Source organism: Dryocola clanedunensis subsp. sulfonylureivorans, from assembly GCF_016756775.1.
Lineage (GTDB): Bacteria > Pseudomonadota > Gammaproteobacteria > Enterobacterales > Enterobacteriaceae > Dryocola > Dryocola clanedunensis.
In genome coordinates, this window is sequence record NZ_JAERMU010000005.1 from 173,014 (window position 1) to 230,684 (window position 57,671).

Consider the following 57,671-nt stretch of genomic DNA (forward strand, 5'->3'; position numbering starts at 1 on the left):
TTGCGCGAAGTGCCGCTGCACATCAGCGCGCTTTCCACCACAACCCAAATCATCGCGCAGCCAACCCCGGCAACGAAGCGCCACATCATCCAGCTCCAGAAGCCGACCATCAGGCCCAGCCCGACGCAGCCAACGGCAAAAATCAGCGAGGCAAGATAATAGCTGCGGTTAAAGCCGTAGCGCTTTATTAACCAGCCGGTGACCAGCGTACCCAGCAGATTGCCGGTAAAATAGGACGAGCCAACCATACCCACCTGCCAGGTTGGCAGGTGTTCGTGGGCAAGCCATAGCGGCACCAGCGTATTTAAAACCGCTATGGCCAGGGTCAACAGCATCAGGCCACAGAGCAAAAGCATCACTGGCCGGGTATAGGTGGACATGTAAAAACCGCGAGGAAGAGAAGAAATTTGTGCGCATAATGCCACCGGCAAAACTATTGTCAATCCAGTGCTGACGGGGCCTGTGGCGAAATCAGGTCTGTCGATTTGTAAAACTAATCCTCCCGACGACCCTGCCGCTAAGCTAAATTGCTATCCCGCTGTTTTTGATGGGATCATGCAAAATAAAACGCAGCGGATCGGATGAAAAATTTCATGGTAAACGACATGATATTTTCTTATTCGAAAGGCTTAACAGGTACCGGAAATAAAAAACGCGCCCGAAGGCGCGCTCAATAAATATAATGCAGAGCAATTAGCTGGCAATAGCCATACCTACCGTCATATGCAGACCGTAGAATACTCCGCGCCCGATAAGCTCACCCGCCACGACCAGCACGAAAGCTAATGTCAGCAGGCCAACTTGCGGCTGTCGCCCTTTAAGCTGCGGTACTATCCAGCAAACCAGCGCCACCACCAGCAGGCCAAGACGCCATGACATCAGCGTGCCGTACTGAGGGATCAGCGCAGAGGCCTGCTGAATCGAGCTTTGAATCGTTGCCAGCTCCATACCCTGCAAAAGCACGACAACGGTGCTGACGATAAGCCCCAGGAGCGTGATTACCGGCAGCAAACGCATGCCCCAGCCCGTTACGCCCGCCGCACGGAGCAGCAGATAGCCCAGCAGCGGGCCGCCGATAAACATCGTCAGGAAGAAGCTCAGCGGCGTATAAACGCTGTACCACGTTGGCACGGTGTCGATAAGGTACACGCGGCACATCATCCAGACGAAGAAGACGCCCAGTACCATAGTGAGGATCATCCACAGCTTCCCTAACGCCGCGGGCATTTTGCCCATTACGGTGATAAGCCACCAGAACCCACCGACGGCGAAGAACACCGAGCCGCTGGCAATCTCGTTGCTAAGCGCAGAGGCGCCAATGCGGTTAAGAGAGTTAAAGGCGCGCAGCGGTGAGCCAAGGTGGAGAATCGAAGCGATGAACCCGACTCCCATCAGCACCCAGAGCACGATCATTGCCCATTGCACTCGCTTTTGCTGAGCGCGGTCGTCAACACCGTTCAGCAGTGCAAGCGCCATGACGATAAACCCACCCGCTACGCACTGGCCGAGCACGGTAAAAATCATCAGCGGCCATTCATGCCATCCGTTACCCATCTCACACCTCCTTCGGGTTGGCCAGATAACCGGTTTTATCCCCACACGGGCGGCTGTTGGCGTTAGGTTTAATGACGATATTTGGTTTGGTAAAGTGCGCAGACGGCAGCGGCGCAATGGCAGCCTGCTCGCCGTGTTTTTCGCGCAGCTCGTCGATAGGTGCCATATCCAGCGCGCGCAGCGGGCAGGATTCGACGCAAATCGGTTTTTTACCGTCAGCAACGCGGTCATAGCAGCCGTCGCATTTGGTCATGTGGCCTTTTTCCGCGTTGTACTGCGGGGCGCCGTACGGGCAGGCCATGTGGCAGTAGCGGCAGCCTATGCAGACGTCTTCGTTAACCACCACAAAACCATCTTCACGTTTGTGCATCGCACCGCTCGGGCAGACCTTAGTGCAGGCGGGGTCTTCGCAATGGTTACAGGAGATGGACAGGTAGTAGGCAAACACGTCCTGATGCCAGACGCCGTTGTCCTCCTGCCAGTTGCCGCCCGCATATTCATAAATGCGGCGGAAGCTGACGTCCGGGCCTAAGTTTTTGTAGTCTTTGCAGGCCAGCTCGCAGGTTTTGCAGCCGGTACAGCGACTTGAGTCAATGTAAAATCCATGTTGGGTTGTCATCAGCTACTCCTTACGCCTTCTCGACCTGAACCAGGTTGCTGTGGGATGGGTTACCTTTCGCCAGCGGAGACGGACGTTGGGTGGTTAACACGTTGATACTGCCCGCATGGTCAATTTTGTTTGCATCCGGGTTGTACCAGGCCCCTTCCCCCAGCGCGACGACGCCAGGAATGATACGAGGAGTGACTTTGGCATTAATGCGCACTTCGCCGCGACCGTTGAAGATACGAACGACGTCGCCATTAGCAATGCCACGCTTTTGCGCGTCGATAGGGTTGATCCACATTTCCTGACGGCAAGCGGCCTTCAGCACTTCAACGTTGCCGTAAGTGGAGTGAGCACGAGCCTTATAGTGGAAGCCTGTCAGCTGCAGCGGCCACTTTTCCGCCAGCGGATCGCCGAAGTTTTCAAATCCAGCGCTGTAGACCGGCAGCGGATCGATGACGTCCCCCTCCGACAGTTGCCAGGTCGCGGCGATATCAGCCAGCTGAGTGGAGTAGATTTCGATTTTGCCTGATGGCGTAGTCAACGGGTTAGCCGCTGGATCTTCGCGGAACGCTTTGTAAGCCACGTGGTGCCCTTCCGGGTCACGTTGCTTAAAGATGCCCTGCTGCTGGAACTCTTCGAAGCTCGGCAGGTCTGGAATCGCTTCCTGAGACTGCTTGTACAGGTGGCGCATCCAGCCTTCCTGAGTGCGGCCTTCGGTAAACTGCTGCTCAACGCCCATGCGTTTTGCAAGCTCGGTGGTCATCTCATAAATGGTTTTGCATTCGAAGCGGGGCTTAATGGCCTGCCCGGCAAAAATCACGTAGGACATGTTGCCGCAGGAGGCATCCAGACAGAAGTCCATCTGCTCAGACGCGGTGCAGTCCGGCAGCAGGATATCGGCGTACTTCGCCGAGGAGGTCATGTGGTTATCGATAACCACAATCATCTCGCACTTCTTGTCGTCCTGCAGGATATCGTGGGTGCGGTTGATTTCGGAATGCTGGTTAATCAGGCAGTTGCTGGCGTAGTTCCAGACCATCTTGATGGGTACATCGAGCTTGTCCTTGCCGCGCACGCCGTCACGGGTAGCGGTCATTTCCGGGCCACGCTCAATAGCATCCGTCCAAAGGAACATTGAAATACTGGTTTTCACCGGGTTTTCAAGGGTTGGCATGCGCACGAACGGCAGATCGTAAGAGCCTTCACGCGCCCCGCTGTTGCCGCCGTTGATCCCTACGTTGCCGGTCAGAATGGACAGCATGGCGATAGCACGAGAAACCAGCTCGCCGTTGGAGTGGCGCTGCGGCCCCCAACCCTGGCTGATGAATGCAGGTTTGGTGCTGCCGATTTCTCGGGCCAGCTGAACGATGCGGTCGACGGGGATGCCGGTAATCTGCGAAGCCCATTGCGGGGTTTTGGCGATGCCGTCAGCACCCTGGCCCAGAATGTAGGCTTTATAATGACCGTTAGCCGGCGCACCAGCAGGCAGCGTTTTTTCGTCGTAGCCAACGCAGTATTTATCCAGGAATGGCTGGTCGACCAAGTTTTCATCGATCATTACCCATGCTAACGCTGAGATCAGCGCCGCATCGGTACCCGGACGGATAGGGATCCACTCATCCTCACGGCCGGCACCGGTATCGGTGTAGCGCGGGTCGATGATGATCATGCGGGCATTGGATTTTTCGCGAGCCTGCTCGAGATAGTAAGTCACCCCACCACCGCTCATGCGAGTTTCACCGGGGTTATTACCGAACAGCACAACCAGTTTACTGTTTTCAATATCCGACGGGCTATTGCCGTCTGCCCAACCGCCGTAGGTGTAGTTCAGACCAGCGGCAATCTGCGCGGTAGAATAGTCACCGTAGTGATTCAGATACCCCCCCACGCAGTTCATCATGCGGGCAATAAGCGAGGAGCCTGGCGGCCAGGAGCGGGTCATCGTCCCCCCCAGCGTACCGGTGCCGTAGTTCAGGTAAATCGCTTCGTTGCCGTACTCTTTGATAATGCCCTTCATGCTCGCGGCGAGAGTATCAAAAGCCTCTTCCCAGCTAATACGCTCGAACTTTCCTTCCCCTCGGGCACCAACGCGCTTCATCGGGTATTTCAGGCGGTCTGCGTTATAGACGCGACGACGCATGGAGCGGCCACGCAAACAGGCGCGCACCTGGTGCAACCCTTCGTAGTCATCATCACCGGTGTTGTCGGTTTCCACGTATTTAATTTCACCATCAACCACGTGCATACGCAGCGGGCAACGGCTGCCGCAGTTAACGGTACAGGCGCTCCATACCACTTTTTCAGTACCGCTGACGGTTCCGGCAGGTGTTTGGGCGAAAGCCATACGAGAGAAAGGCAGAGAGAAGGCGCTGCTCGCTGCAGCCAGCCCACCGATAGCCGTGGTTGTCACCAGCTTACGGCGGCTTACCTCTGCGGCGAGGATCGCGTTAGGGGTTTTATCAGTCATGATGACCTACTTTTTATGCTCACAGTTAAAATAAGCTGACAGCACGACCACAGGGTGAGAACGGCCTGCGGCTCCGTTGCAGCCAAAGAGAGAAAGGAGTGTCGGAAAATTTAGAGTTATGCTGATTGGCCTGCCGCGTCACATCATGTAAATCACGACGGCCAAATGATAAGTATCTTGAATAAGTAATTATAAAATCATCACCCACTTTCTGGCGGCAATGATACTTCCTTAGGGGTAGAGGTTATTGTCTGGCGTCAAAGAAGGAGGATTATCTGCGGTATTGAGGAGAATCGGGGCGTAAAAAAAGCGCCCTGAGGCGCTTTTTTCATTCAACGTATAGTCTGAATGAATGTTTAGCCAATAAAGTCTAGCCCGTTCATGTACGGACGCAGCGCTTCTGGCACTTCGATACGGCCATCTGCCTGCTGGTAGTTTTCCAGCACTGCAACCAGCGTACGGCCCACCGCCAGGCCGGAGCCATTCAGGGTGTGTACCAGACGAGTCTTCTTATCGGCTTTGCTGCGGCAGCGAGCCTGGAGACGGCGCGCCTGGAAATCCCAGCAGTTGGAGATTGAAGAGATTTCGCGGTAGGTATCCTGCGCCGGCAACCAGACTTCCAGATCGTAGGTTTTACGAGCGCCAAAGCCGATATCGCCGCTGCACAGCAGGACTTTACGATAAGGCAGACCCAGCAGCTGCAGCACTTTCTCAGCGTGACCGGTCATCTCTTCCAGCGCGTCCATAGAATCTTCGGGACGAACGATCTGCACCATCTCAACTTTGTCGAACTGGTGCTGACGGATCAAACCACGGGTATCACGACCGTAAGACCCCGCCTCGGAGCGGAAACACGGCGTATGTGCGGTTAGCTTCATCGGCAGAGCATCTTCGTCGATGATCTCGTCACGCATCAGGTTGGTCAGCGGGACTTCTGCAGTTGGGATCAGCGCATAGTTACTGGCATCCGCTTCTTCTTCCAGCGGACGGGTATGGAACAGATCGCCACCGAATTTTGGCAGCTGGCCTGTGCCGTACAGCGTGTCCTGGTTCACCAGATACGGTACGTAGTTTTCCATATAGCCGTGCTGCTCGGTGTGCAGATCGAGCATGAACTGGCTCAGGGCACGGTGCATACGAGCAATTTGGCCTTGCATCACAACAAAGCGAGAACCGGTCAGCTTAACCGCCGCGGCAAAATCCAGGCCTTTAGCCATCTCGCCCAGCGTCACGTGATCGCGAATCTCAAAATCAAATTTACGCGGCTCGCCCCAGCGGCTGATTTCAACGTTCTCACTGTCGTCTTTGCCCAACGGTACGCAGTCGTCCGGGATGTTCGGCAGCGTCAGGGCGATATCACGGATCTCAGCCAGCAGCGCATCAAGTTCGGTTTTCGCTGCATCCAGCTCCTCACCCAGCTTGTTCACTTCCAGACGCAACGGCTCGATGTCTTCCCCACGCGCTTTGGCCTGGCCGATGGATTTCGATCGCGAGTTACGCTCAGCCTGCAAGTTTTCAGTGTTGACCTGCAGTACTTTACGACGCTCTTCTAAAGAGCGCAGCGTTTCTACATCCAGCTTGAAGCCTCGGCGTGCCAGTTTTTCAGCGACTGCGTCTGGCTCTGTACGCAGCAGATTGGGATCGAGCATGCTTATCCTGTGCTTATCGAATTAAATGAAGGGGATGCGGTCACAGCCTGCAACCGCATTGATAGTCTTGCTAACCTTACCGCAACGCCTGCATTAGCGGTAGCGTTTTATGGGGCTTTTCTGATCCTGTTCAGCAAGCCAGGCGAGCTTTTCACCTATCTTGCCCTCAAGACCTCTGTTTGTTGGGGAATAATAGCGTGTTTGTGCCATTTCCTCCGGAAAGAAGACTTCTCCGGCAGCGTAGGCGTTGGGTTCGTCATGGGCGTAGCGATATTCCTGACCGTAACCCATTTCTTTCATCAGTTTGGTTGGCGCATTGCGAAGATGGACCGGTACATCATAATCCGGACGTTCTCGGGCATCTGCCATTGCGGCCTTAAAGGCGGTGTAGACGGCGTTACTTTTTGGGGCACAGGCCAGGTAAACAATAGCCTGAGCAATGGCCCGCTCGCCTTCTGCCGGGCCAACGCGTGTAAAACAATCCCACGCTGATATGGCTACCTGCATACCACGCGGATCGGCATTGCCCACATCTTCCGAAGCAATGGCGAGTAAACGGCGCGCGACATACAGCGGATCGCCGCCTGCGGTAATGATCCTCGCATACCAGTAAAGCGCCGCATCTGGCGAAGAGCCTCGCACTGACTTGTGCAACGCGGAAATCAGGTCGTAAAAGCGGTCGCCTTTATTATCGAAACGGGCGCTGCGTTCACCGGCAATTTCGGTGAGCAGCGTGGTCTGCAAAACTCGTTTGCCTTTGGCGTCCGTCTCCACCATGTCCGCCATCATTTCCAGCGTGTTCAGCGCGCGGCGGGCATCACCGTTAACCAGCTCAGCGATGGCTTTACGGGTTTCGCCAGGTAAGACCAAATCAGTCTGCTTACCGTAGCCGCGATCGCTGTCTTTCATTGCCTGATCCAGCACCTGCTCGATATCTTCAACGGTGAGGGATTTCAGTAAATAAACACGGGCGCGGGACAGCAGTGCCGAGTTCAGCTCAAAAGAGGGGTTTTCTGTCGTTGCACCGATAAAGGTGATAGTGCCATCTTCAATGTGCGGCAGAAACGCATCCTGCTGGCTTTTATTGAAACGATGGACTTCGTCGACGAAGAGAATGGTGCGGCGGCCTGCGTTACGGTTCTGGCGGGCGCGTTCTATGGCCTCGCGAATCTCTTTCACACCCGAGGTGACCGCTGAAATTCTTTCTATATCGGCATTTGCATAGCGACCAATCACTTCGGCAAGCGTGGTTTTACCGGTGCCGGGTGGCCCCCATAAAATCATTGAATGAAGGTGCCCTGCTTCGATCGCCCGAGGCAAAGGCTTGCCGGACGCCAGAAGATGCTGCTGGCCGATATACTGCGCCAGATTCTCTGGCCGCATGCGAGCGGCCAGAGGCTGGAAGGTGTTATCAGAAAAATCGAGCGACAGATTGCCCACTCAGACCTCTACTTACGCTGGTCATCCACCGTCACGCCTTTTGGCGGGGTGAACGTAAACTTGCTCATATCTGACGCGCCGTTTTGCTGCGTTTTGAGCGCATAGCTGCTGCGCTGTTCGTCCTGCTCTACGGCGCTGAACTGATGAATCGTCCCGTCGCGTCCCACGTTAATGGTGAACTGCTTGAGGTTGCCGGCGCTGGTTTTCGGCGTCAGCACAAAGTCATCACCGTTTTGTTTGATGTTGTACTGCTGCCAGTCACTGGTCTGGTTACGGGCGATCAGCATGAACGGCGTGTTGCTGGTCGCGTCTTTCAGCCAGGTCGCACTGACCTGCTCAACAAACGGGTTATAAAACCATAAGGTTTTACCGTCGGACACCAGGATGCTTTCGTCCGGCTGGGTCATATGCCAGTTGAACAGATTCGGGCGCTTGACCCACAGGTCGCCCTGGCCTTCCTGCACCGCAGCACCGCTGCCGTCGGTGACTTTTTGAGTGAAGCTGGCGTGGAAGCTGCTCACTTTATCCAGACGGCCTTTCAGGTCGCCTGCGGCATCCGCCCACACGCTGGTGGCAGCAAAGGTAGTTAACAAAGCACAGGCAATGACGATCTTTTTCATTATTATTCCTCTGGATTCATTTGCCGCCGCGCGGTGGCGCGATGGCGCTTCTATTGTCCACTCTAGTGCAGAGCGAAAGCGGAACAACAGAAGAAAAAGCTGATTTTTCGGCAATTTACCCTTCTTTGCATAAAAGCCGCGGCGGCGGCTTTTATGCTGGTCATCACTCGAACGGCGGTGGTGCCAGCACTTCGCGGTTACCGTTATGTCCCTGCGGACTGACGATCCCCTGAGCCTCCATTTGCTCAACGATACGCGCCGCTCGGTTATAGCCGATACGGAACTGACGCTGCACGCCGGAAATTGACGCTTTACGTTTCTCAACGACAAAGGCCACGGCCTGGTCAAACAGCGGGTCCAGCTCTTCGTCGCCATCCAGTCCCCCCCCTGCGCCACCTTCGCTTTCGCTATCGGAGGTGATGCCAGAGATGTACTGCGGACGACCACGCGCTTTCCAGTCCTGAACCACCGAGTGAACTTCCTGGTCGCGAACAAACGCGCCATGGACGCGCACAGGCGTAGTGGAGTTCGGGCCAGAATAGAGCATATCACCCATGCCGAGCAGTGATTCCGCGCCGCCCTGGTCAAGGATGGTACGGGAGTCGATTTTGCTCGATACGGTAAAGGCGATACGCGTTGGGATGTTCGCTTTAATCAGACCGGTGATAACATCAACGGATGGACGCTGAGTAGCAAGTACAAGGTGGATCCCCGCCGCACGCGCCTTCTGGGCCAGACGAGCAATCAGCTCTTCCACTTTTTTACCGACGGTCATCATCAGGTCGGCAAATTCATCCACCAGCACCACGATGTACGGCAGCTTCTCAAGCATTGGATGAGAAACATCCATGCTGTCACCCGGCTTCCAGAACGGGTCTGGAATTGGACGCCCCATGCGTTCGGCTTCCAGCACGCGTTCGTTATAGCCTGCAAGGTTACGTACGCCGAGCGCGGACATTAATTTGTAGCGGCGTTCCATCTCGTTGACGCTCCAGCGCAGGGCGTTGGCGGCGTCTTTCATGTCGGTGACCACTTCGGTCAACAGGTGAGGAATGCCTTCATAGACCGACAGCTCGAGCATTTTCGGGTCGATCATGATGAACTTCACTTCTTCCGGCGTAGCCTTGTACAGAATACTGAGGATCATCGCATTCACGCCAACGGACTTACCGGAACCGGTAGTACCCGCCACCAGCAGGTGAGGCATTTTAGCCAGATCGGCCACCACGGACTCGCCACCGATGTCTTTACCCAGAACGACCGTCAGCGGCGATGTGCTTTCGCGGAATTTCGCGCAGTCGAGCACCTCACGTAAATACACGGTCTGGCGTTTTTTATTTGGCAGCTCCAGGCCAACGTACGGTTTGCCTGGGATCACTTCAACAACGCGCACCGCCACGGTAGACAATGAACGGGCAAGGTCGCGGGACAGGTTAGAGATACGCGCGGCCTTGACGCCAGGGGCTAAATCCAGTTCGAAACGGGTAATCACCGGGCCTGGTGAGTAATCGACTACGTCTGCTTTAATGCGATAATCCGCCAGACGTGCTTCAACTAAACGAGCCATCTGCTCCAGCGCGAAGGTATCTATTGGTTCCACCTCTTCAGGAGGAGAGGTCAGCAGATCCAGCGACGGCAGCGGCGTGGTTGGTTTTTGCAGCGGACGATCGTCACCGTTACGCATCAGGAATGGGTGAATCAGGCTTTCCTGAGGCGGTGGCGCAGCAGGCTGCGGCGGCTGGTATGCAGGTTGTGCCGGAGCGGCCTGATACTGCTGCTGAGGCGGTTGCTGAGCATAGTTCTGATGGGCCGCTGGCTGTACCGGAGCCGGCTCATCTACTACGCTCGGGGTGAACAACGGCTCGCTTGGGCCATCATCCACCAGCGCTTTCATCGGTGAGAAATCAAAATCATCCAGCGAAAACGGTGCGCTGGCAGGCGGAGGCGTCTGCTCGTAACGCTGCTGCTGCTGAGCGGCAAACTGGCGCGCCAGCTCAGCTTGTTCTGCTGCATCTTCGTCTTCCTGCGAAGGCCGTTCCGCTTCGTATTCCTGACCATAACGCTGCTGTTGCTGGGCAGAGAACTGGCGCGCCAGCTCATGTTGTTCCAGCTCGTCGGCGTTACCGTCCTCGTAGTCGTCGTAGCCACCGTTCTGGCGACGCTCTTCTTCACGCGCCGCCTGCTCTTCCGCCATACGTTGTGAAGGAAGCTTGATACCGTAAGAAGCCAGCTCTCGACGGGTTGGTACACGCACGCGATTAGGACGAGGCAGCTGTGGGCCAATCCCCTCTTTCACCTGCGTGCGAGGTGCATCGCTGGCAATACCGAATACCGGTGTGAACGCGGCTGCCGTCGCTGCAACCTTCGCAGCTTCCTGAACTCCTGGCGCAGCAGCAGACATATCCGGCGTCGGCATGCCCTGTGGGATAACAGGGTTAGCAGCCGGAGCCGCTGGAGTTATTGATGGCCGCTCGTAGGGATCGGGCTTGGGTTCATGAACCGGTTGATACCAGGCAGCCAGCTGTTCGCGCTCACGGGCACGCTGGGCTTCCACTTCTTCAAAGTGGTAAAGCGGTGGCCGCGAAGGTTTTATTTCTTCAACTGGTTCAGGCTGATACTGCGGCACAGCTTCCGCTTCCGCGGTTTCTGGCGCTGACCAATGGCTGGTGACTTCCTGTGGAAGCTGCTGTTCCGCCTGGCGCGGCGGCGTATAGCTTTCTGGGGCCGGAGCGATAACAGGTTCCGGCGTCACCGTTGTTGGCGCAGGCTCCCAGGCTATGGCCGGGCTGGCCTCAGTTTCTGGAGAAGGTGTCTGCACAGCAGGCATGGGGGCTGTTGGAATGGCCGGGCCAGCATACGCCTGATTGGCCATTGTCGCAGCGGCAGCCGCCGCAACAGGCTCAGCGATGGAATAACCGCTTAATAACGGATCGTACTCTTCATCTTCCGGCAGCGTCGCTTTGTTCCCCGAGAACAATACATCGTTCGCGTCGGCTTCTACGCCACGGGCGCTGAAGAGAACGTCGTCTTCGTCATCCATGCGTTTACCGGAGAACAACGCAGCATCCGTTTGGCGTGCGTTAGGATTAGCGAATTTCTCAGAGATGCGCTGCTTGCGGGCAAGGGCACCGCGCAGAATACGAGCACGACGAGACTCACGTTTCTCCATTGCTGGTTCGTGTTCCTCCTCAAGCTCATCTTCATCGTCATGTTCTTCGTCGTAGTCGTATTCGTCTTCCTGCCAGGTGTTATCCCGACGGGTACGGTTGCTGGCGAAGGTCAGTACAGTGAGCACGGCGCTGCCGATTTTTTCAGCAATACCCACCCACGACCAACCGGTGAACAGAGTCAAACCCGCCGCCCAGACACACAGCAATGCGATCGTTCCGCCGCTACTGTTGAGCAGCGGCATCATCGCGGTGCTCAACAGGCTCCCGATTACCCCGCCGGAGGCGAAGTACCAGATATCATCGGCATTAATAGAGGCCAGCCCACAGGAGGTCAGCACCATGGCCAGCACGCCGATCAGACGCAGGGAGACGGCGAAGTAATCAATGTAATCTTCGCTTCCTCTTTGCTGCCATGTGAACCAACAGCCGCCGATGATTATCACCGGTATGGTATAGGCCATGACGCCAAAGATGAATAACAGCGTATCGGCAAGCCACGCTCCAGGGGCACCACCTAAATTGTGGATAGGTTCATGCCACGCCGTTTGTGACCAACTCGGATCGGACGGGTTGAAGCTCAGTAAGGCTGCCATCAGGTAGACGGCAAAAATGGCAACAAGGATCAGCAACGCCTCGAGTAAACGGCGCCCGCTGCTGAGTTTCCTCAATGTAACTTCTTTATCTTCGGTATATTCCTGGCTCAAGTAAGACTCTCCAGGTCCTTATCTTTCATGGAAAACAACAGTGCCGGGACAATCCCGGCACTGAAGCTGTATGGATTACCAGGAGTGTAACCAAAATGCGTGGATTTTGCACCTGGCCCGTATTAACGGGTCTTAATAACCAGACGATTACTCTGTTTGACCTCTTCCATCACCACATAGGTACGGGTGTCATTCACACCTGGCAGTCGCAGCAGGGTTTCGCCTAATAGTTTACGATAGGCCGACATATCGGGTACGCGGGTTTTCAACAGGTAGTCGAAATCGCCGGATACCAGGTGACACTCTTGAATTTCTTCAAGTTTCTGTACAGCAGAGTTAAATTGTTCAAACACATCCGGCGCGCCGCGATTCAGAGTAATCTCAACAAAAACCAGAAGTGATGCATCCAGATAATGCGGGTTCAACAGCGCCGTATAGCCCTGAATAAAACCCTGTCGTTCCAGACGACGTACGCGCTCAAGGCACGGCGTCGGTGAAAGCCCAACACGCTTCGAAAGCTCGACGTTTGAAATTCGCCCATCCTTTTGCAGCTCGTTGAGAATATTGCGATCGATGCGGTCGAGATCTTTGCCAGGGCGCTTCTTGCTATCTACCATTATTATTGTCTCTCTCTATTCCTTCCATCACCTGCCATAACCCTGGTAACGTCACTGTTCCGGGAGTACGTGAGAAGACCGGTGCCCACAGGCTGCTATCGACATCACGCATGGCGTCTGTCCACGCCATGCGTAGATTTCAATAGCCCGGTTAATGCATCGGGTATGCGTGACAATGTAGTAGCATCACACCAAATGTTTTTCCTTCCTCGAATGTTTTCGCAAATGCTTAGGGGATTGTCAAAGCAAAACATCTATTTTTAGTGGAACGTGCCAGTTAAAACCGTTACTTGACGATTATTCATCACTTTACCTCCGTGACTAATCCTGTTCATTTTGTGAGTATTTATGCGGTTTTAGCGACATTTTAGCGCGCTGATTGCCGCCAGCTATTGCACATATCGTTAACACTATTCACCAACAGGGCCGTTGCACCTTTTTTTAGCTCGCCAAATTCCCTACAATCCTCCGATTGTCAGCAAACGTTCAATGAGGAACTCATGAGCACGACTAAACACAGTAAGTTGCTTATTCTGGGCTCCGGCCCTGCGGGCTACACCGCAGCGGTCTATGCGGCTCGCGCCAACCTGAACCCGGTGTTGATCACCGGCATGGAAAAAGGTGGTCAGCTCACCACCACAACCGAAGTTGAAAACTGGCCGGGCGACCCGCACGATTTAACGGGTCCGCTGTTGATGGAACGCATGCACGAGCACGCGGCCAAATTTGAGACCGAAATCATCATCGACCACATCAATAGCGTCGATTTGCAGAGCCGCCCTTTCCGTCTGACTGGCGACAGCGTCGAATACACCTGTGACGCATTAATTATCGCCACTGGCGCCTCAGCACGTTATCTGGGACTGCCATCGGAAGAAGCCTTTAAAGGACGCGGCGTCTCTGCGTGCGCGACCTGCGATGGCTTCTTCTACCGTAATCAGAAAGTTGCGGTGATTGGCGGCGGTAATACAGCAGTGGAAGAAGCTCTTTACCTGGCAAACATTGCCGCTGAAGTTCACCTTATCCACCGCCGTGATACCTTCCGTGCGGAAAAAATCCTCATCAACCGTTTGATGGAAAAAGTGAAGAACGGCAACATCGTGCTGCACACCGACAAAACGCTGGATGAAGTGACCGGCGACCAGATGGGCGTCAGCGGCCTGCGCCTGCGCGATACGCACAACACGGATCGCACTGAAGAGCTGGAAGTTGCCGGCCTGTTTGTTGCTATCGGCCACAGCCCGAACACGGCGATTTTTGCCGGTCAGCTGGAGCTGGAGAATGGCTACATCAAAGTTCAGTCCGGTAGCCACGGCAACGCGACGCAAACCAGCATTCCTGGTGTCTTCGCCGCAGGCGACGTCATGGACCACATCTACCGCCAGGCCATCACCTCTGCCGGTACTGGCTGTATGGCCGCACTGGACGCCGAGCGTTATCTGGACGGTCTGGCCGAGAAAAAATAAGTATCAGGGTAGAGTCACTTAGCTTTTTCCACCCTCTGCTCCGTCTGGAGGATAGCGCACCGCTTCCTCCAGACATTTCCTGACAGTTCTCCTTGCCCCTGAGCCTCGCCTTTCTTCTCTTCGCGTTGTAACATGCCAGCAAAATTTGCCTGATAATTCCATTATCTACCTGCACTGGCACGCCATGAATAAAACCCGTCAACAAGAACTCAATCGCTGGCTCAAGCAGCAAAGTATTATTTCACGCCGCTGGCTTGGCCTTTCACGTATTTTAGGACTGGTAAGCGGTCTGCTGATTGTTGCGCAGGCCTGGATACTGGCGCGCCTGCTCGACCATATGATCATGGAAAATATTCCACGTGAGGCTCTGTTACTGCCGTTTATTATGCTCGTGCTGATTTTTATTTTGCGTGCGTGGCTGGTCTGGTTACGCGAAAAGGTCGGTTTTCACGCAGGGCAGCATATTCGCCATGAGATCCGCCGAAAGGTGCTGGATCGCCTGCATAAAGCTGGCCCGGCCTGGATACAGGGTAAACCTGTCGGCAGCTGGGCAACGCTGGTTCTCGAACAGATCGAAGATATGCATGATTACTACGCTCGCTATCTGCCGCAAATGTCTCTGGCGGTCATGATTCCCGTGCTGATACTCATCGCTATTTTCCCTGTCAACTGGGCTGCTGCTCTGATTTTGCTCGGCACGGCACCGCTGATCCCGCTCTTTATGGCGATGGTCGGGATGGGCGCTGCTGATGCTAACCGTCGTAACTTCCAGGCGCTGGCCCGGTTGAGTGGGCACTTCCTCGATCGGCTGCGCGGCATGGAGACACTTCGCCTGTTCAACCGTGGTGCGGCAGAAACAGAAAGCATTCGCCGCGCCTCGCAGGATTTCCGCCAGCGCACAATGGAAGTGTTGCGCCTCGCCTTTCTTTCCTCCGGCGTACTGGAGTTCTTTGCTTCTTTATCCATTGCGTTAGTCGCAGTCTATTTTGGCTTCTCCTATCTGGGCGAGCTGAATTTTGGCCATTACGGCGCCGGCGTCACGCTGTTCGCCGGTTTCCTGACGCTTATCCTCGCCCCTGAGTTTTTCCTCCCGCTACGCGATTTAGGCACGTTTTATCACGCCAAAGCGCAAGCGGTAGGTGCTGCTGACAGCCTGATAACCTTTATGGAATCGCCCCTACAGCGCAAAGAAGAAGGCACCGTGCAGTTGGCCGGTGGCGTGCCTTACGTCATTGAAGCACGCAACCTGACCCTTCTTTCCGCCGAAGGCCAACCGCTTGCCGGACCGTTGAACTTCACGCTGTCTGCCGGGCAGCGCGTTGTGCTGGTCGGACAAAGTGGCGCAGGCAAAAGCTCATTGCTTAATGTTCTCTCTGGCTTCTTGCCCTACGAAGGAGAACTAAAGGTTAATGGCACCGAACTGGCCCAGCTGGATCCGGTCTGGTGGCGCGAGCAGTTAAGCTGGGTTGGTCAAAATCCACAGCTTCCAGCCGGTACGCTGCGCGAAAACGTTCTTCTCGCAGCCCCTGACGCTGGGGATATCGCCCTAAACCGCGTGCTGGAAAAGGCGTCCGTCAGTGAGTTTTTACCTCTGTTACCGCAAGGGATAGATACGCCACTGGGCGATCAGTCTGCCCGGCTGTCGGTAGGCCAGGCACAGCGTGTGGCCGTGGCCCGTGCTCTGCTGGTGCCTGGCGCATTATTGCTTCTGGATGAACCCGCTGCGAGCCTGGATGCCCACAGTGAGCAACGCGTCATGGAAGCGCTGGGTGAGGCATCCCGCCAGCAAACGACAGTGATGGTTACCCACCAGCTTGATTATATAACCGACTGGGACTGCATCTGGGTCATGCGCAACGGCACCATTGTCCAGCAAGGTGATTTTGCTTCGCTTGCCGCTCAGGACGGTCCGTTTGCCGAATTACTGGCTAACCGCAAGGAGGAGATCTGATGCGCGCCCTGCTTCCCTATCTGGCACTTTATCGCCGCCATTTCTGGCTGCTTTCGCTGGGCGTTGTACTTGCCATCGTGACGCTTCTGGCCAGTATCGGTCTGTTGACGCTTTCCGGCTGGTTCCTGTCCGCCTCTGCCGTCGTGGGCGTGGTCGGAATTTACAGTTTTAACTATATGCTGCCTGCGGCGGGGGTGCGCGGTGCCGCGATTACCCGTACTGCCGGACGCTACTTCGAGCGGCTGGTCAGCCACGACGCGACATTCCGCGTGCTGCAGCATCTTCGTGTCTCGACGTTCAGCAAATTGCTTCCCCTCTCCCCTGCCGGGCTTGCCCGTTTTCGTCAGGGCGAGTTACTCAATCGTCTGGTTGCCGACGTCGATACGCTCGATCATCTCTACCTGCGAGTGATTTCGCCGCTGGTGGGAGCCTTCGTCGTTATTATTGTGGTGACGTTTGGCCTGAGCTTTATTGATATACCGCTGGCGCTGACGCTGGGTGCTATTTTGCTGGCAACCCTGGTTGTGCTGCCGCCGCTGTTCTATTTTGCCGGTAAAAAAGCCGGAGAGGCCCTCACCGTTCAGCGCGGTCAGTACCGCCAGCAGCTGACGGCTTGGTTGCAGGGTCATGCCGAGCTAACCATTTTCGGTGCTGCTAAACGCTACCGTGCGCAGCTGGACAGTACAGAATACCAGTGGCAAGCAGCACAGCGCCGTCAGTCCGAGCTAACCGCGCTTTCACAGGCTGTAATGCTGTTGATTGGTGGCCTGGCGGTGGTTGTCATGCTGTGGATGGCGGCACAGGACGTTGGGGGGAATACGACACCGGGCGCGCTCATCGCACTGTTTGTCTTCTGTGCGCTGGCTGCATTTGAAGCCCTTGCCCCTGTGACTGGCGCTTTCCAGCATCTTGGGCAGGTTATCGCTTCGGCCTTACGCGTCACGCAAATCACCAGCCAGCAACCTCAGGTCGTTTTCCCAACCGCGGCTTCAGAAAAACTGACTCAGGTATCGCTGACTATGGATAAGGTGAGCTTTAGCTATCCAGACCAGCAGCAGACGGCATTAAAAGAGATTTCGTTGTCGATTCCTGCAGGCCAGCACATTGCCATTCTTGGACGTACGGGCTGCGGAAAATCCACTTTATTGCAGTTATTAACCCGAGCCTGGGATCCTCAGCAAGGGGCAGTCTGTCTAAACGGTACACCATTAAGTGAGCTTGACGAGACTACCCTGCGCGCCGCGACCAGCGTTGTGCCACAGCGTGTTCATCTGTTCAGCGCAACATTACGTGACAACCTGCTGCTGGCTGCACCTCAGGCAACGGACGTCGAGCTCAGCACGATGCTTGAGCGCGTAGGGCTAGAGAAACTTTTGATTGATGCCGGGCTGAATAACTGGCTGGGTGAAGGGGGCCGGCAGCTTTCCGGGGGGGAGCTTCGTCGCCTCGCCATCGCTCGTGCATTGCTGCACGATGCCCCACTGATGCTGCTTGATGAACCAACCGAAGGGCTGGATGCCGAAACAGAACGTCAGATCCTTGATCTACTTGCAGAAGTCACCGCCGGAAAAACGGTGCTGATGGTCACCCACCGTCTACGCGGACTCGCCCGTTTTGGCAGCATAATAGTGATGGACAACAGCCAGATTATTGAGCAAGGTACTCACGCAGAGCTGATGGCGACAAGGGGCCGCTATTACCAGTTTCATCAACGTTTGTAACGTGGGTGAGTAGGCTATTATCAATCAATATTCTCGTGCGGAGTTAGGACGTCATGCGCCTGATACAGCTTTCCCGTGACTCTATCGCCTTCCCTTCCCCGGAAGGCGCGTTGCGTGAACCGAATGGATTACTGGCGTTAGGAGGCGATCTTAGCCCGGCCAGGCTGCTGATGGCGTATCAGCGAGGCATCTTCCCCTGGTTTTCACCAGGCGACCCCATCCTCTGGTGGTCGCCGGATCCGCGGGCAGTGCTTTACCCGGAGCAATTTCACCTTAGCCGCAGCATGAAGCGCTTTCATAGCCGCTCTCCTTATCGGGTCACGCTTAATCATGCTTTTCAGGATGTGATTGCCGGTTGTGCTCAGGAGCGAGACGAAGGCACCTGGATTACGCCAGATATCATTGATGCCTATCAGCGACTGCACGAGCTGGGCTACGCGCACTCGATCGAAGTCTGGGAAGACCAATCGCTGGTTGGCGGAATGTACGGTGTTATTCAGGGCGCGCTGTTCTGCGGTGAGTCGATGTTCAGCCGTCGGGTCAACGCCTCAAAAACCGCTCTGCTGATGTTTTGTCGGCATTTTGCTCACCACGGCGGCAGGCTTATTGACTGCCAGGTGCTGAACAGCCATACCGCATCCCTCGGGGCTAAAGAGATCCCCCGCCGCGATTATCTCCGCCATCTGGCTGATTTTCGCACGGAGAATTTAATTTCGCACTGTTGGGTGCCACAAACGCTGTCGTATTCATAATGTTTACGGCACATTTTTGTTGAGGGTGTTATAATTAGCCGCGCAGAGTGAACTCTGCCCATTACCCCGCCGCCGTATGGGAACTGCAATTAAAGGGAACGCCCCTCGTTTATCTCTTCGCACCCCTTGTCGTTAGCGCATTCAATGCAGCTTTCGCGTGGTTTATGGGTAATGTGCAAAATGCACTTTGCTGGTGAATTCACCAACAATTCTTTACATGATAAGCGAACTTCGGCATTATCTTGCCGGTTCAAAACATTGGTAGTGATACCCCCGAGGATTAGATGGCCAAAGAAGACAATATTGAAATGCAGGGTACCGTTCTTGATACGTTACCTAACACCATGTTCCGCGTTGAGCTGGAAAACGGGCACGTGGTAACCGCTCATATCTCCGGTAAAATGCGTAAAAACTATATCCGCATCCTGACGGGCGACAAAGTCACTGTAGAGCTGACCCCGTACGACCTGAGCAAAGGCCGCATTGTCTTCCGTAGTCGTTAAGAGTTTTTTGCTGTCGTAGCCGGGCGCTGCGACTGAGCAGTCGCTAATAAAAAGGCCGCATTGATATGCGGCCTTTTTTTGTGCCAGAACAGTTAGTGTGCCGCTTCCGGCTTGCGCTTCTGGGCGCTGACAAAGTTATAGGTCAGCTGGTCTTTATCCAGCGCGACGGTCACCTGTCCCCCATCCACCAGCGATCCAAACAGCAGTTCGTTGGCGAGCGGCTTTTTCAGGTTGTCCTGGATGACACGCGTCATTGGGCGAGCGCCCATCGCACGGTCATAGCCTTTCTCTGCCAGCCATTCGCGCGCTTCCTGACTGACTTCCAGCGATACGCCTTTCTGATCCAACTGGACCTGCAACTCGACGATAAACTTGTCGACCACCTGATGAATCACCTCCGTAGAGAGATGGTTGAACCAGATGATGTTGTCCAGGCGGTTGCGGAATTCCGGGGTAAAGATCTTTTTGATCTCTTCCATGGCGTCGGTGCTGTTGTCCTGACGGATCAGGCCAATAGACTTACGCTCGGTTTCACGCACGCCGGCGTTAGTGGTCATCACCAGCACCACGTTGCGGAAATCCGCTTTGCGGCCGTTGTTATCGGTCAGCGTCCCGTTGTCCATGACCTGCAGCAGCAGGTTAAAGACGTCCGGGTGGGCTTTCTCAATTTCATCCAGCAGCAGCACCGCGTGAGGATGTTTAATGACCGCGTCCGTCAGCAATCCACCCTGATCAAAACCTACGTAGCCCGGAGGCGCGCCAATCAGACGGCTGACGGTATGGCGTTCCATGTACTCGGACATATCGAAACGCAGCAGCTCAATGCCCATCGACTTAGCCAGCTGAACGGTCACTTCAGTTTTACCTACGCCCGTAGGGCCAGCAAACAGGAAAGAACCTACCGGTTTATGATCCTGACCCAGACCTGCACGGCTCATCTTGATGGCTTCGGTTAATGCCTCAATGGCTTTGTCCTGACCAAAGACCAGCATTTTCAGGCGGTCACCCAGACTTTTCAGCGTATCGCGGTCGCTTGCCGAGACGCTTTTTTCCGGGATACGCGCAATGCGAGCAACCACGGTTTCAATATCCGCCACGTTAACGGTTTTCTTACGCTTGCTTACCGGCATCAGACGGCTACGGGCGCCGGCCTCATCGATAACGTCAATCGCTTTGTCCGGCAGGTGACGGTCGTTGATGTACTTCACCGCCAGCTCCACCGCCGCACGAATCGCCTTCGCGGTGTAACGGACGTCGTGGTGCGCTTCATATTTGGTTTTCAGGCCATTGATGATCTGCACGGTCTCTTCGACGCTTGGCTCAGTGATATCAATCTTCTGGAAGCGACGTGCCAGCGCACGGTCTTTTTCGAAGATATTGCTGAACTCCTGATAGGTCGTTGAGCCGATAACACGGATCTTACCGCCGGACAGCAGAGGTTTGATCAGATTCGCCGCGTCAACCTGGCCGCCAGAGGCTGCACCAGCACCGATGATTGTGTGGATCTCATCGATGAACAGAATGCTGTTCTGATCCTGCTCCAGCTGTTTGAGCAGCGCTTTAAAGCGTTTCTCAAAATCACCGCGATATTTCGTCCCGGCGAGCAGCGAGCCAATATCCAGCGAATAGATGGTGCAGTCTGCCATCACTTCCGGCACGTCGCCCTGCACGATACGCCACGCGAGGCCTTCCGCAATGGCAGTTTTACCCACACCGGACTCTCCCACCAGCAGCGGGTTGTTCTTACGACGACGGCACAGCACCTGAATGGCTCGCTCAAGCTCTTTGTCGCGGCCAATCAGCGGATCGATACCGCCCACGCGCGCAAGCTGGTTGAGATTGGTGGTGAAGTTTTCCATACGTTCCTCCCCGCCTGCTTGCTCTTCGTTGACCGGATTTTCGGCACCCGGCGCCTGATTTGGCTCGTCTTTACGCGTGCCGTGGGAGATAAAGTTCACCACATCAAGGCGGCTCACTTCGTGTTTGCGTAGCAGATAAGCCGCCTGAGATTCCTGCTCGCTGAAGATGGCGACCAGCACGTTGGCCCCCGTCACTTCACTGCGGCCAGAGGACTGGACGTGGAATACCGCACGCTGCAGAACACGCTGGAAGCTGAGCGTAGGCTGTGTATCACGCTCTTCTTCACTGGCCGGCAGCACCGGTGTGGTTTGTTCGATGAAGGCTTCGAGTTCCTGACGCAGCGCCACCAGATCCACAGTGCACGCTTCCAGCGCTTCCCGGGCCGATGGGTTACTGAGCAAAGCCAGTAACAGATGCTCGACGGTCATAAACTCATGTCGGTGCTCGCGCGCTCTGGCGAAAGCCATGTTTAAACTGAGTTCCAGTTCTTGATTGAGCATAGGCACCTCCCCCAAATTGTTGCCTTCGTCAGGCTTGTTCTAGCGTACACAGCAGCGGATGCTCGTTCTCCCTGGCATACTGGTTCACCAGTGCTACTTTGGTTTCCGCCACCTCGGCAGTAAATACCCCGCAAATGGCCTTACCGTGATAGTGAACCGTGAGCATCAGTTGTGTGGCTCGCTCTACATCATAAGAAAAGAACTTTTGCAGCACGTCAATAACAAATTCCATCGGCGTGTAGTCATCGTTCATTAACATCACTTTATACATAGAGGGTGGTTTTAACGCTTCGCGCTGTTTATCACCCACTAATTGGTCAAAGTCTAACCAGTCGTTCGTCTTACCCATTGCGCATCGTCATCATATTTAATCGTCCGGCCTTCACCAGAACGAGGCCCTTAAGTTGAGTGTAATACGCTTTTGGCTACTGCAACCAATTGTGTTGCAAAGTGATGGCCTGAACACTTAGCGAGCCAGCTCACATTATTAGCAATAGCGTTAACTGCTTCAAATTTCTGACTCATTGTCCCCCTTTCTCCCCGGTTGAACGCTTGACGCAGTGATTAAATTATCTACATTGTACAAGCGTGAGTTGGCGAGGTTTTGAACAGCCCGCCCTTACCCACCGGTTCATTCCATCTCACTTATAAGATTTTCGAAGGATGTCGAAGCATGGAAACGGGTACAGTTAAATGGTTCAATAACGCCAAAGGGTTCGGCTTCATCTGCCCCGAAGGCGGCGGCGAAGATATCTTCGCACATTACTCCACCATTCAGATGGATGGGTACAGAACGTTAAAAGCCGGGCAAGTTGTCAGGTTTGATGTACATCAGGGGCCTAAAGGTAATCATGCCAGTCTGATCCTTCCACTCGAAGTGGAAGCGGCGGTCGCCTAGCCCCGTTGATTTATTGTGTACATCCTCAGCTCAAAATGCCAGCCCTGACGGCTGGCATTTTTATTGTCAGCAAAATACCAGGCTATTCCCTCGCCAGCGCGTCAATCGGGTTCAGCCTTGCAGCGTTACGCGCGGGCAGCCAGCCGAACAGCACGCCAGTCGCGGTCGAGCAGGCAAACGCGGTGAGCAGCGCCATCGGCGAGAAGCCAATCTGCCAGCCGGGCAAAAACAGCCCCAGCGTAAAGGCAATCAGCAGCGACAGCGAGATGCCTAGCGCCCCTCCCACCAGGCAAACCAGCACGGCTTCGATTAAAAACTGCTGTAAAACGTCGCTTGCCCTGGCCCCTACCGCCATGCGGATCCCAATCTCTTTGGTACGCTCGGTCACCGACACCAGCATGATATTCATCACTCCGATACCGCCCACCAGCAGAGAAATCACCGCCACCAGCGTCAGGAACAGCTGTAAAGTACGTGTGGTCTTTTCCGCCGTTTTCAACAGGCCGTCCATGTTGTAGGTGAAAAAATCTTTCTTACCGTGGCGCAGCTCGAGCATGCGGTTAAGCTGCTGCTCCGCTTCATGGCTGTCATAGCCATCCTTCACGCGCACCGTGATGGTGTTGAGCCAGCTCTGCCCCATGACGCGTCCAGCCATCGTGTCGTAGGGAAGCCAGACGCGCAGCACTTTGCTGCTGCCAAACATCGACTGCTTCTCTTCCGCCACGCCTATCACCGTCGCAGGCATGTTCCCCACCAGAATCACTTCGCCCACCACGTTGGCTTTGTCAGGAAATAGCTGCCGCTTGCTGTTGCTGTCCAGCACCACGACCTGTGCACGCCCGGCAAGCTGTTCGTTGTTAAAGGTGGTGCCCTGACTCATCGTCATGCCGTACACATCAAAGTACTGACCGTTGACGCCGTTGACGCTTGCAGCCGCATCCACGTTCCCGTAGCGCAACCGCAGATTGCTGGAGATGGAGGGCGTTGCCGAGGTCACCCAGGGCTGCTGTTCAATCGCCGCCAGATCGGCAGCTTTTAACGCCTGCTGATACTGCGGATCGTCATCGCCAAAGTCTTTGCCTGGATAAACATCAATGGTGTTAGTGCCTATGGAGCGAATATCTGCCAACACCAGCTGTTTAGCCGCGTCGCCAACAATCACAATCGACACCACCGAAGCGATACCGATAATGATCCCCAGCATGGTCAACAAGGTGCGCATTTTGTTCGCCGCCAGCGCAAGCCAGGCCATAGCGAAGGCCTCGCGAAAACTGTTCAGGGTCTGCGTGAACCCGGATGTTACCGGACGCGCAGCCGCCTCTTTTTTCGTTTTAATTTCAGGGGATGCGGACGGCGGATTACTGATAATTTCTCCGTCGTGGATCTCAATGACGCGCTGTGCCTGGGCGGCCACCGTCGGGTCGTGCGTAACGATGATCACCGTGTGTCCCTGCTGGCACAGCTGTTTGAGCGTGGCCATGACCTCTTCGCCGGAATGGCTGTCTAACGCCCCGGTCGGCTCATCGGCAAGAATAACCTGGCCACCGTTCATCAGAGCGCGGGCGATACTCACGCGCTGCTGCTGACCGCCTGAAAGTTGCGAAGGGAGATAATCCACCCGCTCCGCCAGCCCCAGACGCATCAGCAAAGCGCGTGCCCGCTGCTGACGATAGACACGAGCGGTGCCGGCATAGACGGCTGGCACCTCTACGTTTTGCGTCGCGTTAAGGTGCGAAAGCAGGTGATAGCGCTGAAAGATAAAGCCAAAATGCTCACGCCGCAGAGTCGCCAGTTCGTCGCTGTTTAGCGCCGAGACGTCAACGCCCGCCACGCTATAGCTCCCGCTTGAAGGTTTATCCAGGCAGCCGAGAATGTTCATCAGGGTGGACTTACCCGAGCCGGAGGCACCGACAATCGCCACCATTTCACCCGCTTCAATCGTGATGCTGGCGCCCTTGAGCACTTCAACCTGCTCGTCCCCTGAGGGATAGCTTCGGCGAATGTCCTTTAGCTCAAGCAGCGCCGTCATGGCGCGCTCCCGGCGGTCGAGCGGCCGATCACAACTTCTTCGCCTTCAGTCAGCCCCGTCGCCACCTGAACCTGAGTATCGTTACGCATACCAATGGTGATTTCACGCTCACGGGTTTCGCCACTGCGCAGTACGGTCACTTTGTAGCGATTATCGCCGACCGGCTCGCCGAGCGCGGCCAGAGGGATGGTCAGCACATCTTTCACGCCGCCAAGCTGGATATGCACCTGCGCGGTCATTTCCAGACGCAGGACCCCTTGCGGGTTAGGCACCTCGAAACGCGCATTATAGAAAATCGCGTCGTTGACTTTATCCGGCGTCGGCAGGATGTCTTTCAGCGTACCTTCGTAACGGGTCAGCGGGTCGCCCAGCACGGTAAACCATGCTTTCTGTCCGGGCTTTAGATGAATAACATCCGCCTCAGAAACCTGTGCTTTGACCAGCATGGTGCTCAAATCTGCCAGCGTCAGAATGTTTGGCGCCTGCTGTGCTGCGATCACGGTTTGTCCCTGGAGGGTCGTGATCTGCGTGACTTCACCAGCCATTGGCGCGACAATGCGGGTGAAGTCCAGATTAGTTTTTGCAGTATCCAGAGAAGCCTGATTCCGCTGGATTTGCGCTTCAATAGTGCCTATCTGGGCGAGCTTAACGTCAAGGTCTGTCGCTGCGGTATCCAGATCCTGACGCGAAACGGCCTGGGTTTTCGCCAGCGCCTGCTGGCGGCTCAACGTCACCTGGGCGAGTTTTGCCTGCGCCTGGGCCTGACGCCGTTGGGCGCGAAGCTCCATCAGCGTTGCCTCAACTTCTTTGATCTGGTTTTGTGCCTGTTCCGGATCGATAACCCCCAAAAGCTGATCTTTCTTTACTTTATCGCCGATATTTACCGACAGCGTTTTCAGCTGGCCGCTCACCTGCGCCCCCACGTCCACCTTACGCAGCGCATCAAGCTTGCCCGTTGCCAGCACGCTCTGTTCAAGCGAGCCTTTGCGCACAATCATCGTCTGATATGTCGGCGTTGGCGCATTCAGGAACTGCCACAGCCAGATTGCCAGCATCGCCATCAGCAGCACGAGTAGCCAGTAACGTTTTTTTATTTTTCCCTTAAATCTCATAGGTATCCTGGAGGTAAAGCTCGGTTAAACAGAGTATCAATAAAAGTGAGAGTCCGGTCGATTGCCGCGCCCTTATCGGCCGGCAAAGTTTACCCGTAAGAATAACCTGAATGCGTGATGTGAACACCAGGGAATACCGTCGCCGTTAACTGTTGTCTGCTGGACTAGCAGAACGCTAGTCTGCCCTACCCCGCGCCAGCCATAAAACTCGCGAGAACATTTTCCGCAGGATAGAAGGGACAGAGTCCACGCCACGGCGTCCCGCTTCCATCGCCACTTCAATGGCGAGATCCGGTTTAGAAGAGCGGTGAATTGCTTTGATGATTATCCGCCGCATATTCATACGCGCGTTCTCCGGGATTTGCGACACGCGATGGTAAACATCCGCGAACCCCTGGCGGTACATAAAATGTTCCATATCCAGCGCAGGCAGCGCGGTAAGGTGATCTCGCTCCTGATCCTTGTCGTTATCCAGCAGTCCGCGCACCGTAGCCGCGTATTTCTTCCCGGCCTCATCACCGTCAACCAGAACGTGCCACTCAATGCCCATGCGGCGGGCAAATTTGATCAGGGGCTTTAGCCCGGATTGAGCAAACTCAATCACTTTTACCCCTTCAGCATCAAAATGGTGACCGCACTGGCGCGCCAGCTCGTTCATCACCCAGACTTCCGTTTCCCCCTCAACCAATAACCAGCAGCGGGCAAACAGCGAAGAAGCGCGATTAAAGCGGATGTGAAAGGCAATACGACGGCTGTCCTCGGCGTTCATTCCGCCAGGGCCAAGCCGCCAGGCGGCAACTTTCGACGATTCACGCACCAGCCGGCAAACCTGTTCGACCGGGGTCAGCGACAGCAGTTCGCCAGAATTAGTAGTGGTGATTTTTTGTAGCGGCAGAAGGTTAAGAAGGTGCCAGGCAACGGACAGCATAATGGGATGTAAACGAGTTTCAGGATCTTCCACCAGCAGCAAAGGACGCGCATCGCGATCGAGCGTGACGGTGCCTTTGGCCTGCAATAGCGTAGAGAACATACTTAACAAAATCATCCGATGCGTGCGGCTGTTGGGTCGGTCGATCATCCTGTTAATGATGTCCAGATAGCGCCAGCTGCGTTGCTCATCGTGAGAACGCCGACGCATCAGCCGCTTATGGGCGACGGCTCCCTGCTCGGAGAAATAATGTTCCAGCAGCTGCGCCATGGCAGAAAGCCCCTGGCGCAGCTGAGAATCGGTAAGATTCTGCGGGCGGGAAACCAGCTCCCGAGCCAGAAAATCGAGCTGGCGGGCGGTCATTTCGGTTTCTGGTATATCCGGGATACTGCCGTCACGTAATCGTCGCATGAAGCGGGCATCACGCAGGCGCAGTACAGGATTGAGCCTGGTGATTTGCTGAGCCAGTACATCAATATCATCAAGTTCGATGGCTCTGCCTTTATCATCCAGGAAACTGCGCAGCGTCAGCACCGAATCGTCGTCAGCTAATTCGCCTTCAAGACGGTACATAATGCGGTGGAAGCCGTCGTTGCTTGCCACCCACAGCGGGGCCAGCCCGCGATAACGGCGGCCCTGATGATGTCCTGCCGCCGTCTCACGGAAGGTGAGAATGATATGAAGATGGTGTTCGCGCCCCGGCATGTCGCCCGGCGGAAAATAGAAGTCATCACGGGAAAAATGATAGAGCTGTTCGTGAGGGGAAAGCAGCAGCGTTAACGCATCCAGCAGGCTTGATTTACCCCAGGCGTTTTCGCCGATCAGCACGTTGTTTTGTTCAAGCATTAACGACAAACGATTAATGCCACGGAACCCGACAATCTCCACGCGTTCGAGAAACATACTCCCTCCAGGGTGTGAACTGCTTATCCTTGATGCCCTTAATAGCAATTGAGTCGAGTATAGCGGCAAAATCAACGCTATTTATACCCCTTCCGGCATCATAAAACCTGGTACCGGACGAATAAATAATATCTTTTCATTTACTAAGGTTATTATTTATTTATAAATTACCAAGAATATTCTGACTTTATTCATAACGTGACTATACTTTTCAATGGCAAAATCTGAAAAGGAATCGCACCTCATTGCCTTAAATCAAAGTAGTTGGATATATTGCGCTAGCTCCGGGTAGACGAATTCTTTAAAATTTCAAGGCAATATTTTTCGTCATACCCTTAATGACGGTAATAAAACATTGATATTGGCGCTCGTTAATTTAACGCACGCTGGCTATCAGCGTTTTTTCAACACAGAGGTGGTTATGTTTAGAAAGTTAGCAGCAGAGTTCTTTGGAACCTTCTGGCTGGTATTTGGTGGCTGCGGTAGCGCAGTATTAGCAGCTGCTTATCCGGAGTTAGGGATAGGTTTTGCAGGCGTTGCGCTGGCATTTGGCTTAACCGTACTGACGATGGCTTACGCTGTTGGCCATATTTCCGGCGGCCACTTTAACCCGGCGGTTACCCTTGGCTTATGGGCCGGCGGTCGTTTCCCGGCAAAAGAAGTGGTTGGTTATATTGTGGCTCAGGTTATCGGCGGTATCGTTGCTGCGGGTATTCTGTATTTAATCGCCAGCGGTAAAGCTGGTTTTGATGTCGTAGCAAGCGGTTTTGCATCGAACGGTTACGGTGAGCATTCACCTGATGGCTACAACATGCTGTCCGCCATTATTATCGAAATCGTATTAACCTGCGGCTTCTTAATTGTTATCCACGGCGCAACGGACAAATTTGCTCCGGCTGGTTTTGCACCTATCGCCATCGGCCTTGCGCTGACCCTGATTCACCTGATCAGCATTCCGGTCACCAACACCTCTGTTAACCCTGCACGCAGCACCGCAGTGGCTATCTTCCAGGGTGGCTGGGCGCTGCAGCAGCTGTGGCTGTTCTGGCTGATGCCAATTATCGGCGGTATCCTGGGTGGCCTGATCTATCGTCACCTGCTGGAAAAACGCAGCTAAACTCGCTTGATTTTACGCAAAAGGCCTGACGCTGTTCAGGCCTTTTTTATTGATGGCATGATGCATAAAAATCCTCTTATTCTGTGACTTTACTCACTTAGCATCTTTGGGTAGTGTGTAACCCGCCGTTACTTCTATCGCAAGGACTCTCCACCTCATGTTGTCGGGATTGTTAATCATCTTAGTGCCGCTGATAGTCGGGTACCTTATCCCCCTGCGGCAAACCAGCCTGTTAAAACTCATTAATCGTCTGCTCAGCTGGATTGTTTATGTGATCCTGTTTCTGATGGGGGTCAGCCTCGCGTTTCTGGATAACCTTGCCAGCAACCTGCTGGATATTTTCCATTACTCCGCGGTCAGCGTGATCGTGATTCTGTTGTGTAACGCTGCGGCCCTGCTCTGGCTTGAGCGCTCTCTGCCCTGGCGCCATAACCACCGTCAGGAGAAGCTGCCGTCGCGTCTTGCCATGGCACTGGAATCGCTGAAACTGTGCTTTGTGGTGGTCGCCGGATTTTTGCTGGGGCTCACCGGCTGGGCGTTTCTGCGGCACGCTACCGAAGCCAGCGAATACACCTTAATCTTCCTTTTGCTGCTGGTCGGTGTACAGCTGCGCAACAGCGGTATGACGCTGAAGCAGATTGTGCTTAACCGTCGGGGAATGATTATCGCGGTGGTGATCGTGTTAAGTTCGCTGGTTGCCGGCATCATTAATGCCTTTATTCTCGACCTGCCGATGAAAACCGGGTTAGCGATGGCATCTGGTTTCGGCTGGTATTCGCTGTCAGGTATTCTGATGACCGAATCCTACGGGCCGGTCATCGGCAGCGCCACCTTCTTTAATGACCTGATCCGCGAGCTGCTGGCTATTGTGCTGATCCCAGGTCTGATGGCCAAAAGCCGCTCCACCGCGCTTGGCCTGTGCGGGGCAACCTCCATGGACTTCACCCTGCCGGTTCTGCAGCGCAGCGGCGGAGTAGAAATTGTCCCCGCCGCCATAGTACACGGCTTTATCCTAAGTTTACTCACCCCACTGCTGATGGCGCTGTTCGCTTCCTGATACCTCATTGGCGGTAGGCTTCTGCCGCCAAATTTGCGCTAAATCAATCTCTCCCTCATTTGCGGTAAAAAGCCCTTTTCACCCTGCGCCCTGAGGCATAACCTTAAACATGCATTTTAAATATAACTTCAAAAGGTACGATCATGTTTTGTGTGCAATGTGAACAAACTATCCGCACCCCGGCGGGTAACGGCTGCGCTTACGCTCAGGGGATGTGTGGCAAAACTGCCGAAACGTCAGACCTGCAGGACCTGCTGATTGCCGCTCTGCAAGGGTTGTCGGCCTGGGCCGTTGCCGCACGAGACGCGGGCATCGTTGATCATGAGGTTGACAGCTTTGCCCCTCGCGCATTTTTCTCAACCCTGACAAACGTCAACTTCGATTCTCCACGTATTGTGGGCTATGCACGCGAGGCCATTGCGCTGCGTGGTAGCCTCAAGGCGCGCACGCTGGCCGTTAAGCCGGACGCTGTGGTCGACAATCCGATGGCGGATCTGCAGCTGGTCAGCAGCGATTTGGGCGAGCTCCAGCGCCAGGCGGCAGACTTTGCGCCGAACCGCGATAAAGCGGAAATCGGCGAAGACATTCTTGGCCTGCGCCTGCTGTGCCTGTACGGCCTGAAAGGCGCGGCGGCCTATATGGAACACGCCCACGTGCTGGGCCAGTATGACAACGATATCTACGGCCAGTACCACAAAATCATGGCGTGGCTCGGCACCTGGCCTGCGGACATGGGCGCGCTGCTCGACTGCTCAATGGAAATTGGCCAGATGAACTTCAGGGTGATGAGCATTCTGGATCTCGGCGAAACCAGTAAATACGGCCACCCAACCCCGTCCCAGGTGAATGTTCGCCCCGTTGCGGGCAAATGCATTCTGATCTCAGGCCACGATCTTAAAGATCTCTACAACCTTCTCGAACAAACCGAAGGCACCGGCGTCAACGTCTTTACCCACGGTGAGATGCTGCCTGCTCACGGCTATCCGGAACTGCGTAAGTTCAAACATCTGGTCGGCAACTACGGCAGCGGCTGGCAGAACCAGCAGAGCGAGTTTGCCCGCTTCCCGGGTCCGGTGGTGATGACCTCTAACTGCATAATCAATCCTGAAGTGGGTTCATACACCGACCGTATCTGGACGCGCAGCATCGTCGGCTGGCCGGGCGTCAGCCATCTCGAAGGGGACGATTTCGCCCCGGTGATTGCCCAGGCGCAGCAGATGGCGGGCTTCCCGTACAGCGAAATTGAACATCTGATCACCGTCGGCTTTGGCCGCCAGACGCTGCTGGGTGCTGCCGACACGCTGATTGATTTAGTCAGCCGCGAAAAGCTGCGCCACATCTTCCTGGTTGGCGGCTGCGACGGCGAACGCGGCGAGCGCAGCTACTTCACTGATTTTGCCACCAGCGTGCCGAAAGACTGCCTGATCCTGACCCTTGCCTGCGGCAAATACCGCTTCAATAAGCTCGACTTCGGCGACATTGAAGGGCTGCCGCGCCTGGTGGATGCGGGCCAGTGTAACGATGCCTACTCGGCGATTATTCTGGCGGTCACCCTCGCAGAGAAGCTCGGCTGCGGCGTTAACGACCTGCCGCTGAGCCTGGTGCTCTCCTGGTTCGAACAAAAGGCGATTGTTATTCTGCTGACCCTGCTGTCGCTGGGCGTCACCAACATCGTCACCGGGCCGACCGCGCCGGGCTTCCTGACGCCAAACCTGCTGGCGGTGCTCAACGAGAAGTTTGGCCTGCGCGCCATCACCACCGTTGAGCAGGACATCAAAGAGCTGATGAGCGCATAAGGAGCCGCCATGACTATGCCTACGCCGCTGTGCCCGTACCGCATGCAGGTGCATCACATTCATCAGGAAACGCCGGACGTCTGGACGCTGTCGTTAATCAATCACGACGTCTATCCCTACAAAGCCGGGCAATACGCGCTGGTGAGTATCCGCAACAGCGACGAGACGCTGCGCGCATATACCCTTTCCTCGACGCCGGGCCTCAGCCCGTTTGTGACGCTGACCGTACGCCGAATCGAAGGGGGTGCAGGCTCAGGCTGGCTGACTCAGGAAGTGAAAGTGGGTGATTACTTATGGCTGTCGGAGGGCCAGGGGGAGTTCACCTGCGAGCCGCTAACCACCGACCGCTATCTGCTGATGGCCGCAGGCTGTGGCGTGACGCCGGTTATGTCGATGCGCCGCTGGCTGGCAAAACATCGCCCGCAGGCGGACGTGCAGGTGATTTATAACGTGCGCTCCCCGGAGGACGTTATCTTTGCCGACGAGTGGCGTCACTATCCGGTTACCCTGGTGGCCGAAAATAATGCGGCACACGGCTTCATCGCCGGACGCTTAACGCGTGAACTTCTTGCCGCCGTTCCCGATATCGCCTCCCGCACGGTCATGACCTGCGGCCCGGCGCCTTATATGGATCTGGTTGAAAAAGAGGTGAAGGCGCTTGGCGTAACTGCGTTTTATCAGGAGAAATTCTTCACTCCCGTGGCCGCCTCCGCTGAGAGTGGTCTGAAATTTACCACCCTTAAACCGATGCGTGAGTTCTACGCTCCGGCTGGCACCACGCTGCTGGCCGCGCTGGAAAGCAACAGCGTGCCGGTCAATGCCGCCTGCCGCGCGGGCGTATGCGGCAGCTGCAAAACCAGGGTCGAATCCGGCGATTACACGGTCAGCAGTACCATGACGCTCACCGAAGCCGAAATCGCCAGCGGCTACGTTCTGGCCTGCTCCTGTCATCCACAAAGTGATTTAGTCCTCGCCTGATCTTCATCATGCCACCCGTCACGGGTGGCACTTTCTGCACGGTCACCTCCTTTTCATTGACTAAGCTTGTTAACGGTAACTGAATCGTGACAAGGAGAAACGATGAAACAGAACGTAGCCACCTATTTGACAAAAACACTAGAAAGCGCAGGTGTGAAACGCATCTGGGGCGTCACCGGGGATTCCCTCAACGGCATCAGCGACAGCCTTAACAAGATGGGCACCATTGAATGGATGCCGACGCGTCATGAAGAAGTTGCTGCTTTTGCCGCAGGCGCAGAAGCCCATATTACGGGCGAACTGGCGGTCTGCGCCGGATCATGCGGCCCGGGCAACCTGCACTTAATCAACGGCCTTTTCGACTGCCACCGCAACCGCGTGCCGGTGCTGGCTATTGCGGCCCATATTCCCTCCAGCGAAATCGGCAGCGGCTATTTCCAGGAGACACATCCCGAAGAGCTTTTCCGTGAGTGCAGCCATTATTGCGAGCTGGTGTCATCCCCGGAACAGATCCCGCAGGTGCTGGCCATTGCCATGCGTAAAGCCGTGCTCAACCGTGGCGTTTCCGTAGTGGTTATTCCGGGCGATGTGGCGTTAAAACCCGCCCCTGAAACCGCCAGCACCCACTGGTATCCGGCACCGCAGCCGGTGACCGTGCCTGCCCATCAGGAGCTGCAAAAGCTCGCCCAGCTCTTACGCTATAACGACAATATTGCGCTGATGTGCGGCAGCGGCTGCGCGGGCGCGCACGAAGAGTTAATCCAGTTTGCCGCCACGCTCAAAGCGCCGATCGTTCACGCCCTGCGCGGCAAAGAGCACGTCGAGTATGACAATCCTTATGATGTCGGCATGACCGGGCTGATCGGCTTCTCCTCCGGTTTCCACACCATGATGAACGCCGACACGCTGATCCTGCTCGGCACCCAGTTCCCGTATCGCGCCTTCTACCCAACGGATGCGAAAATTATTCAGATTGATATCAACCCCGGCAGCATCGGGGCGCACAGCAAGGTGGATATGGCGCTGGTTGGCGATATTAAAGCCACGCTTGCGGCCCTCCTCCCGCTGCTGGAAGAGAAAACCGACCGCAGCTTCCTTGATAAGGCGCTGGATAACTATCGTGAAGCGCGCGAAGGGCTGGACGAGCTGGCCAAACCCGGCGATGGCAAACTTATTCATCCCCAGTACGTTGCCCAGCAAATCAGCAAGTACGCCGATGAGGACGCGATTTTCACCTGCGACGTGGGCACGCCGACCGTCTGGGCCGCGCGCTATCTGAAAATGAACGGCAGGCGTCGTTTGCTCGGCTCCTTTACCCACGGCTCCATGGCGAACGCGATGCCGCAGGCGCTTGGGGCGAAAGCCACCGCGCCGGACCGCCAGGTAGTCGCCATGTGCGGCGATGGCGGATTCAGCATGCTGATGGGTGATTTTCTTTCCGTGGTGCAGATGAAGCTGCCGATCAAAATCGTCGTCTTTAACAACAGCGTGCTGGGCTTTGTGGCGATGGAAATGAAGGCCGGTGGCTATCTGACGGACGGTACCGATCTGCACAGCACCAACTTCGCGAATATCGCCAACGCCTGCGGCATCACCGGCATCAGGGTTGAAGATCCGGCCGAGCTGGATAACGCCTTACAGCGCGCCTTCAGCATTGACGGCCCGGTGCTGGTGGATGTTGTGGTTGCCAAAGATGAACTGGCGATCCCGCCGCAGATCAAGCTGGAACAGGCCAAAGGCTTCAGCCTTTATATGCTGCGCGCCATCATCAGCGGACGGGGTGATGAAGTCATTGAACTGGCAAAAACGAACTGGTTCCGTTAACCCGTTCTTAAGCCCCCTTGATGTTCGTTCATCAGGGGGCTTAGCGATAATGTCGGCGGACGGTGAGAAAGGATATTTCAGTCAGCAGATAACGACACTTGCTCCATTTCCGAGTCGTATGCCCCGCTAAAACAGAGATCGACTGGAGCGGGGCTCCACCAGATAAGCCCTCTGATTTCGAATAAGATTGTGCCATACCTGGAAGGTGCCTCTTTACCGCGTAGCGGACGAACCACGAGCGACTCGGGGATCACTCTAGGTTCAAAGCGGACAATGGCATTACGTATCACTTTCTCTATTCCAGCCCAGTTCCCCGCATCAACATAAGTACCCGGCATTGTCGCGATCCCATAATTTAACACCGACTCCATCACTTGCTGATGTCTGGCCTGATGTAACTGGGCCTCAATGTTAGAGTTATTAAGAATCGCGATAATGTCCCTTTGCACTATTTTCCTCATCTCCCGGGATGAAAAAAAATACTTATCCGCAGCTTCTTTCTGATTTTTCGGTTCGTCATCCAGCAAACGATCGAATAATGTGGGTAAAAACTGCTGTTTTGTACCATTCATTATCTCGCCTTAGAATAAGGTGAGGCTATTTACCTCAAGGATGGAATGTTCATCTTTATCAGTTAACCATACCTTTCTTCCTGCGCCGATATACAAAGAATCTGATATCTGTTCCCATTCCGTTTTGTGCCCCAGTTTAATCTCTTGCGGTGCATCATCAGATAATGGATAACGCGCAGGGATATAGCCGGAATAAGTTTGATCGTTAACCTGAAGCGTTGCCGGAGCCCATAACAAGTCCAGTAAGTTATCTGGTTTATTCATAGTTAACGACTGGATGGATGAGAACGGAACCCAACGATAACCGCCTGCGCAGATAAACTCACATACTGGTCCCAGACGCCCATCGCTATCGGCAATCCAGCTAAACGCGCCGCTGGTATCACTTTCGCCAGCACTCTCTGGTGCCTCTTCAAATGCCTCAATGCGGAGATTCTCTGATTTCTCAATATCGCCTTGCGTTAACGCCATATTGGCCTGGTATAATGTTTCGATCCACTCAGGTAACTGTGCATCAAGCGATCCCGCCTTCAACTCTCCTTTTAGCACCTTCTCACGCATTAATTCACTCATCACCAGATTTTTATACAACTCGGTGCGCTTTTTATATTCACTATCCAATTTTGAGATAATTTCGAGCTGGTTTAGAGCGCTTTCCCAATTACCGTCAATTGAGTAGAGCTTAAAAAGCAGTTCCCGAGTCATCGTTTCACCGGGCGCCAGCTTCAAAGCCTGTAGAACTTCTTCCTGTAGTACAGATAGCGTCTTACTTTTTAAAATGTCGTTCAACGAAGTAATATCAAACATCATAGTTCCTTTATGTAAACCTACAGTAATGTGTCAATCCCTGGCTTATAAAACTCCTGAAGCAACAGAGCAGGAATTCTCTCTTTCTCCTGGGAGACATAATTTTCAGGCGCTAAGGCACGTAAAATATCAAGCTGTTGTTCTTCGAAAAGTTCTTCATCAATATGGTGCATGAGTTCAATCTCTGCACACGCCTTGTCAATCAGGGCAGTACTTTCCAGAATGCACTCGGTCAGCGTTTTTTGCTTCATGCTCTCCCGTATCTCATCGAAATATCGATCTTCAGAGGCGAAATTTAGCTGCTGGTCGTTTTGCTTTGCATAAAAAGTACGGTACTGCTCCCCCCAGACAAGAAAATTTTTGTACTCCTGTGCCAAATCTTTTAAGAGATCGCTCTCTTTTATTTCTTCTGCGAAGGCATTCTCTGTATCAGACATACCGGTGAGATGGTGCCCGGCGTAGCTGAGCACCTCCTCGACTTCGGGTACGGAAAAATCCTCCTGACTTGCGGACTCGCCGAACAGATCTTCAAGCAAAAGATCCCTTATATCTTGCTGCTCATCGCTCAGTCGCATGATTTATCCTATCAGGACATCCCCTGAACCACTCGAAATTGATGCACCACAGCCCGTGGTGTCACCCACGCGCGCGGCTGGGTTGTTGTTGATAAACACAGTCCCTGAACCCGATGCCACCGAGCTGCCGCCATGGATTGAGCAGCTGGCCGCACTGCTAACCATCGCTGCCGGTATGTTATTAATGGTGACATTGCCAGATCCGCTGGTAATCGAACCTCCGTGACTAATTGGGTCACCCAGCCTGCCTGCATTTTGCATTTTGCTACTCCTTTAACAGTGGTAATGAGGGGGAGAAACTCCCCCTGGAAAAGTATCCGATCTATCACGGCGGGAATGTGCGCGTCGGTGTCTCCGTCGGCGTTTCCGTTGGCGTCTCCGTCGGTGTCTCGGTCGGCGTCTCCGTTGGCGTCTCCGTTGGCGTCTCCGTCGGCGTCTCCGTTGGCGTTTCGGTCGGCGTCTCCGTTGGCGTTTCCGTCGGCGTCTCCGTCGGCGTCTCCGTTGGCGTCTCCGTCGGCGTTTCCGTTGGCGTTTCCGTTGGCGTCTCCGTTGGCGTCTCCGTTGGCGTCTCCGTCGGCGTTTCGGTCGGCGTCTCCGTCGGTGTTTCCGTTGGCGTCTCGGTTGGCGTCTCGGTTGGCGTCTCCGTTGGCGTCTCCGTTGGCGTCTCCGTTGGCGTCTCGGTCGGCGTCTCCGTTGGCGTTTCCGTCGGCGTTTCCGTTGGCGTCTCGGTCGGCGTCTCGGTTGGCGTCTCCGTCGGCGTCTCCGTTGGCGTTTCGGTCGGCGTTTCGGTCGGCGTGATGGTTGGCGTCACAGTCGGTGTGATCGTTGGCGTTACGGTCGGCGTCACGGTCGGTGTGATCGTTGGCGTCACAGTCGGTGTGATCGTTGGCGTTACGGTCGGCGTCACGGTCGGTGTGATCGTTGGCGTCACAGTCGGCGTCACGGTCGGTGTGATCGTTGGCGTCCATGTCGGTGTCACGGTCGGTGTGATCGTTGGCGTCCATGTCGGTGTCACGGTCGGCGTGATCGTTGGCGTCCATGTCGGTGTCACGGTCGGCGACACAGTCGGTGTGAACGAAGGTGAAACCGTAGGCGTATCCGTTGGTTCTGGCTCCGGAGGTATAATAGGCAATGGAGGCAGAGGCAATGGGAGTTCGATTATCCCGCAGACCAGCGGCGAAATTTCCGGACAGGCCAGTGCATCCAACCCGATACTGCTGACGGCAGCAGCAAACATCATACCTCCGCCAGCACCACCTCCGGCACCGCCACCACCACCGTCGCCAGGGTTAAGCTGGACCTGCCCACCCTGGATAACAACTTTACCGGAGCCTATAATTTTTATTGAGCTTGCCGCAATGATTAACTCTCCGCCCGCGGACAAAGAAATCGCCCCGCCTGCGGCCATGGCAATTGCGCCACCTGCTGCTGCCGAAATTGCCCCTCCTGCCACGGCGGTGATAGCCCCACCAGCAGCCATTGCAATTGCACCGCCCGCAGCAGATGAAATTGCGCCCCCCGCAACCGTAGTTGCAGCCCCGCCGACGGCTACCTGATGGACCCCTCCCACCGTGACGCTGTTCACGGCCCCAACGGTAAGCGTGTTGGCCGCCCCAACGAGAGTCGAACGAAAAAGTCCAACCTGCGTTGATGAATAGCCACCGATAACGCGGGTATAGTTAGACTGAACGTCGGTAGCGTAATCAGTGCCGACAACCTTGGTATATTTTGTACCAATTTTTTTAATGTAATTGTCACCTACATGCTTCGTGTAGTTTGATCCAACGTCCTTTTTGTAATCTACACCTATTATTTGGGTGTAATTGGAACCGATTTGCTTTTTATAGTTACTTCCGACGGTAACGTCTTTATCAACCCCAACGAAAAGCGTCGAGTTATTCCCGATGTCTTGTTTTTCGTCATGCTTGGTCAGACGCTCCATATTACGTTCGGCCTGTTCCCAGTATTGCTCCTGGCCTGGCTTATCTTCAAAACGTATACCGTTAAAGTTAGTTCTTCCTCCCCCCACAGTACGGCTGATCATCCCGCTTTGCGTGCGGTTGACCGGCAAATCCCAGGGCGGCATGGTGACGTTATTATAAAGACTACCAATGATTAGCGGGCGGTCCGGATCGCCATTGATAAAGTCAACGATCACCTCATGACCCACTCGAGGAATATAAATCCCACCAAAGTTATTACCAGCCCATGACTGGCTTACTCGTAACCAGCAAGAGTCCGATTCGTAGTTTTGTCCGTAGCGATCCCATACAAAACGGACTTTCACTCGGCCATATTCATCGGTCCAAATATCTTCCCCTGCCGGCCCGACGATGATCGCTGTTTGCGGCCCGCTGGTTTTTGGTTTGGGGGTTAACAGAGGTTGACGATAGATTTTCGTTGTCGGCTGCACGGTAAAGTGAGAGAAATATTTGAATTCATCCCTCCCGCTGACCTGATCAATTTCCTCAATGTGCAGACGGCTGGATATAATCATGTATTCACGATTAGCTTTGTCTACGGGAAAACCGACTAATTCGAAATTACAGCCGCAGACTATGCCTCGGAGCTCTCCCCAGCCTTCAGCTCGTGACCCCAGAGCACCACGCTCTTCTGCACGTATTCTGGCCAGCTGTTCACCGATGGATGGCTGCTCGTAGTCACCAGGCCAATGATACATTTCCATTTCATTGAAACTGGTTTTTCGCGGTTTACTGTCTATGGCCAGGATATCCGCTCGCGACTTCTGGAAGTCGTAATCGTTAGTCACCCATCTGCCTGTGGCAATGGTTTCCTGAGTCTGGAACTGACTAATGTACTCTTCACCCGCTTTTGGATTATCTGACTGATAATGAATAACATGATAGGCCTCACTGAAATAACGTTTGTGAGCACCTACATGATCCACCAGAATCAATTTATGCTTATGATCGTCATGTTCAAAGAACCAGTATATCCCCCACTCTTCCATTAAGCGCTGAATGAAGTTAAAGTCTGTTTCACCATACTGCACCTGGAAATCTAACAGCGGATAACTCGCGGCAAGACGCTTTTCATAAATGAAATTATATTCCCCAAGCACTTCGTCGATGATATCGACAACGTTTTTTTGCTGGAATATTTTAAAATCAGATGTTAGCTCGGTAAGATAAAGCCACGGCCTGAGTATAATTTCAAACATGCCCTGATTGGCATCTCTACCAATATAACGAGCACGCTGAACCAGACCGGATATTTCACGGGTTCCTTTCCCAATGCCAATATCGTTATCCAGACCATTTCCATCGAGTTCAATCTCAACGGTCATTTCCTTGCCAATTAAGGCCTTCAGGTCAACATTCGAAGCCGCCTGCCATGGGATGTTCGGGTTCGCAGGCGTTTTCACTGTAAGGGTGTAAGTATACTGAGAGGAAAAAGACTCCTCTCCCTCCAGCTTACATAAAACCAGAGCTGGCTCGCCTAGTAAGGCAGGCATCGCCGGGCTGGTTAATTTTATAGTACGCGACATGGTCACACCTGATGTTTAGTTAAATGTTAGACTGTCTGGCAAAAAAATATCTCGCTCATCGTAAAGCATCAGGTAACACTCCTTATTGTTGATGAAATATTCATATTATCTTCCCTCTGTGCATTGAAAATGCCGTAACAACTGAATACCAGAAGTATTACCATCGGTAAGTCCAGCTATTTCAATATCCACACGTCGTTTATCTAAATTAAAGGTGAAAATCTTACTACCATTCGAAGGCCGGGATACATACTCGGCCTGTTCCAACCAGCGGAAAAGGGCCCATGGCCCATTTAAAACATATGGATTACTCAAAGAATTACTTTCATTCGTAGCGGCGACACGCGGCATCGATGACAACGTAATCCCCTGCCGACTACCCGGCCAGGTAAAGGATAATAAACTCACTGGACCATGAGAATATTTAAAGGGAACGCCCTCTATATTCATCGATAACTGTGTAATGGCAGGTGATAGATAAGGAATTGAAAGAGACAAGTTCAGAGATAATTTTTTCCCATCCGCATCCTGGAAGAGGGCATCTCTGATCTCGCTGGCACGTTCAAATATGTCTAACCCCGCACTGCTGGAACTCCCTTTGTAGCGCCACGGCGATGATGATGTATCCACTTTATCAGCAAGATTCTTTTCAAAATAATCATCGACAACGCCCCCCTTCGCAAAGAAGTGCTCAACATCTTTTAAGCTGGCCTCCTTTTCTCTGTCTGCAAATGGATAGCGCCCCTGCAGCGTTTTGCGACAGATTTCACCGATCGAGCTGTCTATCGTTTGCTGGCTGTTTGCTATCACACGGCGTTCGATTTTTTCATCCGTACCGGTGACAAGCGGCTCGATAACTTTCCTGAAAGGGTCGGGCCAGGTTTGTGATTCAACGGCAAGCTTGCGACCATAATTCGTGATGCCTGGGTTATCGCCCTCGTTTAATGCACTACTGGAAATCACCGTTAACGTGTAGAGGTCGTTCAGCATCCCCATGACTTTGTTCATCTGCAAACCGGAAGTGTTCTGCCCTTCCAGCGATTTCGGGTCAGTGCTGCCACTGACAAAGGCGCGTAGAGCTGAAAAATAGTTGTCGACACCTTTGGCGATTATTTTTTTCTCATGAAAATCCAGTAAAGTATTCGCTCTCTGAACGTTGTTCAGTGTCCTGCTGGTGTTAACCATTCTCAACTGATCCAACGCCGCTTTATCCTGAGCAGTTAAGGTGGTTTGCTTTACAATTTCCCTGGCCATGATAACAAGCGGTGAGGCAGGTGAAGCCAGGGTCCGCAATAAATAGACATCACCGGTTAATTCCGGCTCATTGATATCCTCAGCATTCCCTGGCGAGATAAGACGAATACCTGCAAGAAATCGCAGCCAGTAGCCGCGATATTCTTTCAGGTAGAGTGACAATACATCAAACTTCACGGAGACTGGATTTGACGTATTTGTCAGGCGGTCTCCCATGACCCAGTGATCTTCATCCCACAGTTTGGTCACGTAATAGAGAACTTTTTTTTTAAAAACATCATGGTAACCCGCCCAGGTAAACAAGCCGGGGATACCTGCAACAGCCAGGTTCTCATCTGCCATGGTGAAAATTTGCATCCCGTCATCGCCGGTAAGTTTATTCAGCGTGATATTTTCGGGAGCCTCATCTTCCATCATTCCTTTGATACGAGTATAGATACGCTCGGTTGTAGAACTTTGATTCAGCAGCGAACGCGCCTGACGTATCAGGGTTGGGTCAGCAGGCGTACCGTTTTGACGCCAGTCGGGCTGGCTAAACAAGTTATTCAGATGCGCGACAAAAATGGCGCGGTCCTCATAAGGTTGTATTTTCCCCGTCACTTCCCACTGCTCTGCCACATTATTAACGACGTAGCTCTGCAAGAACTTGCCTTCACCCGTTAACATCAGGTAGAGCTTCAGCGCATCGTATACGCCCATTTTGTCACCGGCATTCAGCGCCTGCTGTAAAGATAACGCCGCCTGCTGCTCAACTTTTGGGAAAAGCGCGCGACGGAGAAAGTACTGATACAACCCGTTCGCATGTTCCGCAACGGCCTTGCCTGTATATAAACCATAGCGGTAGTGCAGCCCAGGGTCGGCAATATTAAGTCCATCAAAATCGGGCAAGCTCTGGCTTTTGCTAAGTAATACAGGAAGCAAGTTTTCATTAGCCGTTTTTACGAAGGTCGTTACATTACGCTCCAGAGCAACGAGATTGTCCTTAACGCCAGCCAGATAGCGGTTGTTATTTTGATAGCTTGTCAAAAATGCATTCAGTAACCAGACCGTCAGGAATAGACAAGCACAATGGCCTAAAAAGTTACGCAACCGATATTGCGATACAGTTGACTGGTTATAGCTCAGCAGTTCTGCATCCTTCACAATAATTTCCGAGAACAAATTTTTCAGGAAATAATTACGCCCATGACCTACATCAGAAATGAGTTTTTCTGTCTCATCCAGATTTGACGCTGGAGTGCCTTTCGGTGCATCGTTATTGAAGATAAATTTACGCCAGCGCTGGATAAGCGTTGTACCCGTTTGCAGTTTTCCTTCTTCACGCTGACAACTGCTCGAAAAATAGACACCACGTAAAGACGTGTAGAACTGGGTTTCATCATAGCGTGAGGCAAAAAAGATGTTTTGCAGCACTTCCGACACGCCTTCAGAGAGTGTGCGGAAATCTTGCGGTAGCGCGTACATCTTTTTACGATCGGCGATAGCGTACTCTTCCTGCTGACGATAATTCATGTCGCTTTCAATACGACTCTCCAGCAGTCTTAACTCGCTGCCGAGTTTCTGGTGCAGTCCATCAACCGAGGCTGTTTCTTTGCCTCCATAGGGAAATGTTACGCCCCAGATCTGCTCACGCCCTTCAGCAGTTAAGCTGCGGAAATATTCTTCGAAGCCTGCCAGACGATCCAGCTTTGTCACCACAACATAAACTGGAAAACGGACGCCTAATTGCGTTCTGATTTCACCCAGGCGGCCACGGATATCCACAGCAAGTTCAAGCAGCTCAGCTTTCGTATTATCCATGAGTTCAGCAGCAGAGAGAGCAAGGATCACACCATTAATGGCTTTTATTGGCCTGTATTTCTCTATGGCGGTTAAAATCCCCTCCCATTCTGTTGACCAGCTTTCTGATTTGGTGACATATTTTCCCGAGGTGTCGATGAATAATGCGTCGTTGGCAAACCAACATTCACAATTTTTTGTCGGTTGTGTCTGCGCACTGATACGGCTTAGCTGTTCCGGTAAAGGAAAGTCCTGCCCTGAAGAGGCAATCAGCGAAGTTTTGCCTGAGTTCTCCGAACCCAGCACCATGTACCACGGCAGTTCGTCGCGCCAGCTCCTGACCCAAAATAATTTTTGCCACCAGGTCCAGGAATCGTGCATTTTATTAATCAGTTTTGCTGCGTTACGAATGACTGCAGCTACTTCAGAGGTATCTTTTTTATCCTGTGGCTCCACTCGACGAAATTTCATCAAGTTGGCAAGCAGGGCCGGATTTGCAGAGAGGGCCAGTATCAGCAACCAGGCTCCATAAACCAGCGTAATGAATGCAATAATAGCTATAACAATAAAGCGATTCACCGCACTGGCAAGGGGGTAAGCCTCCCCTGCCAGAATAAATGGACCCAGCACCCAAACAAGCGCGCAGCTTGTGATCGCCACTAGCAGGAAATAAGGAATGGGTAGCCAAATGCGACCAAGCCAAATGAAAGCAATCAATATAAAAATAATACGAGGTTCAATCGTCGCGAACGGTCGTGTTTTACCGAACCCCATAAATGGAGCAAGGTACCAAATAATTGCAGCTACGATAATAAATAGCGCGATACCCAGTAGCGTATTTAAAGATCGATTGGAAAAAAGTCTATTCAAATAGAACATGGCGGCACTCATTAATAAGTCACAAAAATTTCTACGCGACGATTCAACGCTCGACCTTTTGAATCGCTGTTGTCAGCAACAGGTTGCCGGTCCCCTTTTCCCTGAATTTTGATATTCTTCTCAGGTACCCCTTCGGCTATCAGAATTTGTGCAACATCATGCGCACGCTTTTCTGATAAGACCTGGTTATCAGGGATATCTGCTTTATGCACAGGTATCGAATCGGTATGACCAACAATCACAACTTGCCCTTTCACTCGCTCGATTTCATTAGCCACGCGTTTGAGGATCGCAATACTTGCCGGCTGCACTGTTGCTGAGCCAGTAGAGAACATAGAGTCACTTTTAAAGACAACTTTGCTCTCGCTTTGCGTTTCATCCACGGTAACCAACTGCTTTTCAATTTCTGCTTTTAAAAGCACGGCCAGGCGCAATCGCATAGGTTTAAGTGGTTTAACTGCTTTGAGATTCTGAAGAGCAACAAGCCGTTCCTGCACGGAAAACTCCGTTGCCAACAGATGGTATTTGCACCAGATAAAGGTACTGGCGATTAAAAACGCTCCGACAACCAGTGACACACGCACAGGTAATCGGAAACCACGTCTTTTAATGCCAGTTCTGACGACTGTACCGTGCGGCGAAAGTTCGTTTGGAACCCTTTCTCTGGTGCTTTGCAGTAGCGTTAACAAACGCTGACGAATCTTGGTAAGCTGGCGCTCCCCTTCTTCGATTACGCTATAACGCCCTTCGAACCCCAGCCCCAGGATACGCAACAGAACATCTAAAACATCTGCGTAGTCATGGGGATGCATAGAGAGGCGACCGACCAGCAGGAAAAATTTATTCCCCCCGTCGTTATCCCCTTCAAAATGGTTCAGCAAGTTACTTTGTGACCACCCCACAGCAATACCCCAGGGCGTTGTATGCGCTGCTTCATCCAGAGCAGTACAAATACAGTAACGAACGATGGCCATTTTTTTCCACGAGATCTCAGTTTCGTCGCATACCACGCTAAAAATGTTAATTTCATTTTTAAACGTCCTCTTCAAAACTTCAGCTTGTTCGTTGTTGGCCATCTCTTCCGGCATTTCGCTGAGCGCTCGCAGCAGAGGCTGTACCGCCTCAAGCAGAGGCGTGGAGGAAGCATTCACCTTCTGTATTCTTTGCTGAACGCTTTCCCCTTTTAGCAGCGCATCATTGAGATCTTTACGGGCCGAAATCTTTTGGCCTTCGCCTGAGGGGTCAACTGTTGAATCAGGAGCCAAAGTCTGGAACTCCTGATCATCCTTTAAAAACATCCCTAACGCTTGTAAGCTCTCTTCGTCATCCTCGGGGGATGTGCCAAGGCTTAAGTCATGTTCGGCTGTCAATCCCTAATCCCCCACAACTCCATTCGTAACGCCGGGAAGTCACCCGCAACGTGGAGAGCGATGGCTCCCGTTGTCGAAATGGATTCCCAGAAAGGACCGCTCTTTTGCAGGTCAAAATAGACGTGACCAGCGCTGTAAGGAATTTGTCTTGGCGGCACCGGCAGGCTTTGCAAAATAAGCCCCGGCAGGTGCGAACGAACCAGTTCACGCAACTGCTGTGGAGCGCTGATTTTGACCTGCGACTGGAACTGCTGTTGCAGCATATCCAGGGGAATTTGCGCATGAACAGACAATACGATGCTGGAGAAAGAACGTAGCTCATGTGGAAGAGCCATCGCTGACCAGACGCCATTGCCCTTATTGATCAATGGAATAACCTGACCTGCTCTCACCAGAATCTGGTTCAGAAGCTCATGCACTTCATCGACCAAAGGTCGAATTGAGGCATACAGATTGGCATGATCATAGCCTGGTGCAGGCTTTGGTCGTCGAGTTTGCGTTCGCACAAATGTGGAAAGCTCACCGGCTAATTTCGCAAGCTCCTGATAAAGCATGATTGGCGGCAGCTCAGGGACATTACGCAGGTGATCCAGTATCGGTTCGTATTTATTGAAAATTTGCAAAAGCAAATAATCAACAATTTCTGCACTGGCGCTTGCTTTACCATCACTGTTGGATAAGCGCGATGCCAGCATTCCTGCCCGCATTTTGACCAGACCATTAAGGTGAGTCAGCCACTCGCTTAGCAATGTACTCGCTGCATAGCCGGTAACCGGTGGGATATAATCATCCTGATGGAGTAGTACGCTGCCGTCGGGCTGAATAGCTTTTACCTGGGTCAATGACAAACCAATCCATGATTCCGTCATCTCACTTTCCAGCATGAGCTTTAAACGTAAACTCGCGAGCTGGACTGGCTTCGGTCCTTGCCTGATGGCATTTGTGTCATTGAGTTCGGTTTCAATGGCGTGGAAGCGAGCAAGTGAGCTAGTAGCAAACTCATCGAAAATGGTTTCATCACTATTATCGAAGCGTAAAGGAACCGCCAGAACGATGATTTTACCAAGATGCTCAGGCGTAATTGTCAGTGGCTCTGGTAGCTGTGCGTGCCCCGGTATATCAAAAGGCGTACCGTCAGGCAGTACCCCTTTACCAGAGCGTAGTACCAGTTTTCCGTATGACAGCGCTTCCTGGTCTATTTCATATTGCGCAAAACCCCAGAAAAAAGGGGTGATGGTAGCAGCTCGTTTGTGAGCGTAATATTCCAGATAACGTTCTTGCTGTTGAAAAAGCTGTGGGCGCAGGAACAATCCTTCGCTCCAGATAACCTTATTTGTTCTCACGGTTTATTCCATTTCATTCATTGAAATTGTGAGTTGATCAAAACGCACGTGTAGTATTGTTTGTTTTTTCGAGAAGATTTTTTTATACCAGGGTCGCTGGTCTTCTTTCTTTAAATAATAAATTTTTTGCCAATCGGCATGTTCCAGGTCGCGATATGCAGCAACAAAACCAAGTGCGATAACATCAGCATCAGCATGGATCTCAAGCTTTCTTGATTCGCCAGGCCTGAGCATAATCTTATCTATCTTAGTTAATTCGTTCGCTAAAAATGTATCATGTCCCTCTACCAGGGAGAAATAGTCGCTATTCTGAAATGCATCTACGGATTTAAGCTGATAAACGCTTACGCTCACAGGTGCAGCTTGCTTTTTGATATCAGGATTTGTTGATAAAGAAGATGTCATGACCAGGGAAACATTCATTTGGTCAATGTTTTTATCAGCAGAACTACAAGCAACGAGGTAACAACAACAAAAACACAAAATCGCGTTAGCAATTTTATTTCTCAGGACTCGCGTGCAGTTACTCATAGTCAACATGATTAAACTCGTCTTACTTCCACAGGTCACATAAACTTTATCCACTATTTGTCACACTGGTGGCAGTAACAAATTGTGCGATAAAGTTTAGCAAGACTAAATCTGCTATTTTGGAAAATAGCAGATTTAAAATTATCACAGTTAATTAACCGTGCAGGTTCGCCTTAACATCATAGCTGGCAGAAATAACACCAGACTTATGACCTTCCGCATTCTGCATGACATAATCTTGCGTCATTTTAGTGAATGAGAAACGAACTTCTTCGCGAGGGCGAGTTTCATCTTCAAGAGAACCAGCCATATGGACTTTTGTAATGATAACATCAGTAAATTTGATGGTTAAGTATTCCAGCGGATCACCACCAGCCTTACGAACGACAAAAGCAATATTCTTGATATGCTTACCTGTCAGACAGTAATTGAGGAGATTTGGACTTGCTTTATCGGTATAGTGTACGAAGCAAAAATCTTCAACACTTGCGCGACCAGAACCACCACCGGAACCACTGTGCATGTTTGAATGCTGGGAAACATCCCATTTCCAGGATAATACTTGAATTTCATTTTTATGAGTAGCATCTAAAGACTCACCGTCGATGCCATCAATTTTAATAAACATATCTTGAGCCATAAAATCCTCTTCGGCACTTATTATAATATAAAAATTTGAAACAAGAATTCACGTGGCAAATGCCAACGTTTCATTCTTTCCCTTTCATAACGACTTGCATTACAAAAACAGCTCCACAGCAGAAATTATTTTTCATTAATTTCTGCGGGATAAATCTTATGTGTGTGTATATATATTTAATTACGCAACATCTTTAAGCGAAGGCAATTTAGCAACCATACGCAAAGAAACAGTCAAACCTTCCAGCTGGAAATGTGGACGCAGGAAGAATTTAGCCTGGTAGTAACCTGGGTTATCTTCAACTTCCTCTACCACAACTTCTGCCGCAGCCAGTGGACGACGAGCTTTAGTTTCGATAGTTGAGTTAGCTGGGTCACCATCAACATAGTTCATAACCCAGTCATTCAACCAACGCTGCATCTCATCACGTTCTTTGAAGGAACCAATCTTGTCACGTACGATACATTTCAGGTAATGAGCAAAACGGGAGCAAGCGAACAGGTACGGCAGGCGAGCCGACAAGTTAGCATTTGCCGTTGCATCTGCATCATAATATTCCGCAGGCTTTTGCAGAGATTGCGCACCAATAAATGCAGCGTAGTCCGTATTCTTACGATGGATAAGCGGAATAAAGCCACTTTTTGCCAGCTCAGCTTCGCGACGGTCAGAAATAGCAATTTCGGTTGGGCATTTCATATCGATACCGCCGTCATCAGTCGGGAAGGTATGACATGGCAGGCCTTCCACTACGCCCCCACTTTCAACACCGCGAATCAGCGTACACCAGCCGTACTCTTTGAATGAACGGTTGATATTTACCGCCATTGCATAGGCCGCATTCGACCAGACGTACTTACTGTGATCCGCGCCATCAGTTGTTTCTTCAAAATCAAATGCATCCACCGGATTAGTGCGAATACCGTATGGGAGACGTGACAAGAAGCGTGGCATAGCAAGGCCGATATAGCGGGAATCCTCAGACTGACGCAATGAGTTCCATGCCGCATATTCCAGATTCTGAGTGAAAATCTTGGTCAGATCGCGTGGATTTGACAGTTCATGCCATGAATCCATCTGTAAAACTGAAGGCGCAGCGCCGGTGATGAATGGCACGTGAGCCGATGCAGCAACCTTACCGATGGATGACAGTAAATCAACATCAGGAGCAGTATGATCGAAGAAGTAGTCAGCGACCAGGCAACCATAAGGCTCACCACCAAGCTGACCATACTCTTCCTCGTATACCTTTTTAAACAACGGACTTTGATCCCAGGCAATACCTTTATAGCGCTTCATGTTGCGGCGCAGCTCATCCTTGGAAATGTCCATAAAACGCAGCTTGAGTTTTTCATCAGTTTCGGTGTTGTAGACCAGATAATTCAGGCCACGCCATGCACTTTCCAATGACTGAAACTCTTTGTGATGCAAAATCAAATTAATTTGTTCAGTCAGTTTGTGATCGATTTCTGCAATGATTGAGGCGATACTTTTGTACGCGTCTTCAGAAACAATTACCGTATTTGCAAGCGCCTGTTCTGCGAGTGTTTTGACTGCATTTTCAACCGCAGATTTGGTTTCATCGGTCTTCGATTTAAACTCTTTATTTAACAGAGTATTAAAATCGCTATAAGATGTAGCCTCTTTAGCTGAAGTTTGTTTGTTAATTGGTGTTTGAGCAGTAGACATGATCTTTTCTTCCTGATTAATCTTCACTCGCGGCTTCAGCAGCCTGCTGTTTTGATTTTGGTGCGGATGCTAAGGTTTTAAGCAATGCTTTATCCTGCAGAAGATTCATGACTAACTCTTCTGCTCCCGCTTTGCCATCCATATACGTTTGCAGGTTTGCAAGCTGTGTACGGGCGTCCAGCAGTTGTGATAAAGAATCAACTTTCGTCGCTATAGCGTCAGGTGAAAAATCGTTCATGCTCTCGAAGGTGATATCAACCATTAACTGGCCTTCGCCAGTTAATGTATTTGGTACAGAAAAAGCAACACGTGGAGCCATGGCTTTCATACGTTCGTCAAAATTATCAATATCAATATTGAGGAACTTTCTGTCCGCAACTGGTGGCAGAGGTTCTAGCGCTTTACCGGACAGATCGGCAAGTACACCCATAATAAATGGCAGCTCGACTTTTTTCTCGCTTCCATATATTTCCACATCATATTCGATTTGAACTCGAGGCGCGCGATTTCGCGCAATAAACTTCTGAGAACTACCTTTATTACTACTATTAACGTTCATGAATGGTCCTTTTCATTCTATATAACATGTACCCCGTGTTTAGCACACGGTACTACAGTATTAGCAAGTCACTTCATTAATCAACAAAAGATAGGCCGGACAACTACTTTTAGGAAATCATTTATATATCAAATCAATATTTGCCGTCGCTTGTATTAAGCCAGGCGTTACAGAAAAACTGCCATTCGCATAGTAGCTTGCCGAATAACTATGAGTTACATCCTCTCCTGTTGAAGAGATAGTATAGTCCTGCTCGCTACCCACACCATCAATGATCATTTGTGCTCTGGAACTATTTCGGATTCTGACCTGTACTTGCTTACTATAATCATCCCCTGATGTGTTGATCAGGTTACCAGTATTGCTATCGGCAACAGACGCGCCGCTGACGAAGCGCAATGCCACAGTTCTGTTAATCGGACAATTTTTTAGCGAAATATTGAAGGGTGTGTCCCCAACTTCGTTGCCATCCGTTTGCAGCAAGTTGGAAGATAATGTAGGAAGTTGCACCTTTTCATTATTCGATAACCCATTAATGCTGATTTCACAGGTTTCTTCAACATAAGTTCCCTTAAAATCCACTTGTATCTTACAGCTACTGTCCGTGCAGGATTGAGCCCAACCAGGTGAAGACAGCGTTAGCCACAGCAAACAGCAGATATTCATTTTGTAAATACGTTCACTCATCGTGAAATATTTTTTTAGCGTCGACATATCATCTTCCTCTGTACAACGGAGTTCCCTACGGCCGAAGAACTCGAGGCATCCAACGGATCAGGAATAATTCTGCAGCGCAAATTTTCAGAAAACTTAGCAAACATAGACCGGTGCTCAGGATCCCATCCGCGAATAAATGCCATCCCGCCCTGACCAATAATACTTTGGCTTTCTCCTGTCTCATCTACCACTTCCGTTCCTATTGGCAGTAACTCATTATTTTGATCGCGAACAACAATCACCATCGGCTTGCCTACAAGCGTTTGCATCTTCACAGCAATTGCTGAACCTGCTCGCGGTACAACAATCTGCTCGCCATCAAGGATATCAACAGTGTCTGGTAAACCTTTTGAGTCAATGGCTATGCTGTTTTCGCGGTATGGAGATAATGATGGTGAAATAGCATAGCCATTGCCATCAATATAAGCACCGAACCCATTGAGCACCTTCGCACCATCTGCCCCCTGGGCATCAACAATAGCGAAGGGATTATCTCCCAGTTCAGGCCCCAGGGTCAGACCGCCACTATGTGCGACTACGCTACCGCTGGCAGCTAACGAAATTTGTCTGGCCGAAAGATTATTCGCCGAAGCCGTCACACCAAACTGTCCGTAACGTGAGCGGTAGTTCATATTGCCATTGATAAATTCTTGCGTGCTACCGGCGCTCTCACCTGAAAGCGATGAGCCAATACCATAATTAAGCTCATTTTGTTCTCCCTGTGAACCATTCGCATTCATCATGAAATTGTTGTTATTTTTATCATGAGAGACCGAACCGTACAGCGAGCTGAACAGTGGCTTTTGTGTGTAGCTGCTACCAATCGGGATATTCACCGAAAGCGTTACACTATTATCGTGTTCTCCCTGACCACTATCAGTCCTCATCACCATGAGCGAGTAGGAAAAATAGCGGTTCGAGTTATTATAAGATATCGAATATTGCTTGGTTGGCTTTCTGTCGTCCCAGTAGTTATACAAGCTGGCTGAGAGGGACAAGGAGCTATTGTTCCAGAGACTCTGTGAGGCACTGGCTGTCAAACGTTGCTTAGTGCGGTAATCAGCCCCCTCCTCACCCTTGCTGCCATAGCGAGTAATACTTGCATCACGGAAACTATAAAATCCTCTGGAAGAATAGCGGTATGCTGCAAGCGTCATGTTAGTGCTTGTCTGCTGGACATATTTTGTATAGCCGATATTGAAGCTATTCCCTGAAGAGTCCTTGTTATTACGCAATTCGCTTTTTGCATGGGTAAGATCCAGCGAAAAACCGCCGATCATAGTGTTAATTGCGTTACCAATCGCGATGGCTAAATAATGCTCACCAGCCTGTCCACCGCCGTACAGGGTATAATTGTTTTTAAGCCCATACTGAAGGACGCTTTGTATGATTTTTGGCGACCCTTGAATGGAATCGTCATTCAGCTCACCAACAGAAGCATTGATACGGGTTACCCCCTCATGGAGTAACATCGGTGGTGCAGAAAATGGAACGCTTTGGATACGTTGACGACCATCAGCCTCGGTGACAATAAGCTGCAAATCACCACCGTAACCCATCGCACCGATGTCATTCAGTTCAAACTCACCGGGGGGAACAATAGTTTCATACACCTTTTGCCCATGTTGCATGACGGTGACTTTGGCGTTTGTTTCTGCAACCCCTCTTAATACCGGGACATAATTGCGCAATCCTTCCGGTAGCATACGGTCATCAGACTGAAGCTGTGCCCCACGCAAATTAAAACTGTCAAACAGGTCGCCTGAAGTGACAGAGTCGCCAAGCGTCAACTGGCTTTTTAACGGCGTAATATCCGTCTGAGCATAAGTATATAAATTCTGTGTACCAGAGCCGCTGTGCTGGTCCCAGCTTGTATTCATACGCTTGCGAAGACGCCAGTCTCCTAAATTCATGCCAAGCATCATGCCCAGGTTGGTGCTGAAATTCTCCTGTTCGTCGTCGCTGCTGTAGCGATACATGTTAGCGTTATAATCAATAAAGCCAGCGGTGACACCCGAATCAAAACGTGCGGGATCAATATATCCTCGCGGGTGTTTTACAAGATTGACCTGCGGGACATCGAGATTAAGTTCGAATTCACCTTCGTTATAGGAAACCTTACTATCCGGAATCAAACTATCGAGTGTTGTTCGCTGCTCAGTGCTGTTTGCTGAAGTAACAGTAGGTTGCTTTTTATCTGGTCCATATAACTGGATACCGTAAGAATAAAGCTCCTTAAGAGTAAATACAGGTTTGGCGCTAACTTCTCCGGCTACAGCAGTGAAAGGAACATCATGACGCCCATAGTTTTCGCCATTGACGATGACATAAACTGAGTGAGTACCAGGCGTGACTGGATTTCCCTTAACATAGCGAGAAACATCTATTCCCGCGCCATGAATAAAGCTTGAGTTATACTCAACTTCCGTACTATCAATATCACTATTTTCTTCTGACTCATGCCCAGGTTCTTGAGTCGCCCACACTGGATGAACCATTATTATTGAATAAAATACAGCAACCGAAAGACGCGCTGCAGACTTAATGGTTAAAGTTGCCAGGCTTTTTCCAGTTTCTTGCTGTTTTTTCTCCATTTCAGAATGATTCAATTTTGTAATCCTCTACATATATGATCTTCCTGATCTACACTCCGAAGACGAAGTGATGTAACCAGATCTAATTTTTATCTTCGCCAGAAATAAGCGAGAAACCGCTATTCCCTTTCCTTGCAAAGACTTTTTCACTTACAGCGCCGTAGTCATTAATTATCTTTAGATTTATACTCTGCACAGCTGCAGAGGAGGGTAATATAGGTTTAGCAAAAATATCATTTGTCGTTAATGGGGCTAACATACTCGTGTCCAGCGTATAAGACTTACCTGCTGACTTTACTGTTACGCTATCGAAGGACATGTAATATTGAGTAGGATTCACAATCCTAAAACCATTTCCCTTATTGGGGTCGCTAATAGGACTAAATTGTAGTTTGGCAACTTCAGCCGTGCCGCTACTGTTTAATGTTGATGGACGATAAAAAATCTTAATTCGGGTACGAAAAGCCAGTTCCAGCTTGTTCGGCGTCGCACTTTCTGATTTATCCACCGGCGGTATTTCCAGCATGTTAAACCAAAAGACAGATTCTCTGTCCTGGGGAAGTGGCATCCCATTGTAGAGAAGGCGAACCATTTGTCCCTTTCCAGGTTCCACACGGTAAACCGGCGGCGTCACTAAAAAAGGTACTTTCATATTATTTATATCGGCTTTTGTATTACCATCATCCACCCATACCTGAACAAGAGGGGGCGTTTTACCTCGGTTATTAGTCCTGACACTGACCTCTTTTTCAGAGCCCGGAAAAATAATCCTGGTTCCTGTGATTGTCATTGCAGCCAGGCAAGCATTTGAAAAAATGCATAATGCTAATACTAAATAACGTTTCTTAAATAACATAACCCCACCGCATTAATGAATGCTGCATGCCGAAAAATTTTCCAGCATGCAGCAAAATAAAGTTACTTATTAATTAATAATAATCTGTACCAGATTATGGATACGCCAGGGTGTACTGAACTACAGCTTTAACAGTACCTGGTGAAGTTGGAGCAGTCGCATAATAACCACCAACATACGTCAGTTTTGCTTTGTTAGTGGTTGAATCCACATCAAATGACTTACCAGTTTTACCTACAGAGAGGAAGGTACCATCCGCATCGTATAAACGAACTTCAACGGTCTTTCCTGCAGTGTTTGCTGAGACGTCCTGGTTAATCAGGTTCCCTGTAACTGCGTTAAACTTAGTTGCATCAATCGCTTCGAAGTGGGCTGCTACCTTAGTGATAGTCGTCGGGCAATCAGTGACATTAATATCGAAAAGCGTAGAGCCAGCCTGGCTACCCGCTGTTGCCAGTGATTTGGTAGATATTTTAGGTAAGGTAACCTGAATATCTTTAGAATCATCAGCAACAACACAAGTATCATCAGTGAGTTCACCGTTGAAGGTAACAATACCTTGGCCATCAGACAAAGCGGCAAAAGCAGATGTTGATGCGAGGCAAAGAGCAAGCGCACTCATGTAAGTATTTAACTTTTTCATTTCACATAGTCCTTTAAATTATATTTTAACTGTATCAAACAGTTTTTCTTAAAATGAAATCTCTTTATGTTAAAGAAATTTCAAATCCTTTTTCGCTATTCCAATGCAGCAAAATTGATTTAACAAAACCATCCACATCATTTTTTATCAAATACTGACCCAGATCAGGCATGATATTCTGCTCTATGAAGCGAATGAGTAACCTGGCACCAACCTCTGTGGCAGGGCACTGACTAACAATGTGTTCCACAACCTCATCGTGATACTCCAGAAGCACTCCGTAGCGTTCCTGAATACGTCGGCCTATGCGGTCAAGATGTAACCTGACAATAAATTTGAGCGACTCCTCTGCCAGTGGTAAATAAGGAATAACACTCACTCGACCAAGGAATGCAGCCGGAAACTCTTTTAGTAACTCTGGTTGTAATAACGCTGGCAATGTCTGTGGTTCAGGAGCTGATTGCGGATCACTACATACTGAACTTAGCAGTTCGCTACCAACGTTACTTGTCAGCAAAATAATTGTATTTTTAAAGTCGATATGACGACCTTCACCATCTTCCATCCATCCTTTATCAAAGACCTGGAAGAATAATTCATGGACATCTTTATGCGCTTTTTCAATTTCGTCGAGTAGTACCACGCTGTAAGGTTTACGACGAACAGCTTCTGTCAGTACCCCCCCCTCGCCATAACCTACATAGCCTGGAGGAGAACCCTTGAGTGAAGAAACGGTATGCGCTTCCTGGTACTCACTCATGTTGATGATTATCAGGTTCTGTTCCCCACCGTATAAATGTCCTGCTATCGCCAGCGCTGTCTCCGTTTTACCCACACCGGATGGCCCTACCAGCATGAATACACCGATAGGTTTTTGTGGATCGGCAAGCCCTGCCCGCGAGGTCATAATACTTTCGCCAATCTGCTTAAGGGCATGTTTCTGGCCGATAACACGCTCTTCAAGACGCTCCGGTAACTCCGTTACCATCCTGATGTCGTCTTTTAGCATTTGCCCTACAGGGATCCCCGTCCAGTCCGCGACAATGCTGGCAATGACTTCCGCGTTAACTTCAGCTTGCACCAGAGGTTGTTCATGGCGAACGGTTCCCAGCTGTGATTCCAGCTCATTTAGCTGAGCACGATATTCATCAACATTTTCACCGCTGGTAGTGGCCTCATACAATTCACCACGCTGTTTGATAAGCGACATAACCAGCTCTTTTTCTTGCTGCCAGCGGTCTTCGAGGACCTGGGCTTCCTGAGAAAGGCTCGCTTGTTTTTCTTGTAACTGGGCTTCTCGTTCTAAGCTCTCTTTGCCGTAATGACGACTCTTCTCCAGCAGCTCCAGTTCAGTCTGCGTGGTTTCTATCTGATACTTTAGCGTTTGTAATGCAGATGGCGGCGCATGTTGCGCCACAGCGACTCGTGCACAGGCGGTATCAAGCAAACTGATAGCTTTATCCGGAAGCTGACGTGCAGGAATGTAACGATGGGATAAGCGTACCGCGGCCTGAATGGCCTCATCGACAATCCACACGTTATGATGCTTCTCAAGCATGGGGATTAATCCACGCAGCATAGGTATCGCACTGTCTTCTGCCGGCTCATCAACCTGCAGTACCTGGAAACGACGGGTTAATGCCGGATCCTTTTCAATATGACGTTTAAACTCGCTCCAGGTCGTCGCTCCGATAGTGCGAAGTTGGCCACGGGCAAGCATAGGCTTCAGTAGATTGGCTGCATCACCGGTTCCCGCATTCCCTCCGGCACCGACGAGCGTATGAACTTCATCAATAAAGAGAATGACCTGCTGAGGAGAATTAACGGCCTCTTCAAGTACGGCTTTCAGGCGAGCCTCAAACTCCCCTTTCATGCTGGCACCTGCAGAGAGTGCAACAATATCAAGTGCTAGCAGGCGAACATTTTGGAGTGCAGGAGGAACTTCACCGGCAATAATGGCTAGTGCTAAGCCTTCAACAACGGCGGTTTTCCCAACGCCCGCCTCCCCTGTCAGCAGCGGGTTGTTCTGGCGTCGACGTAACAGGATGTCCACCATGGTACTGATTTCATGGTTACGTCCGAGAACAGGATCGATTTTGCCGTCACGTGCAAGCTGAGTGAGATCGGTAGAATATTGCGCCAGATTGCCGCTTTGTTTCACCGACAGAGCATTGCTGGCCTCTCCGGGGATAGAACCGCTTAAATCGCGATATTCACTACCCGCCTGGGTCTCAGGAGATGCCTGCGTAATATAACCAAACTCTTTACTTAGGTGCTCAAGGGATATTTTTTCCAGCCCCGGAGCCAGCATAAACAGCTCACGGCGTAGCTCCATGGTTGTCAACAATGCCATGAGCAAATGACCGCTACGAATTAACTCTCCTGAACACTCAAGGCTGGTGTAAATCCAGGCGCGCTCAATAGCTAATTCAATATTAGAGGAGAAGTCATGAATACTGCTGGCACCGGCCGGCAAACGCATAAGAGCCTGAGAAAATCCGCGCTCCATGCTATCGGCGTCCACCTCGAAGTATCTGACAATCATACGGAAGTCGTTATCTTCGTTAGATTGCCAGAGCTGGTTCAGCCAATGGATAAGTTCAACGTAAGGATTGCCGCGAAGTTTACATACTGCGGTTGCACTCTCAATGCCTGTAAATAGCGTAGCATTAAGTTTGCTAAATAGGTTCTTTCTGGTAATAGCCATTGTATTTAAAAGTCCTTTTCAATTCATTGCGCCACGATCTTAAAGATCATCCATTGGCAAACTCTTGTCGCGGTAGATTAATCCTCTGCAAAACAAAACCAAAATCTTTTTGTATACCTGAATACAAACTTAAGATTTTTACTCGGTCCCGGCTCTTACACTCAAAAACCACCAAGAAATCAACCCAATGAATTTCATAAGAAAAATAAAATTGTTAACATAAAGCACATGATATTTTCACTTTACTTAAATATTACATCGATAGCAGTCAACAATAGCCAATATCCGAAACAGAGAAAACCATTACTTATTTAATTGAGCACATTATTTTATTGTGGCATATATAAAAAATAAATGCCCTAAATCTCAGCTATAGCAAACGTGCTACACACAGTATCGTTTTATGTCTAAATGGGCATCTCACCTTT

General features: G+C 51.7%; 42 protein-coding genes (1 of these 42 running past the window's edge). 11 read left to right on the forward strand and 31 right to left on the reverse strand.

All coding sequences use genetic code 11. The features are described from left to right. From HYQ67_RS06830 to lrp, 9 genes are all read right to left on the reverse strand, one after another. A protein-coding gene (locus tag HYQ67_RS06830) for an MFS transporter (protein WP_202302681.1) crosses the window boundary here: on the reverse strand, window positions 1–380 show its 5' portion. 769 nt of this gene lie to the left of the window's left edge; only the first 380 of its 1,149 coding nucleotides appear in the window; the start codon lies at window positions 378–380; its stop codon lies off the left edge, out of view. A 313-nt stretch (window positions 381–693) separates the two neighbouring features. After that, a complete protein-coding gene (locus tag HYQ67_RS06835; protein ID WP_202302683.1) occupies window positions 694–1,554 on the reverse strand; it encodes a dimethyl sulfoxide reductase anchor subunit family protein in 861 nt (286 codons plus the stop codon). Between the two features lies 1 nt (window position 1,555). Further along, window positions 1,556–2,173 carry a DMSO/selenate family reductase complex B subunit gene (locus HYQ67_RS06840; RefSeq protein WP_202302685.1) on the reverse strand — a complete coding sequence of 206 codons (618 nt, stop codon included), beginning with the start codon at window positions 2,171–2,173 and terminating at the stop codon, window positions 1,556–1,558. A 10-nt stretch (window positions 2,174–2,183) separates the two neighbouring features. Continuing rightward, complete coding sequence (dmsA, locus tag HYQ67_RS06845) at window positions 2,184–4,628, reverse strand: dimethylsulfoxide reductase subunit A (RefSeq protein ID WP_202302688.1); 2,445 nt, start codon at window positions 4,626–4,628, stop codon at window positions 2,184–2,186. Window positions 4,629–4,984: 356 nt separating this feature from the next. Next, on the reverse strand, window positions 4,985–6,277 hold the full coding sequence (serS, locus tag HYQ67_RS06850) for a serine--tRNA ligase (protein ID WP_202302690.1): 1,293 nt from the start codon (window positions 6,275–6,277) through the stop codon (window positions 4,985–4,987). Window positions 6,278–6,370: 93 nt separating this feature from the next. Next, a complete protein-coding gene (locus HYQ67_RS06855) occupies window positions 6,371–7,717 on the reverse strand; it encodes an AAA family ATPase (RefSeq protein ID WP_202302691.1) in 1,347 nt (448 codons plus the stop codon). 8 nt (window positions 7,718–7,725) lie between these two features. Continuing rightward, on the reverse strand, window positions 7,726–8,337 hold the full coding sequence (gene lolA / locus HYQ67_RS06860) for an outer membrane lipoprotein periplasmic chaperone LolA (protein WP_202302693.1): 612 nt from the start codon (window positions 8,335–8,337) through the stop codon (window positions 7,726–7,728). 163 nt (window positions 8,338–8,500) lie between these two features. Beyond that, window positions 8,501–12,211, reverse strand: coding sequence for a DNA translocase FtsK 4TM domain-containing protein (locus HYQ67_RS06865; protein WP_202302695.1), 3,711 nt, complete (start codon window positions 12,209–12,211; stop codon window positions 8,501–8,503). A gap of 122 nt (window positions 12,212–12,333) precedes the next feature. Continuing rightward, window positions 12,334–12,828 (reverse strand): leucine-responsive transcriptional regulator Lrp, encoded by a 495-nt coding sequence (gene lrp, locus HYQ67_RS06870; RefSeq protein ID WP_002439523.1) that lies wholly within the window; start codon window positions 12,826–12,828, stop codon window positions 12,334–12,336. A 500-nt stretch (window positions 12,829–13,328) separates the two neighbouring features. Between lrp and trxB the strand changes: the two genes are divergently transcribed. The 5 genes from trxB to infA all read left to right on the forward strand — a co-directional run bounded on the left by trxB (window position 13,329) and on the right by infA (window position 19,221). Further along, window positions 13,329–14,294: a thioredoxin-disulfide reductase gene (trxB, locus tag HYQ67_RS06875; RefSeq protein WP_202302697.1), complete on the forward strand. Its 966-nt coding sequence runs from the start codon at window positions 13,329–13,331 to the stop codon at window positions 14,292–14,294. Between the two features lie 184 nt (window positions 14,295–14,478). Next, window positions 14,479–16,245 (forward strand): heme ABC transporter permease/ATP-binding protein CydD, encoded by a 1,767-nt coding sequence (gene cydD / locus HYQ67_RS06880; RefSeq protein ID WP_202302699.1) that lies wholly within the window; start codon window positions 14,479–14,481, stop codon window positions 16,243–16,245. After that, window positions 16,245–17,966, forward strand: a complete 1,722-nt coding sequence (gene cydC, locus HYQ67_RS06885) for a heme ABC transporter ATP-binding protein/permease CydC (protein WP_202302700.1) — start codon at window positions 16,245–16,247, stop codon at window positions 17,964–17,966. The genes cydD and cydC overlap by 1 nt, the downstream gene beginning before the upstream one ends. Before the next feature lie 53 nt (window positions 17,967–18,019). Then, entirely contained in the window at window positions 18,020–18,718 is a 699-nt protein-coding gene (gene aat, locus HYQ67_RS06890) for a leucyl/phenylalanyl-tRNA--protein transferase (protein ID WP_202302702.1), read from the forward strand. A 284-nt stretch (window positions 18,719–19,002) separates the two neighbouring features. Continuing rightward, window positions 19,003–19,221, forward strand: coding sequence for a translation initiation factor IF-1 (infA, locus tag HYQ67_RS06895; protein WP_002211347.1), 219 nt, complete (start codon window positions 19,003–19,005; stop codon window positions 19,219–19,221). A gap of 92 nt (window positions 19,222–19,313) precedes the next feature. Here infA and clpA read toward each other — a convergent pair whose 3' ends face one another. After that, window positions 19,314–21,581 carry an ATP-dependent Clp protease ATP-binding subunit ClpA gene (gene clpA, locus HYQ67_RS06900; RefSeq protein WP_202302704.1) on the reverse strand — a complete coding sequence of 756 codons (2,268 nt, stop codon included), beginning with the start codon at window positions 21,579–21,581 and terminating at the stop codon, window positions 19,314–19,316. A gap of 28 nt (window positions 21,582–21,609) precedes the next feature. Beyond that, window positions 21,610–21,930, reverse strand: a complete 321-nt coding sequence (gene clpS / locus HYQ67_RS06905; protein WP_202302706.1) for an ATP-dependent Clp protease adapter ClpS — start codon at window positions 21,928–21,930, stop codon at window positions 21,610–21,612. Window positions 21,931–22,254: 324 nt separating this feature from the next. Between clpS and cspD the strand changes: the two genes are divergently transcribed. Continuing rightward, a complete protein-coding gene (cspD, locus tag HYQ67_RS06910) occupies window positions 22,255–22,479 on the forward strand; it encodes a cold shock-like protein CspD (RefSeq protein WP_202302708.1) in 225 nt (74 codons plus the stop codon). Window positions 22,480–22,561: 82 nt separating this feature from the next. Here cspD and macB read toward each other — a convergent pair whose 3' ends face one another. From macB to HYQ67_RS06925, 3 genes are all read right to left on the reverse strand, one after another. Continuing rightward, window positions 22,562–24,508 (reverse strand): macrolide ABC transporter ATP-binding protein/permease MacB, encoded by a 1,947-nt coding sequence (gene macB / locus HYQ67_RS06915; RefSeq protein ID WP_202302710.1) that lies wholly within the window; start codon window positions 24,506–24,508, stop codon window positions 22,562–22,564. Further along, window positions 24,505–25,620, reverse strand: coding sequence for a macrolide transporter subunit MacA (gene macA / locus HYQ67_RS06920; RefSeq protein ID WP_202302712.1), 1,116 nt, complete (start codon window positions 25,618–25,620; stop codon window positions 24,505–24,507). Before macA ends, macB begins: the two co-directional genes overlap by 4 nt. Window positions 25,621–25,795: 175 nt before the next feature. After that, window positions 25,796–27,451: an ATP-dependent endonuclease gene (locus tag HYQ67_RS06925; protein ID WP_202302714.1), complete on the reverse strand. Its 1,656-nt coding sequence runs from the start codon at window positions 27,449–27,451 to the stop codon at window positions 25,796–25,798. 421 nt (window positions 27,452–27,872) lie between these two features. Between HYQ67_RS06925 and aqpZ the strand changes: the two genes are divergently transcribed. The 5 genes from aqpZ to poxB all read left to right on the forward strand — a co-directional run bounded on the left by aqpZ (window position 27,873) and on the right by poxB (window position 34,223). Then, window positions 27,873–28,568, forward strand: a complete 696-nt coding sequence (gene aqpZ / locus HYQ67_RS06930) for an aquaporin Z (RefSeq protein ID WP_202302716.1) — start codon at window positions 27,873–27,875, stop codon at window positions 28,566–28,568. A 157-nt stretch (window positions 28,569–28,725) separates the two neighbouring features. Further along, window positions 28,726–29,625 (forward strand): LysO family transporter, encoded by a 900-nt coding sequence (locus tag HYQ67_RS06935; RefSeq protein WP_202302718.1) that lies wholly within the window; start codon window positions 28,726–28,728, stop codon window positions 29,623–29,625. Window positions 29,626–29,768: 143 nt separating this feature from the next. Then, window positions 29,769–31,421: a hydroxylamine reductase gene (gene hcp / locus HYQ67_RS06940; RefSeq protein ID WP_202302720.1), complete on the forward strand. Its 1,653-nt coding sequence runs from the start codon at window positions 29,769–29,771 to the stop codon at window positions 31,419–31,421. A 9-nt stretch (window positions 31,422–31,430) separates the two neighbouring features. Further along, window positions 31,431–32,399, forward strand: coding sequence for an NADH oxidoreductase (hcr, locus tag HYQ67_RS06945; RefSeq protein WP_202302722.1), 969 nt, complete (start codon window positions 31,431–31,433; stop codon window positions 32,397–32,399). A 102-nt stretch (window positions 32,400–32,501) separates the two neighbouring features. Continuing rightward, entirely contained in the window at window positions 32,502–34,223 is a 1,722-nt protein-coding gene (gene poxB, locus HYQ67_RS06950; protein WP_202302724.1) for a ubiquinone-dependent pyruvate dehydrogenase, read from the forward strand. Window positions 34,224–34,300: 77 nt separating this feature from the next. Here poxB and HYQ67_RS06955 read toward each other — a convergent pair whose 3' ends face one another. The 17 genes from HYQ67_RS06955 to tssH form a co-directional block, all read right to left on the reverse strand. Continuing rightward, on the reverse strand, window positions 34,301–34,795 hold the full coding sequence (locus tag HYQ67_RS06955) for a type VI secretion system baseplate subunit TssE (RefSeq protein WP_202302726.1): 495 nt from the start codon (window positions 34,793–34,795) through the stop codon (window positions 34,301–34,303). Window positions 34,796–34,804: 9 nt separating this feature from the next. Continuing rightward, on the reverse strand, window positions 34,805–35,602 hold the full coding sequence (locus HYQ67_RS06960) for a type VI secretion system accessory protein TagJ (RefSeq protein ID WP_202302728.1): 798 nt from the start codon (window positions 35,600–35,602) through the stop codon (window positions 34,805–34,807). Window positions 35,603–35,622: 20 nt separating this feature from the next. Next, on the reverse strand, window positions 35,623–36,177 hold the full coding sequence (locus HYQ67_RS06965) for a TagK domain-containing protein (protein WP_202302730.1): 555 nt from the start codon (window positions 36,175–36,177) through the stop codon (window positions 35,623–35,625). A 3-nt stretch (window positions 36,178–36,180) separates the two neighbouring features. Next, complete coding sequence (locus HYQ67_RS06970) at window positions 36,181–36,438, reverse strand: PAAR domain-containing protein (protein WP_202302732.1); 258 nt, start codon at window positions 36,436–36,438, stop codon at window positions 36,181–36,183. Window positions 36,439–36,502: 64 nt separating this feature from the next. Next, complete coding sequence (locus HYQ67_RS06975; protein WP_202302835.1) at window positions 36,503–39,652, reverse strand: type VI secretion system Vgr family protein; 3,150 nt, start codon at window positions 39,650–39,652, stop codon at window positions 36,503–36,505. Between the two features lie 138 nt (window positions 39,653–39,790). After that, the gene (gene tssM / locus HYQ67_RS06980; protein WP_202302734.1) at window positions 39,791–43,597 is read right to left on the reverse strand and encodes a type VI secretion system membrane subunit TssM; all 3,807 of its coding nucleotides are present in this window, start codon (window positions 43,595–43,597) and stop codon (window positions 39,791–39,793) included. An 11-nt stretch (window positions 43,598–43,608) separates the two neighbouring features. Then, window positions 43,609–44,895 (reverse strand): type VI secretion system protein TssL, long form, encoded by a 1,287-nt coding sequence (gene tssL, locus HYQ67_RS06985; RefSeq protein ID WP_202302836.1) that lies wholly within the window; start codon window positions 44,893–44,895, stop codon window positions 43,609–43,611. Between the two features lie 68 nt (window positions 44,896–44,963). After that, complete coding sequence (tssK, locus tag HYQ67_RS06990; protein WP_202302736.1) at window positions 44,964–46,310, reverse strand: type VI secretion system baseplate subunit TssK; 1,347 nt, start codon at window positions 46,308–46,310, stop codon at window positions 44,964–44,966. A gap of 3 nt (window positions 46,311–46,313) precedes the next feature. Continuing rightward, complete coding sequence (gene tssJ, locus HYQ67_RS06995) at window positions 46,314–46,850, reverse strand: type VI secretion system lipoprotein TssJ (RefSeq protein ID WP_202302738.1); 537 nt, start codon at window positions 46,848–46,850, stop codon at window positions 46,314–46,316. A gap of 145 nt (window positions 46,851–46,995) precedes the next feature. Further along, window positions 46,996–47,481, reverse strand: a complete 486-nt coding sequence (locus HYQ67_RS07000; RefSeq protein ID WP_202302740.1) for an Hcp family type VI secretion system effector — start codon at window positions 47,479–47,481, stop codon at window positions 46,996–46,998. Between the two features lie 180 nt (window positions 47,482–47,661). Continuing rightward, complete coding sequence (gene tssC / locus HYQ67_RS07005) at window positions 47,662–49,167, reverse strand: type VI secretion system contractile sheath large subunit (RefSeq protein ID WP_202302742.1); 1,506 nt, start codon at window positions 49,165–49,167, stop codon at window positions 47,662–47,664. Window positions 49,168–49,183: 16 nt separating this feature from the next. Then, window positions 49,184–49,726, reverse strand: coding sequence for a type VI secretion system contractile sheath small subunit (gene tssB / locus HYQ67_RS07010; protein WP_202302744.1), 543 nt, complete (start codon window positions 49,724–49,726; stop codon window positions 49,184–49,186). A gap of 117 nt (window positions 49,727–49,843) precedes the next feature. After that, on the reverse strand, window positions 49,844–50,440 hold the full coding sequence (locus tag HYQ67_RS07015) for a fimbrial protein (protein ID WP_237391131.1): 597 nt from the start codon (window positions 50,438–50,440) through the stop codon (window positions 49,844–49,846). Beyond that, window positions 50,428–53,037 carry a fimbria/pilus outer membrane usher protein gene (locus tag HYQ67_RS07020; protein WP_431355431.1) on the reverse strand — a complete coding sequence of 870 codons (2,610 nt, stop codon included), beginning with the start codon at window positions 53,035–53,037 and terminating at the stop codon, window positions 50,428–50,430. Before HYQ67_RS07020 ends, HYQ67_RS07015 begins: the two co-directional genes overlap by 13 nt. Window positions 53,038–53,119: 82 nt before the next feature. Continuing rightward, window positions 53,120–53,893, reverse strand: a complete 774-nt coding sequence (locus HYQ67_RS07025) for a fimbria/pilus periplasmic chaperone (RefSeq protein ID WP_202302746.1) — start codon at window positions 53,891–53,893, stop codon at window positions 53,120–53,122. Window positions 53,894–53,987: 94 nt separating this feature from the next. Next, window positions 53,988–54,536: a fimbrial protein gene (locus tag HYQ67_RS07030; protein WP_202302748.1), complete on the reverse strand. Its 549-nt coding sequence runs from the start codon at window positions 54,534–54,536 to the stop codon at window positions 53,988–53,990. A gap of 64 nt (window positions 54,537–54,600) precedes the next feature. Further along, window positions 54,601–57,243 carry a type VI secretion system ATPase TssH gene (tssH, locus tag HYQ67_RS07035; RefSeq protein ID WP_202302750.1) on the reverse strand — a complete coding sequence of 881 codons (2,643 nt, stop codon included), beginning with the start codon at window positions 57,241–57,243 and terminating at the stop codon, window positions 54,601–54,603. Window positions 57,244–57,671: the final 428 nt, after the last annotated feature.

Bases quoted from the DNA above. Each gene is read 5' to 3' on its own strand.
- aat (WP_202302702.1), top strand. From the start codon at position 18,020: ATGCGCCTGATACAGCTTTCCCGTGACTCTATCGCCTTCCCTTCCCCG.
- serS (WP_202302690.1), bottom strand. From the start codon at position 6,277: ATGCTCGATCCCAATCTGCTGCGTACAGAGCCAGACGCAGTCGCTGAA.
- tssC (WP_202302742.1), bottom strand. From the start codon at position 49,167: ATGTCTACTGCTCAAACACCAATTAACAAACAAACTTCAGCTAAAGAG.
- HYQ67_RS07030 (WP_202302748.1), bottom strand. From the start codon at position 54,536: ATGAAAAAGTTAAATACTTACATGAGTGCGCTTGCTCTTTGCCTCGCA.
- clpS (WP_202302706.1), bottom strand. From the start codon at position 21,930: ATGGGTAAGACGAACGACTGGTTAGACTTTGACCAATTAGTGGGTGAT.
- infA (WP_002211347.1), top strand. From the start codon at position 19,003: ATGGCCAAAGAAGACAATATTGAAATGCAGGGTACCGTTCTTGATACG.
- poxB (WP_202302724.1), top strand. From the start codon at position 32,502: ATGAAACAGAACGTAGCCACCTATTTGACAAAAACACTAGAAAGCGCA.
- lolA (WP_202302693.1), bottom strand. From the start codon at position 8,337: ATGAAAAAGATCGTCATTGCCTGTGCTTTGTTAACTACCTTTGCTGCC.
- macA (WP_202302712.1), bottom strand. From the start codon at position 25,620: ATGAGATTTAAGGGAAAAATAAAAAAACGTTACTGGCTACTCGTGCTG.
- lrp (WP_002439523.1), bottom strand. From the start codon at position 12,828: ATGGTAGATAGCAAGAAGCGCCCTGGCAAAGATCTCGACCGCATCGAT.
- HYQ67_RS06965 (WP_202302730.1), bottom strand. From the start codon at position 36,177: ATGCGACTGAGCGATGAGCAGCAAGATATAAGGGATCTTTTGCTTGAA.
- HYQ67_RS06935 (WP_202302718.1), top strand. From the start codon at position 28,726: ATGTTGTCGGGATTGTTAATCATCTTAGTGCCGCTGATAGTCGGGTAC.
- aqpZ (WP_202302716.1), top strand. From the start codon at position 27,873: ATGTTTAGAAAGTTAGCAGCAGAGTTCTTTGGAACCTTCTGGCTGGTA.
- cspD (WP_202302708.1), top strand. From the start codon at position 22,255: ATGGAAACGGGTACAGTTAAATGGTTCAATAACGCCAAAGGGTTCGGC.
- HYQ67_RS07015 (WP_237391131.1), bottom strand. From the start codon at position 50,440: ATGTCGACGCTAAAAAAATATTTCACGATGAGTGAACGTATTTACAAA.
- HYQ67_RS07025 (WP_202302746.1), bottom strand. From the start codon at position 53,893: ATGTTATTTAAGAAACGTTATTTAGTATTAGCATTATGCATTTTTTCA.
- HYQ67_RS06840 (WP_202302685.1), bottom strand. From the start codon at position 2,173: ATGACAACCCAACATGGATTTTACATTGACTCAAGTCGCTGTACCGGC.
- cydC (WP_202302700.1), top strand. From the start codon at position 16,245: ATGCGCGCCCTGCTTCCCTATCTGGCACTTTATCGCCGCCATTTCTGG.
- HYQ67_RS06955 (WP_202302726.1), bottom strand. From the start codon at position 34,795: ATGAATGGTACAAAACAGCAGTTTTTACCCACATTATTCGATCGTTTG.
- HYQ67_RS06975 (WP_202302835.1), bottom strand. From the start codon at position 39,652: ATGCCTGCCTTACTAGGCGAGCCAGCTCTGGTTTTATGTAAGCTGGAG.
- trxB (WP_202302697.1), top strand. From the start codon at position 13,329: ATGAGCACGACTAAACACAGTAAGTTGCTTATTCTGGGCTCCGGCCCT.
- tssJ (WP_202302738.1), bottom strand. From the start codon at position 46,850: ATGTTGACTATGAGTAACTGCACGCGAGTCCTGAGAAATAAAATTGCT.
- clpA (WP_202302704.1), bottom strand. From the start codon at position 21,581: ATGCTCAATCAAGAACTGGAACTCAGTTTAAACATGGCTTTCGCCAGA.
- dmsA (WP_202302688.1), bottom strand. From the start codon at position 4,628: ATGACTGATAAAACCCCTAACGCGATCCTCGCCGCAGAGGTAAGCCGC.
- macB (WP_202302710.1), bottom strand. From the start codon at position 24,508: ATGACGGCGCTGCTTGAGCTAAAGGACATTCGCCGAAGCTATCCCTCA.
- hcr (WP_202302722.1), top strand. From the start codon at position 31,431: ATGACTATGCCTACGCCGCTGTGCCCGTACCGCATGCAGGTGCATCAC.
- tssM (WP_202302734.1), bottom strand. From the start codon at position 43,597: ATGTTCTATTTGAATAGACTTTTTTCCAATCGATCTTTAAATACGCTA.
- tssB (WP_202302744.1), bottom strand. From the start codon at position 49,726: ATGAACGTTAATAGTAGTAATAAAGGTAGTTCTCAGAAGTTTATTGCG.
- HYQ67_RS07000 (WP_202302740.1), bottom strand. From the start codon at position 47,481: ATGGCTCAAGATATGTTTATTAAAATTGATGGCATCGACGGTGAGTCT.
- cydD (WP_202302699.1), top strand. From the start codon at position 14,479: ATGAATAAAACCCGTCAACAAGAACTCAATCGCTGGCTCAAGCAGCAA.
- tssH (WP_202302750.1), bottom strand. From the start codon at position 57,243: ATGGCTATTACCAGAAAGAACCTATTTAGCAAACTTAATGCTACGCTA.
- HYQ67_RS06925 (WP_202302714.1), bottom strand. From the start codon at position 27,451: ATGTTTCTCGAACGCGTGGAGATTGTCGGGTTCCGTGGCATTAATCGT.
- HYQ67_RS06835 (WP_202302683.1), bottom strand. From the start codon at position 1,554: ATGGGTAACGGATGGCATGAATGGCCGCTGATGATTTTTACCGTGCTC.
- tssL (WP_202302836.1), bottom strand. From the start codon at position 44,895: ATGTTTTTAAAGGATGATCAGGAGTTCCAGACTTTGGCTCCTGATTCA.
- hcp (WP_202302720.1), top strand. From the start codon at position 29,769: ATGTTTTGTGTGCAATGTGAACAAACTATCCGCACCCCGGCGGGTAAC.
- HYQ67_RS06960 (WP_202302728.1), bottom strand. From the start codon at position 35,602: ATGTTTGATATTACTTCGTTGAACGACATTTTAAAAAGTAAGACGCTA.
- HYQ67_RS06970 (WP_202302732.1), bottom strand. From the start codon at position 36,438: ATGCAAAATGCAGGCAGGCTGGGTGACCCAATTAGTCACGGAGGTTCG.
- HYQ67_RS07020 (WP_431355431.1), bottom strand. From the start codon at position 53,037: ATGGAGAAAAAACAGCAAGAAACTGGAAAAAGCCTGGCAACTTTAACC.